Source organism: Pantoea sp. PNA 14-12, assembly GCF_004364735.1.
GTDB lineage: Bacteria > Pseudomonadota > Gammaproteobacteria > Enterobacterales > Enterobacteriaceae > Pantoea > Pantoea stewartii.
On the sequence record NZ_SOAJ01000001.1, the window covers coordinates 226,564 to 283,845 of the forward strand.

Annotated in this window: 57 protein-coding genes, 1 tRNA gene and 1 pseudogene (2 of these 59 cut by a window edge); 37 read left to right on the forward strand and 22 right to left on the reverse strand. The window is 50.0% G+C overall.

What is annotated here, in order from left to right; translation table 11 throughout:
• On the reverse strand, positions 1-115 hold the 5' end (the start) of the coding sequence (gene tesA / locus C7434_RS01135) for a multifunctional acyl-CoA thioesterase I/protease I/lysophospholipase L1 (protein ID WP_174250603.1). 509 nt of this gene lie to the left of the window's left edge; the window shows 115 of its 624 coding nt (coding positions 1-115); its start codon is at positions 113-115; the stop codon falls past the left edge of the window.
• Here tesA and ybbA point away from each other — a divergent pair.
• Together ybbA and ybbP are read left to right on the forward strand one after the other, a co-directional pair.
• Positions 83-769, forward strand: a complete 687-nt coding sequence (gene ybbA, locus C7434_RS01140) for a putative ABC transporter ATP-binding protein YbbA (RefSeq protein ID WP_058701138.1) — start codon at positions 83-85, stop codon at positions 767-769. The genes tesA and ybbA overlap by 33 nt on opposite strands.
• Complete coding sequence (ybbP, locus tag C7434_RS01145; protein WP_133745300.1) at positions 766-3,183, forward strand: putative ABC transporter permease subunit YbbP; 2,418 nt, start codon at positions 766-768, stop codon at positions 3,181-3,183. Before ybbA ends, ybbP begins: the two co-directional genes overlap by 4 nt.
• Positions 3,184-3,226: 43 nt before the next feature.
• Here ybbP and purK read toward each other — a convergent pair whose 3' ends face one another.
• The 4 genes from purK to ppiB all read right to left on the reverse strand — a co-directional run bounded on the left by purK (position 3,227) and on the right by ppiB (position 6,320).
• On the reverse strand, positions 3,227-4,291 hold the full coding sequence (purK, locus tag C7434_RS01150) for a 5-(carboxyamino)imidazole ribonucleotide synthase (RefSeq protein WP_006117859.1): 1,065 nt from the start codon (positions 4,289-4,291) through the stop codon (positions 3,227-3,229).
• The gene (gene purE, locus C7434_RS01155) at positions 4,288-4,797 is read right to left on the reverse strand and encodes a 5-(carboxyamino)imidazole ribonucleotide mutase (protein WP_133745065.1); all 510 of its coding nucleotides are present in this window, start codon (positions 4,795-4,797) and stop codon (positions 4,288-4,290) included. The genes purK and purE overlap by 4 nt, the downstream gene beginning before the upstream one ends.
• A 312-nt stretch (positions 4,798-5,109) precedes the next feature.
• Positions 5,110-5,826, reverse strand: coding sequence for a UDP-2,3-diacylglucosamine diphosphatase (gene lpxH, locus C7434_RS01160; protein ID WP_033738726.1), 717 nt, complete (start codon positions 5,824-5,826; stop codon positions 5,110-5,112).
• Positions 5,826-6,320 carry a peptidylprolyl isomerase B gene (gene ppiB, locus C7434_RS01165; protein WP_006117856.1) on the reverse strand — a complete coding sequence of 165 codons (495 nt, stop codon included), beginning with the start codon at positions 6,318-6,320 and terminating at the stop codon, positions 5,826-5,828. The genes lpxH and ppiB overlap by 1 nt, the downstream gene beginning before the upstream one ends.
• A gap of 215 nt (positions 6,321-6,535) precedes the next feature.
• Here ppiB and cysS point away from each other — a divergent pair, with 215 nt between their 5' ends.
• On the forward strand, positions 6,536-7,921 hold the full coding sequence (gene cysS, locus C7434_RS01170; RefSeq protein ID WP_033738730.1) for a cysteine--tRNA ligase: 1,386 nt from the start codon (positions 6,536-6,538) through the stop codon (positions 7,919-7,921).
• A 42-nt stretch (positions 7,922-7,963) separates the two neighbouring features.
• Positions 7,964-9,070 carry an AAA family ATPase gene (locus C7434_RS01175; protein ID WP_033738732.1) on the forward strand — a complete coding sequence of 369 codons (1,107 nt, stop codon included), beginning with the start codon at positions 7,964-7,966 and terminating at the stop codon, positions 9,068-9,070.
• A gap of 26 nt (positions 9,071-9,096) precedes the next feature.
• On the opposite strand, the gene ybcJ is transcribed toward C7434_RS01175, so the two are convergent.
• Together ybcJ and folD are read right to left on the reverse strand one after the other, a co-directional pair.
• Complete coding sequence (gene ybcJ, locus C7434_RS01180; RefSeq protein WP_006117853.1) at positions 9,097-9,309, reverse strand: ribosome-associated protein YbcJ; 213 nt, start codon at positions 9,307-9,309, stop codon at positions 9,097-9,099.
• A complete protein-coding gene (folD, locus tag C7434_RS01185) occupies positions 9,309-10,175 on the reverse strand; it encodes a bifunctional methylenetetrahydrofolate dehydrogenase/methenyltetrahydrofolate cyclohydrolase FolD (RefSeq protein ID WP_006117852.1) in 867 nt (288 codons plus the stop codon). Before folD ends, ybcJ begins: the two co-directional genes overlap by 1 nt.
• Positions 10,176-10,349: 174 nt before the next feature.
• On the opposite strand from folD, the gene C7434_RS01190 reads away from it, so the two are divergent.
• From C7434_RS01190 to C7434_RS01200, 3 genes are all read left to right on the forward strand, one after another.
• Positions 10,350-10,853, forward strand: coding sequence for a DUF1198 family protein (locus C7434_RS01190; protein WP_033738736.1), 504 nt, complete (start codon positions 10,350-10,352; stop codon positions 10,851-10,853).
• 94 nt (positions 10,854-10,947) lie between these two features.
• Positions 10,948-11,024 (forward strand) — tRNA-Arg (locus C7434_RS01195).
• Positions 11,025-11,716: 692 nt separating this feature from the next.
• Positions 11,717-12,163: a hypothetical protein gene (locus C7434_RS01200; protein ID WP_133745066.1), complete on the forward strand. Its 447-nt coding sequence runs from the start codon at positions 11,717-11,719 to the stop codon at positions 12,161-12,163.
• Positions 12,164-13,495: 1,332 nt separating this feature from the next.
• Here C7434_RS01200 and C7434_RS01205 read toward each other — a convergent pair.
• Positions 13,496-13,705 carry a hypothetical protein gene (locus tag C7434_RS01205; RefSeq protein ID WP_033738740.1) on the reverse strand — a complete coding sequence of 70 codons (210 nt, stop codon included), beginning with the start codon at positions 13,703-13,705 and terminating at the stop codon, positions 13,496-13,498.
• A 1,530-nt stretch (positions 13,706-15,235) separates the two neighbouring features.
• Here C7434_RS01205 and C7434_RS01210 point away from each other — a divergent pair.
• Entirely contained in the window at positions 15,236-16,837 is a 1,602-nt protein-coding gene (locus tag C7434_RS01210) for a glycosyltransferase family 39 protein (RefSeq protein ID WP_226374640.1), read from the forward strand.
• 30 nt (positions 16,838-16,867) lie between these two features.
• On the opposite strand, the gene C7434_RS01215 is transcribed toward C7434_RS01210, so the two are convergent.
• The gene (locus C7434_RS01215; RefSeq protein WP_039342951.1) at positions 16,868-17,311 is read right to left on the reverse strand and encodes a hypothetical protein; all 444 of its coding nucleotides are present in this window, start codon (positions 17,309-17,311) and stop codon (positions 16,868-16,870) included.
• Positions 17,312-18,257: 946 nt separating this feature from the next.
• Between C7434_RS01215 and C7434_RS22360 the strand changes: the two genes are divergently transcribed.
• The gene (locus C7434_RS22360; RefSeq protein WP_033738746.1) at positions 18,258-18,449 is read left to right on the forward strand and encodes a hypothetical protein; all 192 of its coding nucleotides are present in this window, start codon (positions 18,258-18,260) and stop codon (positions 18,447-18,449) included.
• Positions 18,450-18,704: 255 nt separating this feature from the next.
• On the opposite strand, the gene C7434_RS21880 is transcribed toward C7434_RS22360, so the two are convergent.
• Positions 18,705-18,860, reverse strand: a complete 156-nt coding sequence (locus C7434_RS21880) for a hypothetical protein (protein ID WP_164483040.1) — start codon at positions 18,858-18,860, stop codon at positions 18,705-18,707.
• A gap of 282 nt (positions 18,861-19,142) precedes the next feature.
• Here C7434_RS21880 and C7434_RS01225 point away from each other — a divergent pair, with 282 nt between their 5' ends.
• On the forward strand, positions 19,143-20,771 hold the full coding sequence (locus C7434_RS01225) for an ABC transporter substrate-binding protein (RefSeq protein ID WP_133745068.1): 1,629 nt from the start codon (positions 19,143-19,145) through the stop codon (positions 20,769-20,771).
• A gap of 268 nt (positions 20,772-21,039) precedes the next feature.
• Here C7434_RS01225 and C7434_RS01230 read toward each other — a convergent pair whose 3' ends face one another.
• Entirely contained in the window at positions 21,040-22,584 is a 1,545-nt protein-coding gene (locus tag C7434_RS01230; RefSeq protein WP_033738753.1) for a methyl-accepting chemotaxis protein, read from the reverse strand.
• Positions 22,523-22,879: a hypothetical protein gene (locus C7434_RS21885; protein WP_166649041.1), complete on the reverse strand. Its 357-nt coding sequence runs from the start codon at positions 22,877-22,879 to the stop codon at positions 22,523-22,525. The genes C7434_RS01230 and C7434_RS21885 overlap by 62 nt, the downstream gene beginning before the upstream one ends.
• 138 nt (positions 22,880-23,017) lie before the next feature.
• On the opposite strand from C7434_RS21885, the gene C7434_RS01235 reads away from it, so the two are divergent.
• Complete coding sequence (locus C7434_RS01235; protein ID WP_133745069.1) at positions 23,018-23,725, forward strand: DUF1868 domain-containing protein; 708 nt, start codon at positions 23,018-23,020, stop codon at positions 23,723-23,725.
• A gap of 356 nt (positions 23,726-24,081) precedes the next feature.
• On the opposite strand, the gene C7434_RS21890 is transcribed toward C7434_RS01235, so the two are convergent.
• A complete protein-coding gene (locus C7434_RS21890) occupies positions 24,082-24,252 on the reverse strand; it encodes a hypothetical protein (RefSeq protein WP_033738761.1) in 171 nt (56 codons plus the stop codon).
• 216 nt (positions 24,253-24,468) lie between these two features.
• Between C7434_RS21890 and C7434_RS22300 the strand changes: the two genes are divergently transcribed.
• The 16 genes from C7434_RS22300 (at position 24,469) to C7434_RS01310 (ending at position 39,436) form a co-directional block, all read left to right on the forward strand.
• The gene (locus C7434_RS22300; protein WP_255421286.1) at positions 24,469-24,603 is read left to right on the forward strand and encodes a hypothetical protein; all 135 of its coding nucleotides are present in this window, start codon (positions 24,469-24,471) and stop codon (positions 24,601-24,603) included.
• 118 nt (positions 24,604-24,721) lie between these two features.
• Entirely contained in the window at positions 24,722-25,414 is a 693-nt protein-coding gene (locus tag C7434_RS01240) for a hypothetical protein (RefSeq protein WP_243835871.1), read from the forward strand.
• A gap of 867 nt (positions 25,415-26,281) precedes the next feature.
• Positions 26,282-27,700 (forward strand): sugar porter family MFS transporter, encoded by a 1,419-nt coding sequence (locus C7434_RS01245; RefSeq protein WP_072209526.1) that lies wholly within the window; start codon positions 26,282-26,284, stop codon positions 27,698-27,700.
• A gap of 692 nt (positions 27,701-28,392) precedes the next feature.
• Positions 28,393-28,920 (forward strand): fimbrial protein, encoded by a 528-nt coding sequence (locus C7434_RS01250; protein ID WP_033738765.1) that lies wholly within the window; start codon positions 28,393-28,395, stop codon positions 28,918-28,920.
• 89 nt (positions 28,921-29,009) lie between these two features.
• Entirely contained in the window at positions 29,010-29,555 is a 546-nt protein-coding gene (locus tag C7434_RS01255; protein WP_158281340.1) for a fimbrial protein, read from the forward strand.
• Positions 29,556-29,578: 23 nt separating this feature from the next.
• Positions 29,579-32,092 (forward strand): outer membrane usher protein, encoded by a 2,514-nt coding sequence (locus C7434_RS01260; RefSeq protein WP_133745070.1) that lies wholly within the window; start codon positions 29,579-29,581, stop codon positions 32,090-32,092.
• A gap of 90 nt (positions 32,093-32,182) precedes the next feature.
• Positions 32,183-32,923 (forward strand): fimbria/pilus periplasmic chaperone, encoded by a 741-nt coding sequence (locus tag C7434_RS01265; protein WP_033738770.1) that lies wholly within the window; start codon positions 32,183-32,185, stop codon positions 32,921-32,923.
• A 5-nt stretch (positions 32,924-32,928) separates the two neighbouring features.
• A complete protein-coding gene (locus C7434_RS01270; protein WP_226374641.1) occupies positions 32,929-33,549 on the forward strand; it encodes a fimbrial protein in 621 nt (206 codons plus the stop codon).
• The gene (locus C7434_RS01275; RefSeq protein ID WP_050504786.1) at positions 33,542-34,111 is read left to right on the forward strand and encodes a fimbrial protein; all 570 of its coding nucleotides are present in this window, start codon (positions 33,542-33,544) and stop codon (positions 34,109-34,111) included. The genes C7434_RS01270 and C7434_RS01275 overlap by 8 nt, the downstream gene beginning before the upstream one ends.
• A complete protein-coding gene (locus tag C7434_RS01280; protein ID WP_226374642.1) occupies positions 34,108-34,737 on the forward strand; it encodes a hypothetical protein in 630 nt (209 codons plus the stop codon). Before C7434_RS01275 ends, C7434_RS01280 begins: the two co-directional genes overlap by 4 nt.
• A 13-nt stretch (positions 34,738-34,750) precedes the next feature.
• Entirely contained in the window at positions 34,751-35,320 is a 570-nt protein-coding gene (locus tag C7434_RS01285) for a fimbrial protein (RefSeq protein ID WP_133745071.1), read from the forward strand.
• Positions 35,313-36,296 carry a hypothetical protein gene (locus C7434_RS01290; RefSeq protein WP_033737423.1) on the forward strand — a complete coding sequence of 328 codons (984 nt, stop codon included), beginning with the start codon at positions 35,313-35,315 and terminating at the stop codon, positions 36,294-36,296. The genes C7434_RS01285 and C7434_RS01290 overlap by 8 nt, the downstream gene beginning before the upstream one ends.
• A gap of 48 nt (positions 36,297-36,344) precedes the next feature.
• Positions 36,345-36,791: a hypothetical protein gene (locus tag C7434_RS01295; RefSeq protein WP_133745072.1), complete on the forward strand. Its 447-nt coding sequence runs from the start codon at positions 36,345-36,347 to the stop codon at positions 36,789-36,791.
• Positions 36,792-36,854: 63 nt separating this feature from the next.
• Positions 36,855-38,057, forward strand: coding sequence for an O-antigen ligase family protein (locus tag C7434_RS01300; protein ID WP_133745073.1), 1,203 nt, complete (start codon positions 36,855-36,857; stop codon positions 38,055-38,057).
• Positions 38,058-38,102: 45 nt separating this feature from the next.
• Positions 38,103-38,759, forward strand: coding sequence for an EAL domain-containing protein (locus C7434_RS01305; protein WP_033737426.1), 657 nt, complete (start codon positions 38,103-38,105; stop codon positions 38,757-38,759).
• A gap of 344 nt (positions 38,760-39,103) precedes the next feature.
• Positions 39,104-39,436 carry a DUF6694 family lipoprotein gene (locus C7434_RS01310; RefSeq protein ID WP_033737428.1) on the forward strand — a complete coding sequence of 111 codons (333 nt, stop codon included), beginning with the start codon at positions 39,104-39,106 and terminating at the stop codon, positions 39,434-39,436.
• 225 nt (positions 39,437-39,661) lie between these two features.
• Here the strand turns inward: C7434_RS01310 and C7434_RS01315 are convergent, their stop codons facing one another.
• The 3 genes from C7434_RS01315 to C7434_RS01325 all read right to left on the reverse strand — a co-directional run bounded on the left by C7434_RS01315 (position 39,662) and on the right by C7434_RS01325 (position 41,430).
• Positions 39,662-40,333, reverse strand: a complete 672-nt coding sequence (locus C7434_RS01315; protein WP_033737430.1) for a class I SAM-dependent methyltransferase — start codon at positions 40,331-40,333, stop codon at positions 39,662-39,664.
• A 146-nt stretch (positions 40,334-40,479) separates the two neighbouring features.
• Positions 40,480-40,926, reverse strand: a complete 447-nt coding sequence (locus C7434_RS01320; protein ID WP_033737433.1) for a YetF domain-containing protein — start codon at positions 40,924-40,926, stop codon at positions 40,480-40,482.
• A 9-nt stretch (positions 40,927-40,935) separates the two neighbouring features.
• Positions 40,936-41,430 carry a hypothetical protein gene (locus C7434_RS01325; protein WP_054688007.1) on the reverse strand — a complete coding sequence of 165 codons (495 nt, stop codon included), beginning with the start codon at positions 41,428-41,430 and terminating at the stop codon, positions 40,936-40,938.
• 324 nt (positions 41,431-41,754) lie between these two features.
• Here C7434_RS01325 and C7434_RS01330 point away from each other — a divergent pair, with 324 nt between their 5' ends.
• Positions 41,755-43,017 carry a glycosyl hydrolase family 28 protein gene (locus tag C7434_RS01330; protein WP_133745301.1) on the forward strand — a complete coding sequence of 421 codons (1,263 nt, stop codon included), beginning with the start codon at positions 41,755-41,757 and terminating at the stop codon, positions 43,015-43,017.
• A 17-nt stretch (positions 43,018-43,034) separates the two neighbouring features.
• On the opposite strand, the gene C7434_RS01335 is transcribed toward C7434_RS01330, so the two are convergent.
• Positions 43,035-43,484, reverse strand: coding sequence for a hypothetical protein (locus C7434_RS01335; protein ID WP_243835872.1), 450 nt, complete (start codon positions 43,482-43,484; stop codon positions 43,035-43,037).
• 555 nt (positions 43,485-44,039) lie between these two features.
• Here C7434_RS01335 and C7434_RS01340 point away from each other — a divergent pair.
• Entirely contained in the window at positions 44,040-44,765 is a 726-nt protein-coding gene (locus C7434_RS01340; protein WP_054688006.1) for a YoaK family protein, read from the forward strand.
• Here the strand turns inward: C7434_RS01340 and C7434_RS01345 are convergent.
• A complete protein-coding gene (locus tag C7434_RS01345) occupies positions 44,762-45,664 on the reverse strand; it encodes a lipid kinase (protein WP_039342915.1) in 903 nt (300 codons plus the stop codon). The two genes, C7434_RS01340 and C7434_RS01345, sit on opposite strands and share 4 nt — an antisense overlap.
• 160 nt (positions 45,665-45,824) lie before the next feature.
• On the opposite strand from C7434_RS01345, the gene C7434_RS01350 reads away from it, so the two are divergent.
• The 3 genes and pseudogenes from C7434_RS01350 (at position 45,825) to C7434_RS01360 (ending at position 46,997) form a co-directional block, all read left to right on the forward strand.
• Entirely contained in the window at positions 45,825-46,097 is a 273-nt protein-coding gene (locus tag C7434_RS01350; protein ID WP_033737438.1) for a cupin domain-containing protein, read from the forward strand.
• Between the two features lie 21 nt (positions 46,098-46,118).
• Positions 46,119-46,539, forward strand: a pseudogene (locus C7434_RS01355) (DUF4186 domain-containing protein).
• A 140-nt stretch (positions 46,540-46,679) separates the two neighbouring features.
• Entirely contained in the window at positions 46,680-46,997 is a 318-nt protein-coding gene (locus tag C7434_RS01360; RefSeq protein WP_033737439.1) for a hypothetical protein, read from the forward strand.
• Between the two features lie 48 nt (positions 46,998-47,045).
• Here the strand turns inward: C7434_RS01360 and C7434_RS01365 are convergent, their stop codons facing one another.
• The gene (locus C7434_RS01365; protein ID WP_033737441.1) at positions 47,046-48,239 is read right to left on the reverse strand and encodes an AI-2E family transporter; all 1,194 of its coding nucleotides are present in this window, start codon (positions 48,237-48,239) and stop codon (positions 47,046-47,048) included.
• Between the two features lie 376 nt (positions 48,240-48,615).
• Between C7434_RS01365 and C7434_RS01370 the strand changes: the two genes are divergently transcribed.
• Entirely contained in the window at positions 48,616-49,878 is a 1,263-nt protein-coding gene (locus C7434_RS01370; protein ID WP_033737442.1) for a phosphatase PAP2 family protein, read from the forward strand.
• A 33-nt stretch (positions 49,879-49,911) separates the two neighbouring features.
• On the opposite strand, the gene C7434_RS01375 is transcribed toward C7434_RS01370, so the two are convergent.
• Positions 49,912-51,105, reverse strand: a complete 1,194-nt coding sequence (locus C7434_RS01375) for a zinc-dependent alcohol dehydrogenase (protein ID WP_054634334.1) — start codon at positions 51,103-51,105, stop codon at positions 49,912-49,914.
• A gap of 394 nt (positions 51,106-51,499) precedes the next feature.
• Here C7434_RS01375 and C7434_RS01380 point away from each other — a divergent pair, with 394 nt between their 5' ends.
• Together C7434_RS01380 and C7434_RS01385 are read left to right on the forward strand one after the other, a co-directional pair.
• Positions 51,500-52,783, forward strand: coding sequence for an HAAAP family serine/threonine permease (locus C7434_RS01380; protein WP_033737444.1), 1,284 nt, complete (start codon positions 51,500-51,502; stop codon positions 52,781-52,783).
• 159 nt (positions 52,784-52,942) lie between these two features.
• A complete protein-coding gene (locus C7434_RS01385; RefSeq protein ID WP_033737467.1) occupies positions 52,943-54,037 on the forward strand; it encodes an ABC transporter substrate-binding protein in 1,095 nt (364 codons plus the stop codon).
• Between the two features lie 74 nt (positions 54,038-54,111).
• Here the strand turns inward: C7434_RS01385 and C7434_RS01390 are convergent, their stop codons facing one another.
• The gene (locus C7434_RS01390; protein WP_033737468.1) at positions 54,112-54,891 is read right to left on the reverse strand and encodes a response regulator; all 780 of its coding nucleotides are present in this window, start codon (positions 54,889-54,891) and stop codon (positions 54,112-54,114) included.
• A 314-nt stretch (positions 54,892-55,205) separates the two neighbouring features.
• Here C7434_RS01390 and C7434_RS01400 point away from each other — a divergent pair, with 314 nt between their 5' ends.
• Both C7434_RS01400 and C7434_RS01405 read left to right on the forward strand, forming a co-directional pair.
• Positions 55,206-55,637: an RcnB family protein gene (locus tag C7434_RS01400; protein ID WP_033737446.1), complete on the forward strand. Its 432-nt coding sequence runs from the start codon at positions 55,206-55,208 to the stop codon at positions 55,635-55,637.
• Positions 55,638-55,744: 107 nt separating this feature from the next.
• Positions 55,745-56,590, forward strand: coding sequence for a Cof-type HAD-IIB family hydrolase (locus C7434_RS01405; protein ID WP_133745075.1), 846 nt, complete (start codon positions 55,745-55,747; stop codon positions 56,588-56,590).
• 37 nt (positions 56,591-56,627) lie between these two features.
• Here the strand turns inward: C7434_RS01405 and C7434_RS01410 are convergent, their stop codons facing one another.
• Positions 56,628-57,282 carry the 3' portion of an iron-containing alcohol dehydrogenase gene (locus C7434_RS01410; protein WP_039342907.1) on the reverse strand. It continues 494 nt past the right edge of the window, so only the last 655 of its 1,149 coding nucleotides appear in the window; the start codon falls outside the window, past its right edge; the stop codon is at positions 56,628-56,630.

The window sequence follows — 57,282 nt, forward strand, 5'->3', positions numbered from 1 at the left end:
TCAGGCTGTCACCCAGCACCAGCAACGTATCGGCCGCAGCAAGACGGGACACCAACAGACAGCACAATAACAGGAAAGGATAATGCCAGCGGAAAACATTCTTGAAGTTCATCATCTTACTAAGTCCGTGGGTCAGGGAGAGCATCAGTTAACCATCCTTACCGGAGTTGAGTTAGTTGTCAAACCAGCAGAAACGATAGCCCTGATTGGCGAGTCAGGATCCGGTAAATCTACCTTGCTGGGCATTCTGGCCGGGCTGGATGACGGCAGCGAAGGTGAAGTGCATCTGTTGGGGCAGCCGTTACATCACATGAACGAAGAACAGCGTGCCGCGTTGCGCGCGAAGCAGGTCGGGTTCGTGTTCCAGTCATTTATGCTGGTGCCCACGCTCAACGCGCTGGAAAACGTCCAGTTACCTGCACTGCTGCGCGGTGAGAGCGATCGGCAGAGCCGCGACCAGGCGCGCGATCTCCTGACGCAGTTAGGCCTGGCCGGGCGTTTACAGCATCTGCCTGCGCAGTTATCCGGCGGCGAACAACAACGCGTTGCGCTGGCGCGGGCGTTCAGCGGCCGTCCGGGGCTGCTGTTTGCCGATGAACCCACAGGCAATCTGGATCGCCACACCGGCGATCGCATTGCCGACCTGTTATTTTCCCTCAATCGCGATTTTGCCACGACGTTAATTCTGGTTACCCACGATGCGCAGCTGGCGGCGCGTTGTGACCGCCGTTTGCGTCTGCGCGAGGGAAAATTATGGGAGGAAAAATGATCTGGCGGTGGTTCTGGCGTGAGTGGCGCTCGCCCTCATTATTGATCGTCTGGCTGGCGTTAACGCTGGCTGTCGCCTGTGTGCTGGCGCTGGGATCGATTAGCGATCGCATGGAAAAGGGGCTGAGCCAGCAGAGCCGGGATTTTATGGCAGGCGATCGCACGTTGCGCAGCAGCACGGCTGCGCCGACGGCATGGCTGGATAAAGCCCGCGAAACGGGGTTGTCAGTCAGTCGACAGTTAAGCTTTATGACCATGACTTTTGCCGGTCAGACACCGCAGTTGGCTGCGGTGAAAGCCGTAGAAAACACTTATCCGATGTTTGGTGAGCTGAAAACGCAGCCGCCAGGCCTGAAGCCCCAGCCCGGTACCGCGCTGGCCGCGCCGCGTTTAATGGCACTGCTTAATCTGCACGTCGGCGATGAACTGGATGTGGGCGATACCACGCTACGTATTACGGGTGAGATTATCCAGGAGCCAGATGGCGGTTTTAATCCGTTTGAGATGGCCCCGCGTTTACTGATTAACCTGGCTGACGCGGATAAAACCGGTGCCATCCAGCCCGGCAGTCGCCTCACCTGGCGCTACAAATTCGCAGGCAAGCCTCAGCAACTGGACACGTATGACCGCTGGATAACGCCACAGATTAAAATCGGGCAGCGCTGGATCAGTATTGAAAATTCGGAAGACGCGCTGGGCCGCTCCATGCAGCGTGCCCAGCAGTTTTTGCTGTTATCTGCTCTGTTAACGCTGATGCTCGCCATTGCCGCGGTGGCGGTCGCCATGAGTCACTACTGCCGCAGCCGCTACGATCTGGTGGCCGTGCTGAAAACGCTGGGTGCCACGCGCGGCGCGTTACAACGATTGATCATCGGTCAGTGGCTGGCGGTGTTGCTGCTGGCCGCCCTGGCCGGTGGCGCAGTCGGTCAGGTGGTTGAAGCCATCCTGATGGCGATGTTGAAACCGGTGCTGCCGGCGTCTCTGCCAGCGGCCAGCCTGTGGCCGTGGGTGTGGGCGATCGGTTCGCTGTTTATGATTTCCCTGCTGGTGGGATTACGTCCTTACCGCTTGCTGCTGGCGACGCAGCCGTTACGCGTGTTGCGACGCGATGCCGTTGCCGCCGTCTGGCCGCTGAAAATCTATCTGCCCGCGATGGGCTTACTGGTGGTGGCGCTGCTGGCGGTACTGGTCGGCGGCAGCAAAATGCTCTGGGCACTGCTGGCGGGCGTAATGGTGCTGGCAGGGCTGCTGGCCCTGCTCGGCTGGGGCACATTACTGCTTCTGCGTCGTTTGTCCGTACGTAATCTGGCGCTGCGGCTTGCCATTAATCGTTTACTGCGTCAGCCTGCTATGACGCTGAGTCAGCTTGCCGCCTTTTCCCTGTCGTTTATGTTACTGGCGTTGCTGCTGGTGATGCGGGGTGATCTGCTGGATCGCTGGCAGCAGCAGTTGCCCGCAGACAGCCCGAACTTTTTCCTGCTCAACATCACGGCGGAGCAGATTCCGCAGGTGCGTGAGTTTCTGCAGTCGCATCAGGTTAAACCTGAAACCTTTTACCCGATTGCGCGCATGCGCCTGAGTGAGATTAACGGTCAGCCTGCCGATCCCGCACGGGATAACGCGCTGAACCGCGAACTGAATCTGACTGCGCTGGCAACGCTTCCCGATCATAATCCGCTTGTCGCGGGGAGCTGGCCGCCGAAAGCCGGAGAAGTGTCCATGGAGGTGGCGCTGGCCGATCGCCTGGGGGTAAAACCGGGCGACAGTTTGACCTTTGAGGGCGATACGCAGCGGTTCAGCGCCAAAATCACCAGTCTGCGAAAAGTGGACTGGGAAAGCCTGCGCCCCAATTTCTTCTTTATTTTTCCCCCCGGCGCGCTGGACAGCCAGCCGCTGACCTGGCTGACCAGTTTCCGTCTGGACAACCGTGCCGCATTACTGGCGCAGCTTAACCGCACATTTCCCACGCTGAGTCTGCTGGATATCGGCAGTATCCTGCGTCAGATTGGACAGGTTCTGACCCAGGTCAGCCAGGCACTGGAAATCATGGTGGTGCTGGTCACGGCCTGCGGTGTATTGCTGCTCATGGCGCAGATTCAGGTGGGGATGCGCCAGCGCCGACAGGAGCTGGTCGTCTATCGCACGCTGGGCGCGGGCAAACGTCTGCTGCGCACTACGTTGTGGTGTGAATTTGCGCTGATTGGCGTCGTCTCGGGCATTGCGGCGGCGCTCGGTGCTGAGGCCGCACTCTGGGCATTGCAGCGTAAAATCTTTGATTTTCCGTGGCAACCCGACTGGACATTGTGGCTGGCCTTACCGCTGGGCGGCGCGCTCTTACTGTCGCTCTGTGGTGGCTGGCTGGGCGTGCGTTTGTTGAAAGGCAATGCGTTGTTCAGGACGTTTGACGCGACGTAAAACCGACCGGGCGCGATGATACTGCGCCCGGTCGTGAACAGATTTACAGCTTGGCTGCTGCCCAGCGAATACCGCTGGCATACCCGGCAGGTAACAGCGGCAACAAGGCCTGCAAGGCGGCAGCGAGACGGCTCTGGTCGCTGTCGGTCAGGTTGAGGTGACCGACTTTGCGTCCTTCACGCACCGCTTTGTCGTACCAGTGCAAATGCACCAGCGGCTGCTGGAGCCAGTCAGTATTTAACGCTGTGCCAATCAGGTTAACCATCACTGAGGGCGCAATGACCACGGGCTGTGGCAGAGCCAGACCCAGAATAGCGCGCAGGTGAAGTTCAAACTGACTGATTGAGGCCCCGTTCTGAGTCCAGTGCCCGCTGTTGTGAACGCGAGGCGCCAGTTCGTTAATCAGCAATCCCTGCGGGGTGACAAAGCATTCCATGGCCATGACGCCGACATAGTTCAGCTCGTGCAGGATGGCGCTTAACATCGCCTCAGCCTGCTGTTGCTGCGCGGCATCTGCCTGCGGGAACGCAACGCTGGTACGCAGAATGCCTTCTTCATGCAGATTATGTGTCAGCGGATAAAATACGGTGCTGCCATCATGGCCGCGCGCGCCGACCAGCGACACTTCCCCCGAGAAGTTAATGCCTTGTTCGACAATGCATTCACCATAACAGTCGTCGGGTAACGTATCGGTTTCACCGGCACGTAACCGCCATTGACCACGACCGTCATAACCGCCCGTGCGGCGCTTAACAATAGCCAGTTCGCCCAATGTTTTGAAAACGTGCGGCCATTCACCTTTATCCGCCAGCAGTTGCCAGGGGGCAGTCGCCAGACTGAGCTGATCCAGCAGCTGTTTTTGCGTCAGACGGTCGGCCAGCCGCGGGAAAATATCGCGATTCACAAAGGCCGGGTGGCTCGCGAGTTCGCGCGTCAGTGCCGTCTCGGGCCAGCGTTCGATCTCAGCCGTAATCACGCTCCCGGCGATAGGCAGGGTAGCGGGGTCGGCATCCAGGCCAACCGGATGCACGGCAATGCCCATAGGCTCGCCCGCCTGACGTAACATACGGCCAAGCTGTCCGTTACCCAGTACGCAAACCGGCTTCATGCTTCCTCCCGCGGGTCCGGATTGTCCAGTACCTCATCGGTCTGTGACTGACGCCAGGCGGCCAGACGTGACGCCAGCGCGCTGTCATGAATCGCCAGAATCTGCGCCGCCAGCAGGGCTGCGTTAGCGGCGCCCGCTTTGCCAATGGCCAGCGTGCCGACCGGAATGCCGCGTGGCATTTGCACAATCGAGTAGAGGCTGTCGACGCCGCTCAGCGCGGCGCTCTGTACCGGCACACCGAGTACCGGCAGCAGGGTCTTGGCAGCCAGCATCCCTGGCAAATGCGCCGCGCCACCGGCACCGGCAATAATCACCTGAAAACCGTTGTCCGCTGCGGTTTCCGCAAAGCTAAACAGTTTATCCGGGGTACGGTGCGCTGACACCACTTCCACATGGAAGGGCACGTCCAGGCTGGTAAGGATTTCCGCAGCGAACTGCATGGTGGACCAGTCACTTTTGGAACCCATAACAACTGCGATGCGGACCGGGGCGGCATTCGACGACATGCGGTCAACTCCTGTGAATAAAAACACACCTGACCAGGCGGACAGGTTTTGAAGGGCACAGAGAATACCATGAGAAAGGCGGAAGGAAAACGGTTGCGTCGGGCGGGTTAACGTCAGACGATAAGCTTATCGCATCAGGAATGAATACGGCCTGAGTGAGACAACTCAGCTCACCGCAGGGCGGGGAAGGCAGGCGGCAGGGCGTGAACGCGTTTCACTATGCTGGCCTGCCGCCCGTTCGCACAGTCCCCGGGTACCTTGCGCCGCTCGACGGGCCTCAGCGCAGGTGTGCAACGCGATGTCACCGGACGACTAAAAATCGAAGTCGATGAGCTGGATGCCGTTTGCATCCAGTTGGATCATTGATCCCCGGCTGTGCCAGGCACCCAATACCGCGCGCTGTGCGGGGGCTCCGTTCAGCGACACATCATGGATGGCGGGGCGGTGCGTATGACCATGAATCAGTAAAGGCACCTGCTGACGTACCATCGCATCGACCACGGCCTGTTGATTGACATCCATAATCTCCAGCGACTTATGCTGGTTGGCCTGTTTACTGTTGGCGCGCATCCGTGCCGCAATCCGTTTACGAATAAACAGCGGCAGCGTCAGGAACAGACGTTGAATCCAGGGATTATGCACTTTCGCCCGGAACTGCAGATAACCCGCATCGTCGGTGCACAACGTATCGCCATGCATGATCAGAAGTCGGTGACCATAAAGCGTCAGAACCTGCTCCTCGGGCAATAAGGTCATGCCGCTGGTGCGGGCAAAGCGTTTGCCGATCAGAAAATCGCGGTTGCCGTGAATAAAAAAGACCGGCACGGGCAGGGCATGAAGGGCGCTGGCAACCTGTTGATGCAGCGGATTCGGATCGTCATCACCGATCCAGGCTTCGAACAGATCGCCCAGAATATAAAGCGCGTCGCAGTGAGGCGCTTCGCGCTGCAAAAAATGCAGAAAACCGGCGGTAATCGCCGGTTCTTCCTGACACAGATGGAGATCTGCGATAAACAGCGTGCGCGACATTACTCGCTAACGGTCACTTTCTGAATGATGACGTCATCTTTCGGTACGTCCTGATGCATACCGCTGCGACCAGTTGAAACCGCTTTGATTTTCTCTACCACGTCCATCCCTTCAACCACTTCAGCAAATACACAGTAACCCCAGCCCTGCAGGCTTTCGTCACGGAAGTTCAGGAAGTCGTTGTCCGCCACGTTGATGAAGAACTGTGCGGTCGCAGAGTGCGGCGCAGAGGTACGGGCCATGGCCAGCGTGCCTTTGGTGTTTTTCAGACCGTTGTTGGCTTCGTTACGGATCTCTTCTTTGGTGGCTTTCTGCTTCATGCCAGGCTCAAAACCGCCGCCCTGAATCATAAAGCCGTTAATCACACGGTGGAAAATGGTGTTGTCGTAGAAACCTTCACGGCAGTAATCCAGGAAGTTCTTTACGGTTGCGGGCGCTTTGTCATCGAAGGTCTTGATCACGATATCGCCATGGTTAGTCTGGAAAGTTACCATTTTTTTCGTCCTGTAAAGGTTGTCGTCAGTAGCATAGGGTGTGCTTTTAAGCGCACACGCCTTTTTCTCGAACGTTCTTATATCATAATTTCCGATAATACGTCAGCCAGGCAGCGCAGTTGGCTTGCTTTGCGTCGCGTGACAGATAAAAATACGGCACAATAACAGGATACTCAAAACGGTGCGTTACGCACGCCTCACTACGGAAACCCCCAATGCTGAAGATTTACAACACCCTGAGTCGACAAAAAGAGGAATTCACCCCTATTCATGCTGGCAAAATCGGCATGTATGTCTGCGGCATCACGGTGTATGACCTCTGTCACATTGGGCACGGGCGCACGTTTGTGGCCTTCGACGTGGTTTCGCGCTATCTGCGCTACGTCGGTTATGACGTCAATTATGTGCGCAACATTACCGACATTGATGACAAAATCATCAAAAGAGCCAATGAGAACGGCGAGAGCATCGAAACGCTGACCAACCGTATGATCGGCGAAATGCACAGCGACTTCGATGCGCTGGGGATTTTACCGCCGGATGTGGAGCCGCGTGCCACGCGCCATATTCCTGACATCATTGCGCTGGTGGAAACGCTGATTGCCCGCGGTCACGCCTATGTCGCGGATAACGGCGATGTCATGTTTGATGTCCTGAGCGATGTTGATTATGGCGCACTGTCGCGTCAGGATCTGGAGCAGCTACAGGCAGGTGCGCGTGTAGAGGTTGCCGACGTGAAACGTAACCCGATGGATTTCGTGCTGTGGAAAATGTCCAAAGCGGACGAACCTTCATGGCCATCGCCGTGGGGCAACGGTCGTCCGGGCTGGCACATTGAATGTTCGGCGATGAACTGCAAACAGCTGGGTGCGCACTTTGATATTCACGGTGGCGGTTCTGATCTGATGTTTCCCCATCATGAAAACGAAATCGCCCAGTCGACCTGTGCCCACGATGGTCCGTATGTGAATTACTGGATGCATTCCGGCATGGTGATGATTGACCGTGAAAAGATGTCGAAGTCACTGAACAACTTTTTCACCGTGCGCGATGTGCTACAGCATTATGATGCCGAAACCGTGCGTTACTTTCTGATGTCGGGCCACTATCGCAGCCAGCTAAATTATGGTGAAGATAACCTGAACCAGGCACGCGCCGCGCTGGAACGCCTTTACACCGCGCTGCGTCATACTGACCGCACCGTAGCGGCCAGCGGTGGCGAGGCGTTCGAAGCCCGTTTCCGCGAAGCAATGAACGACGATTTCAACACGCCAGAAGCCTATTCGGTGCTGTTTGATATGGCGCGTGAAGTGAATCGTCTGAAAGGTGAAGACATGACGGCCGCCAGTGCGCTGGCAGCAAAACTGCGTGAAATCGCCGATGTATTGGGGATTCTGCAACAGGAGCCGGAAGTGTTTTTGCAAAGCAGTGCCCAAGGCAATGACGACGAAGTGGCTGAAATCGAACACTGGGTCAAAGCCCGCGCCGATGCGCGTGCGGCGAAAGACTGGGCGCAGGCGGATGTGGCACGCGATAAGCTCAATGCGCTGGGCGTGATTGTGGAAGACGGCCCGCAGGGTTCCACCTGGCGACGTAAATAAAACGCAACACAGGAGAGGGCGAGCAATCGCCCTTTTTTGTCGATGACGATAAAGCAGATTCACATTCGCGGTTTCCGTTCGGTACGCGATCTCACGCTTCCGCTGCACCCGCTCAACGTAGTGAGCGGTCCCAACGGCTGTGGTAAATCCAATCTTTATAAAGCGGTGCGGCTGCTGCACGAGGCGGCTAACGGACGGCTTGCTCTGGCGCTGGCCGAAGAGGGTGGGGTGCAAAAAGTGATGTGGGCGGGCGGATTGCGCCGTGGCGACCGCCGACATGATCCTAAGCGGCTCATCCTGGCCGTGACGATGGATGATATGGATTACCAGCTGGAAACCGGTTTTCCTGAACCGCTATCAACCAGCCTGTTTAACCTGGATCCGCTGGTTAAAGAAGAACGCATCTGGCTGAGTGGCCAGCAGCGCCGACCGTCTTCCTGCATTATGCAGCGCACTAATCAGACCGCCTTTCTGCATAACATCGACGGAGAGCGCGTCAGTTATGCTGGCGTACTGCATCCTGAAGAATCCCTGTTTGGACAACTGGGGGAGCCGCACCGCTATCCAGAACTTTCCCGGATGCGTGAACGCCTGAAAGCATGGCGCTTTTATCATGAGTTTGCCGTCTGGCCAGGTTCACCGATTCGTTCGCCGCAGATTGGCGTGCGCGCACCCGTTCTGGCCCATGATGGCAGTAATCTCGCCGCAGCATGGGCAACGATAGTGGAACGTGGGCATCATGAACTGTTGTATAAAGTGATGAAAACAGCCTTCCCGGACACTGAGTTTCAGGTGGATGTGCAGAACGGACGTTTTCAGATGCTGATGCAGCGCCAGGGCATTTTGCGCCCGCTGGAAAGCGCCGAATTTTCCGATGGTACGCTGCGCTTCCTCTGCCTGGTCGTGGCGCTGCTCAGCCCGCGCCCGCCTGCCTTTATGGCGCTGAACGAGCCTGAAAACAGCCTGCATGAGGATTTACTGCCTGCCCTTGCCGCCCTGATTGCCGAGGCCAGTCAGTTCAGTCAGTTATGGATCACCAGCCATTCGCCCCGGCTGGCGACGCTGATTGCACAACATGCAGAGGTCAGTCACATTGCGCTGGAGCTGGTTAACGGTGAGACGCGGATAGTGGGAGAGGCGCGGATTTAAGGTGCCCCGCCTGGGGCACCAGCGGATCAGGCAACAACGGTAACGCGCTGCCCGGCAAACTCGACCGTTTGCCCCTGAAAGATTTTGCAGCGCTTACGGGTTTCGACTTCGCCGTCGACCCGCACCTCGCCGTCACCGATCGCCACTTTAGCCTGTGCACCGCTTTCTACCCAGCCTTCAAGTTTCAGCAGATCGCAGAGATCAACGTGGGGAAATTTGCCCAAAGAAAACGTAGCCATTATGCCTGCTCCCCATCATGAAACGCTTCGCATGCCTGCAAGGTATTTTGAATAAGTGTCGCCACGGTCATTGGCCCTACGCCACCCGGAACCGGGGTGATATAAGAAGCACGTTCAAAGGCAGCCTCATAATCCACATCCCCGACCACTTTGCCGCTTTCAAGACGGTTAATACCGACATCGATGACGATTGCGCCCGGTTTAATCCAGTCGCCCGGAATAAAATGGGGTTTACCGACCGCGACAATCAGCAGATCGGCGTGTTCAACATGGTGGCGCAGATCGCGGGTAAAACGGTGCGTGACGGTGGTTGTGCAGCCGGCTAACAGCAGTTCCATGCTCATGGGACGGCCCACAATGTTTGATGCACCGACAACCACCGCATTGAGCCCGTAAGCATCAATGTTGTAGCGCTCCAGCAGTGTCACAATGCCGCGCGGGGTGCACGGGCGCAGTTTTGGCGCACGCTGGCACAGGCGACCAACGTTATAGGGATGGAAACCATCAACATCTTTATCGGGCGTGATGCGCTCAAGCACTTTGACGTTATCAATGCCGGCTGGCAAAGGCAGTTGCACCAGAATGCCATCGATCGTGTTGTCGCTGTTCAGAGTGTCAATCAGCTGCAGCAATTCCGCTTCACTGGTGGTGTCGGGCAGATCGTAAGAGCGGGAGATAAAGCCGACTTCTTCACAGGCGCGGCGTTTGCTGCCGACATAAATCTGTGAGGCAGGGTTCTCACCTACCAAAACTACGGCCAGACCTGGTGCACGTTTACCGGCGGCCAGGCGTTGTTTCACTTTTTCTGCAACCTCAAGCCGTACCTGCTGCGCAATCGTTTTACCGTCAATAATTTTTGCTGCCATCAGAGCGTAAATCCACTGTGTTGAGTTTGAATCGGGAATGGCGCCTATTTTGTCAGAAGCACGTCCGGCTGTCAGGTAGAGATTCTGACCACAGTGTGGTTACCGACATTTCGCCGTGACGAAAGTATGGGTTAACGCTTATGATGCCAGACAGAGAAATGAAGGGAAGACGTAATGATTTGGTTAATAATCGCCACTTTAGTTGTCGTGTTTGTTATAGGCTTCCAGCTGCTGACCGCCGGTTCACGCCATGCCGCGCAGGCGCTCAGTAAGCGTCTACAACTCCCGCCGGTTCACATCGAATCCATGCTTTCCCTGATGGGAAAGGAGGCGGCAAAAGAGTTTACCGACTACATCAGCGGTGATAATGAAGCACATCTGAATAATGGTGCGGCAGTGCTGGTTATCTGGCAGGTGTTGATTGTCGATGGCAGCGATGAAAATCTCTGGCGCTGGCACGGCGCACTCAGCCGGGCAGGCTTTACCGCGACGATTTCCCGCCAGCAGTTGTTGCTGGCGTTGGGCTTTTTGCGCCAGCTGGAACCGGATAGTCATGAGCTTAATGCGCTACGCGAGCAGTATAATACGCGCGTGACTCAGCAAGGCGTTGAGCTGGAAGGTGAAACTGCTGAGGTGAATAACCTGGTGTCGCTGAGCGCCTGGCGAGACAAACATTAGCGAAAATTGGTCATTACCTGGGCACTCACCGCGTCGGCGCGGCAAAAACGTTGACGTAACAGCGTTCAACCGTATAATTCGACCCAACCTCTCCGCGCCCTTAGCTCAGCTGGATAGAGCACCGGCCTTCTAAGCCGTAGGTCACAGGTTCGAATCCTGTAGGGCGCGCCACTTTCTCTTCTGTTTACATCCCTTAAAGTCTACTTTTCCTTTTAAAATCACAAGTTAAATTTTTTTAACTGGACCATTCCTGACGTGGTCGTCTTTTTTGTTTCTCATGTGATTGGGGGAACACCAGGTGGGCGTTTTCAGTTTCAATGATTGCTAACCCCATAAATGAAACTAACGGCTCCACAGTTTAACGTTGTAAGCCTCAGAGCAATGGCCTGTAACTTGAATGATGATGAAAGCAGGGCATGTATCTGGAAGTCATTCCGTATAAGCTAATAGCAGGAACAGGAATTTTAAATAAACAAGTCCATACTGTCTGCTAACTTCTGCATCCCAGACATACCTGCAACAGCCAATGTAAATTGTTACGGTAAAAAGAGCATCTGAAGGTATTTAACCAAGTCCATAAGCTTAATGCCAGGCTGAATAGCAGTCATTTGACTGATATTTTAAGAATTTTTCATATCTGCACCATTAACGCGTACTAATCTGATTTTTGCTCTCATCTTAGCTAATGCTTTTTTTCCTTTTAGCCAACATAAAGTCCGAAAAATCATGATGTCTCATTTTACTAATGAGTTTACAGCGATGATCTTGTTTAGCCTTTAATGAGTAAAATTTATCAGCTTAACGAATGAATTAGACATCGATATATATAAGACGCTGATTAACTCTGTTAAGGAAATTTATATATGTTTAATTTCATAAAAGCCTCAGTCGTTGCATTTTCTGTTGTCACATCGTTTTCCGCTATGGCGGGCTGGCAACCTTATAAAACCGTCACTTTGGATGGATATAACAATACCATTCCCGGTGGGAGTTTTTACAATGAAACTAATGTGGCTTCTGGAGTGTATCGTTTTCGTATTGACCCGGAATCAGCCGGCGTCGATTACGCAACGGGGCAGGCAGGAAACACACGTTCTAAATCTGCTGCTTTAATGATCTACGATCGCACTACTACTTCTGATAAATCAGCCGCTGTAAGTTTTTATGGCTTGAATGATGATGGGCTTGAGGCTTCATCGCTTATGCATGCTTTTCCACAAGGTGGTGGATTTGATTTGTATCTACAGGACTGGCAACGTGCAGATAATTCTGGCTCTCTAAGCGTAATTATCGAAAAGTGGCAAAATTAACGTTGCTCTGAAGCGTAAATAGCATCAGGCGCTCTGTATCCAGAGCGCTAATTTATTTGTCGTCTTTTATATCGCTTTGGTTAAATTATAAATATTTCATGTGGTTATAAAAGTGAATTATGAAGATCGCGACCTGGTCTACCAAAGATTACCACTAAAACAGGTCATTAATAGCAGGATGTTACATTAAAGCGGACCATGCTTATCTTTAAATGGAAATTAATAATTTAACCTAACTCTTATACAATTAATGGGTTGATAAATTTATGCCGGGTTTTCCGTCTGTTGATGTGCTAAGGATAATCCACTCAGGCTGATGAGCACGGAGAATGCGCCACTATCAAGATTCACCTCACTTTGAATGAATCAGATTTGTGACAGGAGTTAAATAACATTATGGTGCCGTTAGTGCGATTTACCCTGTTAGTGCTGTTATCGCCATCGTATTGTCATATGGCCATGCTCATACTCATCCGTACAGGGAACATCATAATGCTACGGCAGTGCACATAGTTGCATGCTGCTCATGATGAACTGTTCGATGCTGGTCTTAGCAAAAAATGTTGAGAAATGAACAGGCGGACAGGTAATTTTTCTGCTCATAAGTATAAACCCGTTATCAGGTTTTAACGATTGTCACATCGTTATTATCTGTAGTCGATGCGGAAAGTTTTTATCACCTACAATTACTATCGTAGGGTCAGTACTAAGGACCAGTGCTTTTAGCTAATGACTGAAGGTAAGGGTAAAAAAAATATGTACTGTTTCTGGGCGCAGTTCACCTGAAAGATTTCGAAAATGGATGCGTCTTTCTGACCGTTCGGTTATGCGGTTTCTGTGGGGCAGAGATAGAGCGACTTTTGGCATCAGGTCTTTCATCGCCGAACGTATTTCAACGGCGCCAGGCCTTAGGTATGGAGAAAAACGTAATGCAGCCATTAAAGAGTGAGAACCGGCCAAAGCTGACCCCCGCAATGCTGTTACTGCCATTCGACATTTTAATGCTGTCTCAGCGTTTCGCTAAAACGGGTCACAATAAGCACGTATCAAAAGACCGTAATTTACTCGCTTCAATCAGAATGTCTCCGCGAGTGATAAACGTGGTGCTTTGTGTCGTTCTGCTACTGCTTACGGGCTGTACCGGCACGCTGAACTGAGATGTATAAGGATTTTGACGGGTCAGGCAGCACTATACCCGGTTTTACTGGAGGGATTTCCAGCGTTATTCAAAAAGCAAGCCGTGAAAAAACACCTACTGACTGTCGTTGCGTGTATAAAAACGCGGTTAGCGTCTCGATCGTTAAGATCGCAGTCAGCAGGCAAAGAACAGAATTACTCTGGGTCGGAGACCGAAGCGGAAGGCTTCAGTTTAACGACAAAGTGTTCTTTTTTTAGAATTTTTGCCCCTTTATCACACCAGTGATCGGTGAATCTGAAAAACTCATCCGTGGTCAATTCAAAACACAACTCAACATTCTTAGCCAGTCCTTTGGACAGTAATTCATTAGCCTGTTCTAAAGAGTGGGCTTTTGTCGTTTTCATGTAACAACTCCAGTGCGTTTAAGAAGAGCGTGTATAACCCCTCAGAGAACCTATCACAGGATGATGACAATTATACGACGATGTAAAACATACGTGGGTCCGGCGGAAGAGAATTCAGTGAAACCAGGAGAAGGGGTGAACTGGCACCAGGTGCTGTACGTGGAAGGGCAGATCGGCTCAGCTTACAGCGCAGCATACTCGGTTAGTATCAATTTTTCTGATGGTTTTATTCTTTCCGGGGCAGGGAATCAGTCTGAAGGCGTTTGGAAACGACGTGCTTGCAGAGCATAATGCTGCTCAGGTGTTTGTGTGGTTAATTAAAGGTGATGAACAAAAAACTCAAGCGCAATCCGAAGTTAGCTTGAGAGGGTTCTCGCTTATGCATCTGATTACAAAGTGATAACGCTCCCTTTGCTATCCTTTAGTATAGTTTTTTTTGATCTAAAGTCTAGTTGTTATGAAGGAGGTTAAGGTTCAATATAATTTATGATTTAAAAAAGAAACCCCCACACCACCAGTGGCCTCGGAAACCTCAAGGGTTGATGTGAGGGTGGCTAACACAGCCAACACCAGGGAATACTCCGCGCTCATCATACACTTTTTATAAGAAATAGATAAATTTTTTTGAATGGTTATCAGCCCTGCTCGTTACAGGGCTTTTTTCGTTTAAGCGTCTCATAATGCTTCTTAGTCAATGGGCGACTTGCCTCGCTCTGGCTCATATCTGCACCTTTTCAGAAAGGCGTTAGATCCTGTGATCGTATTGCGGCAAAGGGCACTTAGAGACGTTCGTCTTTAGGTCCGAATAATAGGTGATTTAATGGTGCCTCAGCTGACTTATTGACGGGAACATTTCGTGCATTTCGTGCTTTCTTTAAACGGAAACACTATGCCAGATGCTTCTGCTTTAGTGACGCGTTTAAAACATCTATCATGATCAGATCCCGTAATTGAACCGGACCCATAAGTCATTATTCCGTTCTTTACATTCATCTTTTTAGATTTGGTGGTGGCTCCTCATCAGTTCTTATCCTCAATGTCAGTCTGGGCTAAGCGTTTAAACTCAAAGCGCAGAATGTTTATTTCTCGTTTACTTCCGCTTCTTTATCTTATTAACAGTGAATTTTTTGTAAGCCCGGAGCTCCGGATGTTCAAATCCTCGCACTAATAAGCGCTTATAAACTTCAAAAAGTGCTGAGCGGATAAAGGGATTCAGCATTTTGCTTAAGAAGCACATTTTGCATCTTTATTGGGCCGTTTCTGTAAAGATTTTTGCGGACAGACATAGATCTTATACACCGTATTTTTACTCTAAAAGTCGGTAAGACAAGCGAGTAACGCGTGAACACAAAACATTTTCAGGTTATTTTTCCTGCAACACGGGCCGCTGCCCCGGATGCATTTATACCTCTGACATCCACAGACAGCAGCGATACTCGCACGCAGCGTATTCCGATCCTCTTTCCTCTTGCGCAGCAAATTCCCTTATTTTTATGCTTTATTATTTTTAGCTGCTGGTTATTACCAGGATTGGTAGGACATGAACCCTGGAAGCCTGACGAAGCTTATACCTTTGGGTTAATTCGCCACATCGCGCAGACCGGTGACTGGGTAGTGCCTACGCTGGCAGGTGAGCCTTTCATGGAAAAGCCGCCGCTCTATTTTGTGGTGGCGTCGTTTTTCCTTCGGCTGTTCAGTCCGTTATTAGGCGAGCCGGATGCAGCGCGTCTGACTACGGGCTTCTTCATCCTGATCGCCTGTTACGCTATTGCACTATCTGCCAGAGAGTTACTGGGTAAGGGCGCCGGACGCTGGGCTGTTCTTATTCTCTTTGCCTGTGTCGGCTTTCCCATTCGGGCGCACCAGATGATTACCGATACGGCTTTGCTGGCGGGCGGCGCCATCGGCATTTATGGTTTCGTGTTGGGGATTCGACGCCATGTTGCTGGCGGAATTGTACTGGGCGTGGGCGCTGCCGTTATGTTTCTCTCAAAGGGGCTGCTGGGTCCCGGGATTCTGGGAGTAACGGCGATGGGGTTGCCGTTGCTCAATACTGAATTTCGCAACAGGCGCTACGTCATCTTTTGTGCCATTTCTTTTTTGGTTTTTTGCCCGCTGGTCGCGCCCTGGCTTTACGCGCTCTGGATGCGTTCAGAAAAACTGTTTTCAACCTGGCTTATGGTGAATAACTTTGGCCGATTTGACGGTACCGCCAGACTGGGTCCGAAAGCGAAGCCGTTCTTTTATCTTAAATTGCTTCCGTGGTATGCATTTCCAGCGCTTCCTATGGCGGTATGGTGGTTATGGCGCTGCGGGGCAAACGGCATTAGCCCGGCAGTCAAAGTCCTGTTGACGTTTTTTGTGGCGGGGTTTGCTACATTGTCTGCCGCCGCAGATGCACGCGAACTCTATGCCATGCCGTTGTTGCTGCCACTGGCAATATTAGCGGCGGGGGCGTGTCAACGAAAAGCGGAGTGGGCTGAAAAATTGCGGCCCTGGTCTCTGGGCCTGTTTTGTCTGCTTCCTGCGGTGATGTGGGGCGCGGGGATCATACTGATAACCGGTTGGCCTGTCCCGTTATGGAATAAGTGGGTGGCGCCAGGCGCACCTGGATTTATGCCTGAGTTCCATCCGCTTATGTTTAGCGTGGCACTGCTGGTTACCCTGATGATGAGTGGCATCGTGTTTTTCCATCGGGCAGCGCGACAAAGCCCCTTATATATCTTCACTAGTTGTATAACCCTGTGCTGGGTGTTGGCCATGACGCTCGGCATGCCTTATCTGGATTATACGAAGCGTTATTCAGACGTCTTTATCCCGATGCGAGCCTGGCTGCCTAAAGATGAGTGCGTAGCCAGTCGGCACCTTGGCGAGCCACAGCGCGCGTTACTGGAGTATTACGACGGCTTAGTCACGCTAAGGGAAGGAAAGCACAGAGGTGCCTTTCGCTGTCACTGGCTTCTGGTACAGCACGATAAAAAGCACCCGCAGGAATTTGTGGATGGCACGCTTGTCTGGCAGGGTGAAAGACCAGCAGATAAAGAAGAAAGTTATCAACTTTATCGGCTTGATGGCCAGGACATTTTTTCTTTAGCACCAACGGTGCCTGGGATAGTCTCACAGGCACAGTGATATCACCTACGGCATCCTGTTACGTTTGTCTCAGGGAAGGGACAGATGTACCTCGTTTTCCTTAGGTGCCCAGTCTCTGTCTGAAAACTCATCAAGGGGATAAGAGACATTTCGCAGTCCCTGCGTGCCCAGAAAGTTTCTGACGCCCTCCTGTAGATTGCCATCGCGAAACAGTTCTGCGATAACAAAAAGTGCATCAGAAAGTGAAAGGGTTCTGATTTGTGCCGGTAACCAGTTCGTGCGCGTAAAGATCAAATGATAAAGCGCTTCTTCGCCGGATAGCGGGAAATAACGCGTGCCAAATTGTTTACGATGTTTATCCAAAATGATTTCAAGAATAAATATCTGCGCGGTGCGTTGTTTCACCTGGTTAACCATCAGATTATCGGAATGGCTCATATCCAGCGTTGAGGCATCATTGTTCTGCTTAACGCGCGTTTCGATAGCATTCCAGAGGTTGTCATACTGATTCATAGCTTGCCTTGTCTGAAGTTAACGTTTTCATAACAAAGTTAGCAGAAGTCAGACGCAGGGCAAAGATCGCTGACCTGAACATCGCAGGCCTTCCGTTAAAATTTTCAGGTCGTTGCACGTTCAGATACCGCTTAGCGCTGTGACTCTGCAACGAAGAGATAAGGCAGAGCCGGTAGAGGGCGTTATGATATTGACCAAAATGGCCACGAATGGCCATATCGTGGATTTCCCGCGCAGCTAATGGATGACACCGGATGTCGTCAGGCAAAGGGCACAAAAAGCAACGCTGAATGCAGCAAAACCAACCAGACCTATTACGACGAAACCGAAATTTCTCATATCGACCTCCACCGTGTCCACATGGCACCTTACAATCATAAGTCTGGTGGGAAAATAAGTATATACTGTAAAAAAAGACATAGAAAATGGCATTGAGAGGGAGTTGATTTCATTCTTAACAGCTTAATGATTTATTGTTAATCATCTATTTTACTGATTTCGGCACGTGTTTTTTGTCCCGGGTGTGATATTAACTTTTATTTTGTAATGCGGTTGTTTTATTAGTGCGGGGGTTTATTTTAATTAGTGCTGGTTTTATCTTTTTTAATTGATGACTTTAATTGAGATGGATATCAGTAACGGATTGTATGATGAAGTAAACGATTACTCTGCAGGCTTCAGCTTACCTGCTAAAAAAATTCAGGCATTTTATTTATACTTTTAAAAATAGCAAAGCCAGCCTGGTGGCTGGCTTTGTTTTTTAATCACACCTTTCATCTGTAGAATATATAATTTCAATTTTCAGGAAATTTTATTTGCAATAAAAATCAAGATTATCATGCTTTATTACTCTTCACAGAAATACAGATGGATTTCTCTGAGGAGCAAAAAAACAACCCAATTCAGGCTCATCGTGATGTAAGGTGCGTCTGCCCGGGCGGTCGTCATGCCGTACATTCTCACGCACTTCCTGACTGTGGCAGATTTCCCGAGGCAGGCGATAACGGGTAAATTCACTGACCAGTTACTGATTAAAGCGAATGGTGTTGACGTGGCGGGAGCTGTGATGCAGCCACGTGAGCTGCTGTTCTCCTGGCAGGGTAAGGTGAATGAGATTGCCGGGCGGATCCCGTCATAGCAGATTAGCGCGCGTATTAAAATGTCCGCGCCGCGTACGGCCAAGGCGATCGGTCAGGATGATCAGTAAGCCCAGCGTGTTATTGGCCGGCGCACCTCGTCTGCCAGCGGATCGTGTCATACGCTGAGTTGTCAATTTAAGTTCCAGTGCAGTATTTCGCAGTTGTCGCGCGCATCTGGCAACACAGGTGTGAATGCCAGAATGATTTTGATTAGGGAAGCAGGACGGCTTCATGAAGAGACCGTCCTGGGTTCTTTAGCCGTGCGGGCCACCGCCCGGACCACCACCGGGTCCGCCGCCCGGTCCCATATGCCCTGGGCCGCCACCGCCCGGTCCCCAGAACGGCCAGACACAGCCCGACAGCGCCGAGACGCTGGCTAACGCAATCACTAACAGGATGACTTTTTTCATACAGGCTCCAGATTGATATCCCATTACTCTATCAATTTGGCTGTGTCGAGGTGTGAAGCGGGTGAAAAAGGGTTGATGGCATAGCGTAAAAGTTCTGTTAATCGCAACGGGGCAAACGGCACAGCCCGTTTGTCGTTTTGCATCAAAACTGTGCAGTGATAACGCTTTTTACCACCTGACCTTTGGCAGACTGGCGCAGTACAGCGTCTCGCCTCTGGCCCATAAATTGCAGCAGTGCTGGCGCAAAGTCGCATAATAATTTATCCAACAGGAGTCAGACGAATGCCAGTAAGCCGTTCATATGCTATCCGTTTATGTGGGCCGGTTATTTTTACAGGGCTGCTATCTTCCTTTCCCGCCATAGGGGCAAACGTGCCAGCCGGGGTGACGCTGGCTCCCTTACAGGAAATCGTGCGCGGTAACGGTGACGAACCTCCCACTCTGGATGTTGAAAAAGCGGAAACGAATGACGCCTTTGCGATCCTTTATGACCTGTTTGAAGGACTGGTGCAGACTATGCCCGACGGTAAGGTGGTGCCCGGGCTGGCAGTCTCATGGGAAACAGCGGATAACAAAGTCTGGACCTTTCACCTTCGCCCGGATCTGACCTGGTCCGATGGTTCGCCGCTGACCGCACAGGACGTCGTATTTAGCTGGCGTCGTCTCACCGATCCCAAAACGGCTTCGCCTTATGCCTCTTTTGCCAGCTATGCCCACATCCTCAATGCGGATGCGGTGACGAGCGGAAAAAGCCCGACTGACAGTTTGGGAGTTAAGGCACTGGACGACCATACCGTTCAGGTCACACTCGATCAGCCGGTGTCGTATTTTTTGCAGTTTGTCGCTCATCCTTCCCTGTTCCCGATTAGCGCAAATAATGTCAAAAGGTTTGGAGAGGCCTGGTCACGACCCGGCAATATGGTCAGCAGCGGAGCGTTTAAGCTGGACCAGTGGGTGGTAAATGAAAAAATTACGCTTGTCCGTAACGATCGCTATTGGGATAACGCACATACGGTAATTAATAAGGTCACTTTTTTACCCATCCACGATCTGTCTGCGGAACTTAATCGCTATCTTGCGGGCGGCATTACCATCACGGACAACATTCCAGCCGTTGACTTTTCTCGTATGAAAAAAGAACGGCCAAAAGAGGTGCGCAGTACACCGATATACAGCGTGTTCTATTTCCAAATCAATAACCGCAAGCCGCCCTTTACGGATGTGCGTGTGCGGCAGGCGCTCAACCTGGCGCTGGATAAAACCATTATTGCTGATAAAGTCATCGGTATGGGCCAGCAACCGGCCTGGGCTATGCTGCCCTTATCTATGGGGGAGGTGACGCTCAAGGCACCAGCATGGGCGGGCTGGACGCAGGAACAACGGGTGAAAAAAGCCCAAGCGCTGCTCAGTGAAGCCGGTTATTCCGCCAGCCATCCTTTAACTTTTACTCTGCTCTACAACACCAATCAGGATAATCAACGTATCGCGATCGCTGCAGCGTCGATGTGGGGGAAAGTGCTGGGCGCCCGGGTCACTCTGCAAAACCAGGAGTGGAAAACCATGGTGGATAATATGCATCAGGGGCAGTTTGATCTGGTGCGCTATACCTGGGGCGCCGATTACAGCGAACCGTCCACCTTCCTTAACACCTATCGTACCGGCGACAGTCAAAATACGGCGGGTTATGCCAGCCCGGCCTTTGATGCCGCTGTAAAAGCCGCAGGCATGGATACCAGCCTGGATGCCGTGACCCGGGATTATCAAAAAGCCAGCGATATTATTGCTAATGATACGCCAGTCATTCCGGTCTTTTACGGCGCTCTGAATCAGATGGTCAGTCCAAAAGTAGGCGGCTACGCGCCGTCGCATCTGCGTTTCTACTATACCAAAGACCTGTATCTGGTTAAGTAACGTAGTCTTTGTGTCTGATGTTCTCAGCACGACGAAAATGTCCGGGGTCGCTCATCGACCCCGGCGAATGTAAGCGACATGAAGATAGCGAAGGTGGCAGCCCGGTCCCGCACATACTGAAAACCATAACAGCATGTCCGATATTCACTGTTGGTCAGTGCGATGTTTATACAAATGAAAAAAGCCCGGCATCCGGGCTGGTGGTGATACGATAAAGAGGGCGGATTGCTGCCCTCAGGCGAAAAACCGTCTCGCCGCGCCATGATAATCAGACCCGGAAGGTTTCCACCATGCCCCGAAGCGCATGGGCCTGAACTGACAGTGACTGTGACGCGGAAGAAGACTCTTCTACCAGTGCTGCGTTATTCTGCGTCACGCTGTCCATCTGGCTGACCGCCACGCTGACCTGAGAAATACCCTGCATTTGTTCTGAAGAGGCCAGCGACAGGTTGTCCATTGCGCTGGCAAGCTCTCCGACCATGCCGACAATCTTCATGATGCTTTCGCCCGTGCCTGACGCCACTGCAACACCGCTTTCAACCTGGCTTACGGCCTGTTCAATTAACGTTTTGATATCGCGGGCTGCGGTAGCGCTGCGCTGCGCCAGCGTTCGGACTTCGCCCGCCACCACGGCAAAACCGCGTCCGCCTTCTCCGGCGCGTGCCGCTTCCACTGCCGCGTTGAGCGCCAGAATATTGGTCTGAAAAGCAATGCTTTCGATTACCGCGGTGATGTCCCGCACTTTGGTCGCGCTGATGGCAATCGCGTTCATGGTATCCGACATGCGATTCATATCCGTTTCGCCGGAACGGGCAAGTCGGGCGGTTTCGCGCGCGGATTCAGCCGTCTGCTGCGCACCAGCGCTGTTGCTTTTCACCGTGGCTGTGAGTTGCTCCATGCTGGCGGCAGTTTCCTGCAGCGCGGCGGCCTGCTGCTCGGTGCGTGAGGACAGTTCGGTATTGCCCTGGGAAATTTCATCGGCGGCCTGAGCAACAGTAGTGGAGGCATGTTTAATCTGCGACACCAGGCCGCGCAGGTTTGCCTGCATGGTATCCAGAGAAGCGAGCAGACTGCTCCTGTCGTGGCGGCGTAACGTAACGGACGTAGTCAGATCACCCGCCGCAATCGCGGCGGCCAGCTGCTGGGCCTGAGCCGGCTCTCCACCCAACTGCGCCATCAGTTTCCTGCTCATTAATACACAGATCACGGCGCCAGAAATCAGGGACGCCAGAACCAGAAAAATAAAGATCTTAATGATGCGGCTGACAGAGTCATTGCTCTTCTCTGCCGTTTGCTCTGCAAAGGCCCGCTGCATCTCGGTCAGTTCATTAAGGCTGCCAATAAGGATTTGCTGGGGCGGGCGGACAACATTGGTCAGATAGTCCGCCAGTCCGGTCAGTTGCCGCTGTCTGCCCATTGTGGCCGCTGTCGCCAGGGTGGTAAGCGCGGCGTTTTCATTTTCCTGCACTTTTTTAAGCAGGCCGAGCTCTTCGGGGTTTTTGTTGATTTCAATCAGCGAGGCCAGTTCAGCGCGCTTTTGTGTATAAACGGCCTTCTGGCCCTCGAAACGGCCCCATTCATTCTCGATGGCTTTGGGATCAGAAAACAGGGCCATATTCCTGACTTCGACCAGCATATTTCGCAGGGCCGTTCCCGCATCATTCGCCAGCGTGACTTTTTTCAGATTAGTGTTGACGATTTCGTTGATATTTTTTCGGGCTTCAAGCAGATGATTCAGTGCAACCCCAGAGCTAATGACGAAAAACAACATTAAAAAAGCAAATCCAGCAGATAATCGCGTCGATACTTTCATTTTTCACCCCAGTTAAGATTTTATATGGCCCATGATGTTTTCGGCAAAAGCCTTCCGGGCATAAGCGGTAAATGGTGTGAAATTTGTTGCAGAATGAAACTTCATCGCCCGCGCGTGCGACGTGGGTAGCCAGCACAGGAATGCAACGTCTGCCCGGCCAGTCTGTCAGGCGCAGCAGGGTAAAGAGACATAAAATTTTAACAGTCTTTGCGCGCCCCTTTCCGCTGCTGATATGCAGCCACCTTGCACGACGGCGTTCGTTGCCTGCTTCGGGCAGCGCAATAAAAACGGTCATGTTTCGGCATTATTGTCATAAGCCCGTGAGGCCACACTTTTCAGGCGTGGACGATCATGTTGTGCGGCGCTGTCTTTTGTTGTGCGAAGCACGCGCGCCTCAAACGCAGGCATTTATCCATTGATTAGGGCAGAAGCTATGTCAGAAGTGCTTGAGTACGACGGCTGGAAAGAGAATGCTATCGGTGAAAAATTTGCGGCTGATGGTGCATATTTGCCTTTCAGAGGTAACACGCTCATTTGCCAGCTGGATCAGGGCAGCGAAATCGTTAGCGTGATCTCTGAGATGGTGGAGGCCATGAAGGCGGAAGGACTGGCACGGTGTTATACCTTTCTGCCGTCGGCGAGCTACCACATGACCGTCTTTAATGGTGCGAATGACAGGGCGCGTTATTTGCCGGCCTGGCCCGCAGACCTGAGCCTCGATGCGCCCATGTCGGCGTGCGATCGGTTATTTGCCCAAAAGCTGACCGACTTTAGCGTAACTGAATTTCCCGTAAAAATGCGGATTGGGGCTGTTGTATTAAAGCGCGGCGTCTCGATCTCGTTGGCGCCAATGAATCAGGCGGAAGAAATAAAAATTCGCGGGCTGAGAGATCGTCTCAGTCATGTCCTGCGCTGCAGGCGACATAATCATGATGTTTACGAGTTTCATATCAGTGTGTCATATCTGATTAACCCGCCGGTCGCCGAGGAGTGCCGCCTCCTTCAGAGGTTAAGAGCGGTTTATCTGGAAAAGCTTATGCGGGTTTCTCCGATCATTGAACTGAATGCACCGGCGTTTTGCGTGTTTGAGGACATGGCGGAATACAGACCGGTTTTCCGGCTGTCGTCGTCCATTCAGTAGGGCAGGAGAGGTTGACGTTAAAGCGGACTGCCGTGGGCGTTGTCAGTCCGTTGCGCGTTACTGAAATAATCATGTATTGAGATACCGTGTTCGCGCCAGGTCTTATATTGCCTGAAAATGCTTTCGTTATCGTGTGCCACAGATATGACGGGGATTATATTCCGTATCCGGTGTGACGATACCTTTAAACGCGGTGTGAGTCCACATTGTGCAATTGTTACAGCACGCAGCAATATGACCATTGCCGTTAAATACTGCGCGGGAGTAATGTCGCGGATGATGGTTACGTACATAAAGTTCAAGCCACAGGTGGGCTTCTGCGCAGGCATAAAAAAACCGGCATATGGCCGGATTTTTTATGCCTGCGGCTGGCCAACCGGCCCTTTACCCAGTGGACCGCCAGGCACTGACTGACCGCTTGGCGCATGCGGGCGACCATCGTTGCCGACGGCGCTGCTGTCCTGCTGACAACCTGACATCATTAAAAGGCTGGAAACAATTAACAGACCGCTCAAAATGCTTTTCATCTCTTTCCCTCGTGATTAACACACTTAAAAAACAGCTCGCCTGATAAGTCTGGTCGGTATTTTCGCTAAGTCAATGTAGCGAAAAAAAAGTGCGTGATATCAATGCTTTTGTGAAAGCGGATACGTGCAGCGCCATCCCAAGATGGGAAGCCGCTGTGCTTACCCGCTTTTTGTGAACCAGACTTAGTGTTCGGTTTGCTAACCAGAGAGGCCTGTATGACAGAAAGACCAGTAGAGGGTGATCATCCGGATTATCAACCGGGGAAAAAAAGCCCGTCACAAGGCGGCACCGACGGCGCGGAAGATGATGTAACCCACGCGCCTGAATCCGGCGATAAACAGCCAGATTAAGTCTGCCGGCCCACCTGCGTGAAGTGGGCCGGAATATATCCGCTGTAGAAAGTGCTGTATTTCCCCGCTCGTCTGGCTATGCTGTGGACACATCGTTCAGGGACATTCAGGAGAGAAGGTGAAAAAGGCGGCTTATTTTGACGCTCTCTATGCAGACCGAAACAGTGAAACCCTGCGGCTGTGGCAACAGGAAAACAGGCAAGCGCATCACCATGCTGAAAAATTCTTTTACCCTGACGGGCTTAAAGCGCTGAGCTGTGGCATTTTGCCTGATCTGAATCCCGACATCCTTGCTCTTCTTGACGACATCCGCCGTTTAACCCGCGATGACCCACTTGCAGATGTTATGCAGGCAAAAAACTTTCATGTCACCTTCCTGCCGCTTACGCCCGCCCGTTATCACGAGCGCCAGCAAATCCCGATGATAAGCGAAGTGACTGGCACCTTCCGCCAGTGCGTAACGGATTCATCACTCAGGGTAGAGGGATTGCGTTTGGTCGCGCTTCCCGATCAGCTGTTGCTGGCAGGTTTTCCTGACGGCAGCGCAGTCGCGCAGAGAGCTGCGTTCTGGAATGCGTTGATGTCATCAGCGACGTGGCGGGATTTACTGCTCGAAAGGCACAGTGGAAAAACGACTCCGCCTGAATTCTGGCATACGACAATACTTCGCTATCGCGCTGCCAGCTTGCCCGACTCGCTTAAATCGTATTTTATTGACAATATGCACCGTAGGTATGGGAGCGTAGCTGGCGATATCCGGCTGGTCTTTGCGGTTTATAACTGGGCTGATCCAGAAACGATAACGGTGTAAACAGGTCGGGTGGTCATGAACGATTATAAGCGTTCAGGTTGAAAGCCATGACAGAAATACGAAGGTTTAATCGTAATCCTCACTTTCATAATGAGGTGAATAACGCTCATCAAGCACTTCCTGAATCAGAAGCAAGATGAGAATGAGCAGTAATAATAAAATGATGCTGGTCATGATTAATTTCCTGTGTTCACTTTTCTCCGCAACTGAAGCATGTATTCACGGCAGCCCGTTCTGGCAACGGTTTAAACGATCATTCAGTAGATCAGGTTATGCTCAGGGCTCCAACAGCACAGTCATTAAAACAGGTTGAACCAAAACGGCGCACACCATTTCCTTCGTCCTGTCATATCCTGATAAACGTTATGCATTTTGCTGAGCAGTATTGTATTTCCGTAGTGCGGCGAATAAACCCTCGACAACGAAATAAGCCTGGAACGAGATTCAAGCGGGCGAGTCGTGGCTGGCTTTCATTATAAAGGGGGATTCTGTTATGAAGGGTGTCTGGGCGATACATCATATCGTCAGACCGGTTGCGGCCAGGGCAGATTTTTAGCGATGTTGACAGCGCTTTAATTCATATACTGCGTCAGTGGTGAAGTATTGCAGAGTGTCTGCCGGACCTGAACAGTCCGCCGCATTAAGCGGCCCATCAATGGATTGTTTTACACATTATCGCCAGAAAAGACGTGTAGCAATATTACGTCATAAAACGAAAAACAGACGCTCACTCTGTCGATGAGATCTCCATCACACTTAGAGTGAGATCAGTAAAATCGTCCATATCCAGACCTTATTTGCCCTCATCGCCCGCTGTCTCTGCTTTATATGCTGCATGGACACTACATGTTGTGTGAGCGGAGCTTAATGATGTCTCATGTAAATACTTTCAATCTTCAAAGCGAACATAAGCAAAAAGTTCGCCGTATGAACCTGTTTATCTCTGTTTCCGCTGCGTTAGCAGGACTGCTGTTTGGACTGGATATTGGCGTGATTTCAGGGGCACTGCCGTTTCTCACCCATCACTTTAATCTGAGCAGCCATGAGCAGGAATGGGTGGTGAGCATCATGATGCTGGGTGCTGCAATAGGGGCAGTATGTAATGGCTGGGTATCACATCGTCTTGGCCGCAAATACAGTCTGATGGCGGGCGCAGTGCTGTTTGCTATTGGATCGCTGGGTTCAGCCGGTGCAACCAGCGTTGAAATGCTCTTGATCTTTCGCCTCCTGCTGGGCCTGGCTGTGGGCGTAGCCTCCTATACCGCACCGCTTTATCTGTCTGAAATGGCAACCGAAAACGTCCGTGGCAAAATGATCAGTCTGTATCAACTGATGATTACATTGGGCATTGTACTGGCTTTTGTATCGGATACGGCTTTTAGCTACAGCGGTAACTGGCGAGCCATGCTGGGCGTCCTGGCTATCCCCGCCGTCGTACTGTTTGTCATGGTTATTTTCTTGCCGAACAGCCCGCGCTGGCTGGCAGCAAAAGGCATGCATGTTGAAGCAGAAGATGTCTTGCGGATGCTGCGCGATACGTCTGAAAAAGCCCGTCAGGAACTGAACGAGATTCGGGAAAGTCTGCGCATGAAGCAGGGGGGCTTTTCGCTGTTTAAAAGCAACAGGAACGTCAGGCGTGCGGTCTTTCTGGGCATGTTATTACAGGGCATGCAGCAGTTTACCGGGATGAACATCATTATGTATTACGCGCCGCAGATTTTTAAAATGGCGGGTTTTAAAAGCACACAGGAGCAGATGATCGCCACGGTCATTGTTGGCCTGACCTTTATGTTTGCCACTTTTATTGCTGTTTTTACCGTAGATAAAGCGGGCAGAAAACCGATTCTGAAAATTGGTTTCTCAGTCATGGCGTTTGCTACGCTGGTGCTGGGCTATTGCCTGATGAAAGCGGGACAGGGAGAGATCAGCCATGGGTTATCCTGGGTTTCTGTGGGCATGACCATGTTGTGTATCGGTGGATATGCGATGAGCGCAGCGCCTGTTGTCTGGATCCTGTGCTCTGAGATTCAGCCGCTTAAATGCCGCGACTTTGGTATCACCTGTTCGACGACCACTAACTGGGTGGCAAACATGATTATCGGTGCCACCTTCCTGTCCCTGCTGGGCAGCATTGGCGCGGCGGGCACGTTCTGGCTTTATACCGGCTTTAATCTGGTGTTTATCGTAATAACGGTTTATCTGGTGCCGGAAACCAAGAATGTCACGCTGGAGCGGATTGAGAAGAATTTGATGGCGGGTGAGAAGTTGCGGGATTTGGGGCGCTAGCACTTGTGTAATTGACGATTTATCCTCAGCATCAAAAAAGCCAGCGTTACAGGCTAACGCTGGCTTTTTTTTCCTGTCTTTTACCGTAATTAACAATCCTGTGTTTTATTACTGTTATTAATAACTATTATTTATCTCATCAATACCATTGATATTACCTCTCGCAATAACATTAAAGTTTTTATAGCGTGCTTAAGTGTTGAGATGCAGTTGCATAAGGCATTATTTTAATAATAAATTAATGGGTGCATGAAATTACCCTTTGCCGGGAGTTTGTGTAAGTTTTAAAGAAAAAGTGGGTTCCGTCTCTTTTGTATTTTTTTTCACTAATAATAAATAAGTCGATAACTATGCCGCGATTGTCTTTTGATTGGTTTTTTGAGCTATTTTAAAAGGTTTTTAACTTAATAAAACGCTATTAATGTAACCGTGTGCGATATTTTGTACTTCTTATATGCTTTTGTTTGGTTTTATTATCTTTATGTTTAATTTGGGTGTGGAGCAAGATGAGTAAATATCTCGTTGTTATAGTTTGCATGATTTTTTCTGGCTGATTAATTCAGGTCGGTATTATTATTTATTCCGTTCAGAAGCACATAGGTTCTCTTCTGCAACCATGCTTTTCATTAAGCGTATGAGCGATGAATGCGTATTTCGCATTATAAAAAATCTAAGTTTAAGGGATTGTTGTAATGAAATTGAATAAAGCGGTTAAATCAATCGGACTGTGTGCAATGATGGTTGCATTTGGCGCTACTGCAGCTGACCAGGGTCATGGCGAAATCAACTTCAAAGGTTCAATTGTTGATGCACCTTGTTCGATCACTGCAGAGTCTGCAAATCAGACTGTGGATTTAGGTGAAGTGACCAATGCTGCGCTGAAAAATGGCGGAAAATCAGCACCTAAAGCATTCAGCATCAAGCTTGAACAGTGCGATACAGCAACCTCTAACAGCGTAACGGCAACATTTACCGGTGCAGCTTCTGCAGGTAATAAAGATCTGTTAGGTATTACAGGTACGGCCAGTGGTGCATCAATTGCTATCACCAATGGTGCCGGTCAGATCATCAAACTGGGTGAGGCTTCACCTGCACATGATATTCAGGATGGGACTAACACCCTGGCATTTTCTGCATACCTGCAGGGCGACGGTGCTTCCGCAACTATTGTCCCAGGTGATTTCACCTCTGTAGCAAACTTTACTCTGGCTTATAAATAAGACAGAAAGCGAACGTTAATATTATACATTAGCCTTCGATTGCATGAGCAGCGTGATCTGCTCATGCCTTTTCAGGAAAGGCATCTTTTATGGAAATAATATTGAAAAAATTTTTATGGATGCTGCCTTTCATACTGACATTATGCGTGCCTGAATCTGGAATTTGCCACTCGCAGGAACATGGACAGGGTGTTGTCGGTATGCAAGGCAGCATTCTTGATGCTCCCTGTGCCATAGAAGTCAATGACAGAGAGCAGCTTATTGACATACCAGCGTTAACGACAGGTGAACTCATTCATGATGGCGCAGGCTTCACCAGAAATTTTTCTATTCATCTTATTCATTGCTCGCTTTTTGATTCCAATACCACTGGCGGAGATAAAACCCACTTCCAGGTGACTTTTGATGGAATCCCCGATGGAAAATTATTTGGTGTCAGTGGTGCCAGCGGTATAGGCATCGAAATTAAAGACATGGCTGGTAATTATGCTTTTCCAGGTAAACCGATGCCATTTGGTCAGCTCACGCAAGGCAGACAAACACTCGATTATCAAATGAGGATTGTTGGAGATGCGCACCATATGCATTCGGGGAAATTCCGTGCTGTTGTGCGTTTCAAAGTTGATTATTACTAATTTTTTCCCTGACATAAAATATTATGAGAAATCAGAATTATAAAAATCGCAATCTCACGTTATCCATTTGTCCTGTCGCCTTTGCCGTATTCATCGCATGTTTTATGTCTGAAAGTGTTATCGCGGCCAGCGATGAGGTGGAATTTAATATTGACGTGCTCGACGTTAAAGAACGTAATGAAGTCGATATTAATCGATTCTCACGCGCGGGTTATTTGATGCCGGGTGAATATCTATTCAATGTTGTTGTTAATAAATCTGAATTTCCAGAGGAAAAAGTTAGCTACTTATCCCCTCAAGATAAACCTGATGATTCTTTAGCGTGCCTTTCTCCTGATTTAGTCAGCCGCTTTGGTTTTAAAGAAAATGAAATAAGAAAAGCAGGCTGGTGGCAGGATGGCCAGTGTCTGGACGTAGATTCATTGCCGGGCATGACAGTCACGCCTGATTTGGGGTCGGGTATATTAAAAATTAATATACCGCAGTCTCTGCTGGAATATACTTCTGAAAACTGGGAGCCACCTTCTCGCTGGGATGACGGCATACCGGGATTTATTCTGGATTACTACTTGAATGCGAGACACACTCAGTCGAAATCTAGTTCGGATGCACAGTCATTAAGCGGTAATGGGGTGGCAGGATTTAACATAGGCCCCTGGCGCTTACGCGCAAACTGGCAGGGCGATTATGAACGTGAATCTGGTAAAGATGGTACTTTAAGGAAAAATTTCAAATGGGACCGGTTTTATATTTTTCGCGCCATCAAATCGCTCAAGTCTGAACTGATAGTAGGGGAATCTTATTTACCCTCAACGATATTTGACTCATTTCGTTTTACAGGTGCCAGTTTAACGTCGGATGATGCGCAACTTGCTCCAAACTTACGGGGCTATGCGCCAGAAGTTGTGGGCGTGGCCAAAAGCAACGCTAAAGTAACAGTAAGTCAGCAGGGCAGCGTTATTTATGAAACGACAGTAGCATCCGGGCCATTCCGCATTCAGGATCTCAATAATGCGGTAATGGGCAAACTGGATGTCACTATTCAGGAACAGGATGGCACCAGACGTACATTTCAGGTCGATACTGCGACGATTCCCTACCTGACCAGGCCAGGGAGTGTGCGTTATAAACTGGCAATAGGTAAGCCATCGGATTACGAACACCACACACAAAATATTCATTTTGCTACGGGTGAACTGTCGTGGGGGATCTCAAATGGCTGGTCAGTCTATGGTGGTGGGCTTTTTGCCAATGATTACCTGACCGTTGCGGCAGGTATGGGACGAGACTTATTAGCATTAGGCGCCCTTTCTCTGGATGTCACCTCAGCGCGGGCTAAATTAAATGAACATGTTACCCGAAAAGGAAACTCTTACCGTTTAAGTTATTCCAAACGGTTTGATGATTATGATAGTCAAATTACCTTTGCAGGCTATCGGTTTTCTGACCGCAACTATATGACGATGTCACAGTTTTTAAGCTCAAGAACGTCGGCTTACAGTAATCCGGGAAAGGGTAAAGAGTTATATACCATTACCATTGCAAAACAACTCAGAAAGCTTAATGCAGGAATATACCTGAGTTATAACCACCAAACTTATTGGGAGCGTGCTGCGAGTGATACATGGAATCTTTCACTTTCCAGCAATTTTGATATGGGTCGCTTCAAAAATGCCAGTCTGAGTCTCACCGGCTATCGAACACAATATGATCACACTAATGACGATGGTGTTTATTTAAGTCTGTCTCTGCCTTTTGGCGAAGGTACCTTGTCCTACAGTGGTCAAACTTCAGGCGGGACGCAAAGCCAAAACGTGGGTTGGCGTGACAACCTTGGCGATAACAGTGATTACAACGTCGATATTGGCACGTCTTCGGATGGTGAACATTCGATTAATGGCTATCTCGACTACACGGGCAGTATAGCTGAAATGACTGCCTCCGCCGGATTTGAAAATAATGGATATCGTACACTGGGTCTGTCTGTAGAAGGGGGAATGACAGCAACAGCACAAGGCGCAGCACTCCACCGCTCATCCGGTGTTGATGGCACCCGACTGATGGTAGATACGGCAGGGATCAGTGATGTTGCTGTCTCCGGGGGCGGAAACGATGTCAAAACCAATTACTTTGGTAAGGCCGTGGTAACAGACATAAATAGTTACTATCGCAGCAACGTTAATATCGATCTGGATGAATTACCAGATGATGTTGAAGCGACGCGTTCTGTTGTTGAAGATACCCTGACTAAGGGCGCTATCGGGTATCGCAAATTTGGTATTTTAGCCGGACAAAAAGGAATGGCTATCGTCAAACTCGAAGATGGTTCTGTTCCGCCTTTTGGTGCGATGGTAAAAAATGAAGATAAAATCCAGACGGGTATCATTGCTGAAAACGGAAGAGTCTGGCTATCTGGTATGAAACCGGGTGGAAAAATGGATGTAAGCTGGAACGGCAAAGAACGATGTATCTTTATTCTTCCTGAAAAACCAGACGAAAAGACTGCTAGCTTATTACTGCCTTGTATTAATGAGTAATGTTTATTATTGGCTTGCGTTAACGCAAAACCACTATTTTTAAACGCCTTTAAACATTACTTCCTGTGAATTGCTAAATTAGAGGTTTATATGCTTACGAACAACAGAAAGTTTCTATTGCGTTTTATAACGTCAATCATGGTGATGACTATTCCTGCAGCAAATGCTGCTGTAGGACTCGATCGCACGCGTCTGATTATTAACGGCGATAAAAAATCTGAGACATTAACGATTACTAATCACAATAAAGAAGCCCCTTATCTGGCACAGTCATGGGTTGAAGATGATTCGGGCAAAAAACTTGAAAACGAGTTTATTGCGCTCCCCCCTTTGCAACGTATTGAACCCAATTCAAAAGGTCAAATCAAAGTACAGACCATGGCGGGAAGTTCACATCCTCAAGACAGAGAGTCACTTTACTATTTTAATGTCCGGGAAATTCCTCCTAAAAGCAAAAAACCGAATACGCTGCAGATTGCATTGCAAACACGTATAAAAATGTTTTACCGACCAGAGGCACTTAAGTTAGCAAGTGGAGATGTACCTCAGACAGCATTAACATTGCGTCGTGAAGGCGACCGTTACCGTATTATCAATCCAACGGGATACTATATTACGATAGTCAACATGAGTGCTAATAACGCTGCCAGTAACAATGATTTTAAATCGGTAATGATTGCACCGAAAAGTAGCGAAATAGTTGAAATGAGTGCGGCAAAATTAGGAGCCCAACCCGTATTGACTTACATAAACGACTGGGGGGGAAGACCAAAATTAATTTTTAGTTGCTCAGGTAATGCTTGTAAGGTCACCGAGCAGAAAGCAGGTTAAATATTTTGTTCAACGTTCTCCTGAGACATCTAAAAAGTAGACTAGTACCCGGGTGTTATGCTGGTTGTCTTATTCTTTCTTCATTTTTTGTAAGTGCCACATCGAAAGTAGATGATACCTGGCAGGTGGAGGGAGAGCATGGCCAAATTGTTGTGAACGGTTTACTAAGCGAAGGCGCGTGCCGTCTGGATCTTAATTCGGTTTTACAACAAATTGATTTAGGTGTATTAAATGTGGCTGAGCTTGAAGAGCCAGGAAGTGAGACGACACCAGTAAGGTTTAGTATCCGGCTGACTGATTGTTATCGTTCATTTAAAGATCAATCAGAGATGCCTGGGAAAAAAAACCTGTTTTCATATATAGAACCATTAGCCACGATTACATTTTCAGGATTAGCTGATGACGACTTCACTTCGTTGCTGAAAGTACAGGGGGCCAAAGGGATTGCGTTAAAAATAAGCGACAAAGATATGAATATGGTCTCATTAAATCAGCGGGGCGGTAAGTACTTTATCTCTCATAAAACAGAGCGGTTTGTTTTTTTTGTATCGGTCGTTAAAACGAAATCACAAGTTTTATTTGGTGATTTTTGGGCGGTAGCCAATTTCAAGGTCGATTATGAATAACATGTTTATTTATCGTCACTTAAAAATTATTGCAATTATCATTCTTTTTACTGCGGGTTTTTTATTATCTGTAAAGACTTCTGCAAGTGATGAATTTGTTGACATTGATAATATCAATGTTTCAGGAAAACTTGTTATATCGACCTGTGAAGTTATTGATGCTAGTGAAGATCATCTGGTTGATTTTTCAGAGGTGAACGTAAAAGACATTTATTCATACTCGCCTGATTTAGCAAAAGAATTTACTATCACTGCGAAAAATTGCCAGCCGGGGAATGAATTGACCATAGATTTCAGTGGAGTAGAAAGTGAAACACTTCCTGGTTTTCTTCATATATCCGGGCAGGCCGAAGGCATTGCAATAGGTTTAAAGTCCGGGGGTGTTAATGGTTCCCCCGTTTTAATTAACAGTCATTCGCCTGTTCGGGGCTCTGTCAATAATGATGATGTTTTTTTCGTATTGGGTGCTTATATACAAGGTGAACCTCAGGCGGTAAAAAATAAAACTGTAATGCTTGGTGATTTCACAGCAACAGCAAACTTCACTTTGAGGTATGAATGATGTTAAACACCTCTCTAAAGAAAATGAATTCGACTTTGATGATGGCTGCGTTATGTGTCTTTTTTTATGCTTTTGATGCTAATGCTGGTGAAACGTTTAAAACTAATATTTATTTTGATGGCAATATCGTTACCGATCCCGGCATGTGCTATTTTAACGTTGAAGGACTTAATCCCGGACCTGGTGATGCACTAAGCGGTCTTATCGAAAATGATAACGTCTATAATTATAATTTTGGTGAAGTGGTATTTAGATCATACAATGGCCGCTATATATTAGACAGAAAATATCGTAAAAATTTCAACGTCGAATTTACCTGCACTGGCGAACTGGCACTGGAAAGTTACATGCTGGTTCAGGTGTATCCTGTCTACGGTACCGTCAAGGGACAAAAAAACAGTGTAATGAGTCTACTGTCTCTCCCTCTATTCAAGTATGTAAAATCTTTAGGTTTACAACTTTTGTTTAATGGAAATCCTGTGACCACACAGCGGCCTCATTGGATGCGTGTAGGAAAAAATACAGGTATGGCGTTTCAGTTAATTCAGTTGGATCCGTATGGTGCTGACTTAGAGGATAATATGTCATTATTTGCCGTCGTCAATGTGATTGTCCAACCTAATTAATGTGTTCAATAATATGAAAAAAAACAGGATATTCTTTTCAATTGCCATACTCATAGTATGCATATCCTCTCATTTTGCGTTAGCCTTTTACGACGGTAGTAATGATGGTTGTCAGAGCGAGGTAGATGATAATGGTGAAGTAACGGGATCTTGTGGTTTTTCCGCATTTGTATTAATGCAGACCAGACTCGATACTTCTCCCTGGTGCATCATTAATAACAACGAATCTATGGATGTTGTATTTGATGCGGTAGATCCCAATAAAATCTCATCCGGGAAATATAAAAAATCGTTGCGGTATGAATTTATTTGCTCGGATGCTACGCCGGGCTATAACGTTTTTTTTAAATTAGAAGGTAATAAAGCTGCCGGATTCGATGATGAAAAAACGATTGAAACCAGCATTAATGGCTTAGGAATGCAAATTCTGATGGACGGTGCACCAATGACGATTCATGAGAAAAAAAGGGTTAATTTGGCTTCACCGCCTCAACTCGAAGTAATATTAGTTAAACAGTTAACCAAAACACTGGAAGGCGATGACTTTTCCGGTTCTGCCAGCATGACGGTGGTATATGATTAAGCATTACTATTTAAAATACCTTTCAGGAATAATTTTTCTTTTACTCATTGGGCTTCCTGTTACTTCCCTGGCGAATGTTAAAGGCATTCCTTTACCCAAAAGTTGTCCTAAGGGATCAAAACATATGACGGATGGTTTGCTGGGTTTTGGCGACTGCCATCCAACTCAGGAAGGGCTTGAATCCGGATTTTTGATAGGTGAAGGATGGTCTATGCCCACAGGGACTAACCATGTCACTGAATTAGACGGCTACAAAGTTTATCCACAGTATAGTGGAAACTATAATGCAGTGTTGTTTTTTTGTCAGAGCAAAAAGGCAGTAAAATGTACAATTTCAACAGCTAATTTTCAATTGCATACACGGACAACTAACACTCTCAATACAACTAAAACGATATCCAAATCGAAGCCTAACTTTGGTGGGGCTGCCAGTGCATTACAAAATCAGCCATCAGCATCATTTTGTGTTGCGTTGCAAAATATGGATGGCACGGATAATGCTTATTATGTCGATCCCAATGAATCTTATTCATGCAGTGACGGTGTACCACTACCGGTCGAAGCAGCGACCTGTTACATTAACCGGGGCAGAGATATTCATGTTCGTTTCGGGAATGTTACAAGAACAGATCTAACTACCAGCCCAGAAGATCCTGCCGCAATTTATAAAGAGATTAATATCCCTGTTACCTGTACGCGTGACGCGGGTATCTCTTTAAAAATGGAGGTTCTGCATAATTCAATGGTAGGGAAATATCGTACTATCTATACATCCTCCAGCGGCGTCGAAATTGTTCCTTATATTGATGGACACTTTGCGCAGGAGGACGCACAGAGCATAAGCACTGTTTATCAAAATGGTATTCATGAAAAAACCGTGAGGTTTTATCTTTTCCGCAATCCAGACGTAAAGGTCAAGGATATTCGATTAGGTGCTTTTAGTGCCAGTTCTGTGGTTGTTATGTCAGAAGATTGATTTTATAAATTTATTTTTCTTATAAGAACGCATCCTGCGATAAATACTATGAAAGTTTTAACTAATAAAAAGATGATGCCTAAAATACATATGTATATATCAGGTGTTATCATGTGTTGGTTGTGTGGTGGATTCTTATATGTTTTGCCTAATAGCGGCGGTTCAGGACTTTCACTGCCGCAAAATTTATTGACATGGCTTGTTATCGCTCTTGTTTTATTGTTTTGTGCTTTTTCTAAACAATTTGAAGGGGTCAAAATATCCTCGCTTTCAGGCGGAGAGAGAGTGATTTTATTGGGCGTGATTTTATGGTGTTTCCCCCTTTTTCTTACCCGAGATCTTGATTGGTTTCAAAATGCTTTGCCACGAGTTGTTGCTCTGATTGTATTAATTTTTCTCTATTTAACCCTTAATCACACGTTATCCTACCGATTAAAATCTCGTTACTTATTTTTGCATGTCATTGTGAATGCGTGTTTACTCCAGGCTGGTTAAGTCATTCTACAATTGATTTTTTCGCCGGGTGAAAGGCCTTACGGAAGTTTTCAGCAAGTTAATGTGCTTTCTTCTTTTTTGGCAACAGGTCTGGTATGTCTGTTATTCGTTTTTAACAGGAATAAAACAGAACAGAAAACGATATTACGTTATTATTATGGTTTTAGTATCGCATTACTGGCGGGCATAATCGTCGTGCTTCAATCCCGAGCCGCTTTTATTGGTGTCATTGGCGGTGCAGGTATTGTTCTGTGGAAGGGGTTCACAGAAAAACGTACCAGATCTTATACTGCTCTTATACTGTTGCTGACAGGCACTGGATGCGGGCTTTTCATCCTGTATGTTTTACCCATTTTTTTCCCTGGCCCGCTTCTGCCCGTTATCGTTAAAACCTCATCGAATAGCGCCCGTTTTTATATGATGCGGTTGACAACAGAATTAATCATGCAGTCACCTATTACAGGGCAGGGTTATGGCAGCTTTGAGGCGGTTTTTGGTCAACTGGCCTCGACTGTCTGGCCCGGTCTTGAAGCCGCTACGGTAACGCATCCTCACAACGAATTACTTTTTGCCTGGGTAGAAGGTGGAGTCATCGCTCTGTGTGGGGGAGTGCTAATCGTTGCTGGTGTCATCAGGCAACTATGGGAACGAGGGTCACTAAAGTGGTATGGTGTGGCGTTTTTATTGCCTGTAGCAGTACATATGAATCTGGAATATCCTCTTTATCAGTCGGCAGCTTATGCTCTGGTAATAGTGCTATTACTGCTCGCTGCTGGCGTGGCTGCATCACCTGTTAAAGAAGAAATAATGAAGAATGGAGTGCAAATAAAACCGAGATTTTTACGGGCAAGAATTTTTTGGGGATCATTGTCCCTTTTTATGATTTATTTTTCGTTCACCGGTTTGATAACGCAGCAAAAGTTGACACAAATTGAAAAAAATGGCCTGCAGGCATTTGTGGTAGAGCCCGTAAAAACGATGTCGGCCTTTCCAAATCGCTATAGCCAGCGAGCACGCGTTGATTTTGATTATCATGTGGCTCTGCTTTTAAGATTTAATAAAGATCGCGATCTCACACTGCTGTATGCTTTTCAAAAATGGGCAGACGATTTCTTAAAAACTCATAATGATCCAAATATTTATAACAGCATGATTAGAATAGCGCTTCTTCAGCAGCCTTCGCAGTACCGTTATCTCTGTAATGAGGCTCATGGACGCTGGCCGAAAGATAAAAGATTTATTTGTGATCATTCGGGTGGGAAATGAAAAAATCTCTTTCATAATTAATTTATCAAAAACTATGGGCCTTAAATGCTTAGTGATGTTGAGGGAATCAGATTCCAACCTCTTGTTGCTCTCAAAACTGGAGAGATTATTGCTTGTGAAGTATTGTCAAGCATCAAAAACAGTAACCCTGAAAAATGGTTCTCACAACTGTCTTCTGGTAAGGTTTTTTCTTTATTTCTATGGCAGATGGAATATTTAGCAAAATTTCCTGGTGAGTACTGGCTTAATTTACCCGTGAAGATATTTTGTAATACCCATAAGATTAAGCAACTTGTAAACATAAATCATGATAATCGTATTATTTTGGAGGTTCAGGATCCCGAAAACCTGCCCCACCTTTCTTGGGATGAGCTTACCGCTTTTAAAAAAGGCGTTGATGTTCTCAGACAGGCAGGATGGCGTATCTGGTTGGATGATGTCACTTCTACGCTTATCCCTTTAATCAGCAGGATGCCTTTACAAGTAAATGGGATAAAAATTGACCGAAATGAAATTAAAGATTCAGGCAGAATCGTTGCCCTCATCTCAAAAGCTTCTGTAATTTACCCACAGATTCTGGTTGAAGGTATTGAAACGCAGCAAGAAAGACAACGTATTCTGCTTACACATGCGCAGTACGGGCAAGGTTTCCTGTGGCCGGAAAGAAAGGTATTACTCAATGCGCCCAAAAAAATGTATTAATTCAAAATCAGAAAATGTGCCGATGACTTCGTTAACTGTTTTCATTCATGTATTGCAATGTCTGGCATACTTCGGACAGGTCTTAAGCTGTCTTCAGACATGTTTAATACTCAGTAAACTTGCATGAACAGTTTTGACTGGCAGCCGGTGGACCTGGCATCTCCCCCTTTTATCCATCGACGAATCTACACGTTACCCTCTTTTGTCGTTTATCTGAAAACTCAACGTAACAAACGTGTAGCGGCGTTTAGGTAGTAATCAGTCAGTAAGTGTTAATAAAAAAGCTTTATTAAACTGCTACAAAAACTTACGATTGATAAGAATTTTTTTAGGATAAAACCCATATGAAAAAAGCAATCGCAGTCGTTTTGTTAGCATTCGTCCTCACTGGATGTGGAGAGCCTAAGATCGATGGTTCTTCCGAAGAGGCTTTTCAGACATCGCTTCAAAAAGTTCGGGAGTCACTTGCAGAGGATAAGCGCGCCGCGTTTAACGATGCTATTCAGGTTGTCGCCTTCAGCCAGGTCAGTATGAAAGAGCTGATGCAGGCGGGGAGCGGTGATGAAGGTGGACGCGCGCTGATTGATAAAAAGATCAAAGGCGCACTGGCCGGTAAGACCGGCGAAGAAGTTATTGAGTACGCAGATAAGATTAAAAAAGAGCGCGCAGCCAACTAATCTCAGCATGTTTGTTTCTCAGCCCGGCTTATTTACGGTCTGATTAACCTGTTACTACACTATGAGGCATGCTTTGTATGCCTCTTTTTTTACGCCATCTTTAAAGGTATTTTAAGGCCGACGGTCTACAGGCGTTTTGTTGGCATTGAACTGCCAACCGCGTCGGGCAAAAAGCGGTAAGTATTCGGGTAAGGGCAATCCGCACCAATACGATGACGGGCTGCACTAACTGGAAGCCTTGTGGCACACAAGCGTTGCATGATCCCACCACGAATTCTGATTAACTGAAAAATAACGGATGTTAAAACCGGCTGCTGTGATTTCTGCGGTCAGGTCGTCCAGCGGTTTCAGCGTGCGCCAGGGAATGCCGTCTTTCAGTAACAGGTGCTGTCCAGGGTCATAACGCAGAGATTCGCTTATTTGTTTAGGCGAACCACACATGCTGCTGATAATTAACGCGCCGTCACAGGCCAGTACACGGCGCACGGCTTTAAGGCAATATGTACGTTGTGTTCCCACCAGACAATGAAAGCAGCTGCCGTCAACGATGACATCGAACTGAGCATCGTTATAGAGAGAAAGGTCGCATACGTTGCCTTGGTTAAAATGACCGACCAGACCTGCTTCCCTGAAGCGTTCCCGGGCCCAGCAAATCGCCACGTCTGAGATATCGACCCCGTAAACGATGAATGATTGTCGGGCAAAATAATGTGATGCCATGGCACCATTGCCACATCCGAGCTCAAGAACAGTCCCTTTGTCAGGAAGCCATGCTGCTTCTTCAAGCTCATAAAGCACCTCGCTGAGCCGCTGACGGGCTCGCGAAAAGCCGCTTCCTGTCCAGGCTTCATAGCCCTCATTTTTGAGGCGCCGATAGATATCGTCATAGCTTTCCAAGACCGCCCATCTCCTCCTGCCGTCACTGAATTCTCTTCTGACGCATTTTATACAGGCTATGCGTGACCCGTATCTGACTTTTCGGTCCTTGTGTCGTTTCTCACATGATGAAATGCCGCCATGGCCAGGTGCGGATTAAACGGGTTTCATTTCTCAGCAGGAATAATCGAAATCTGCCCGTTACTTTCCAGAATGGCATAGCGAATTTCATCGAGTTCGCACAGCCCATGATTTTGTCGCGCGACCAGCAAAATATCATCCTCGCTGACGTTCACTTTTTTCATCTTATCGGGAAAAGGCTGGCCGTTTTCAACCAGAATGGCCGGGCTGCCATCAATCAGTTGTTCAAACCCTTTGTGTTTCCTCTTGATGTAACCAAACAGCATATCCATCACTATCAGTGTGATAATGGTGATCATTGCGCCGGTGACGGAGAAGTCGCTTCCCAGCAGCGCCTGTTGGGTTGCCTCACTGATGATGAGGAGCAGGATCAGATCAAAACTGGTCATCTGGAGCAGGGCTCTTCGCCCGGCTATTTTGAACACAAGGAGGAGGATCAGGTATATCGCAGCGGCTCTGAGGACCATTTCCATAAAGGTTACCTACGGATAAATAAACTGGCTGAAATGGATTTCGGGTTCATTGTTGACCTGCAGGGTATTACTAAAAGCGCCCGGCTTCCTTGGGGTAAGGGCCAGCCAGACTGAGAAGGTCGGCTGTTTGTCGGCGTGGTTATAGACCAGGTAGACATAACCCTTTTCGCTGTACATCCGGTCAGGCTGAGGTTTAATGCTGCCAATCTGAAATTCGTCCAGAAACGTTTTTCCAAAGCTGAGAATATAGTCCGGTGCGTTGAGCTCTTTGATGGAGACTTTGATTTCGTTTTCGCTGGTCAGGCGGCCAAACCGATCGTAATCGAGACGTAAGGTGTGCGTTTTATTCTGCAGGTGCTGCTCGCTAAACAGGCCGTTAGAAAATAACCCCAGCACTGCCGCCACAACAATACTTGTCAGTAAAATAAACCCTGCACGACTAAACTGATATTCAAAATTAAGGTTTTTTATATTTTCCTTAATACGGGGTTTTCTGAGCATCATGCATCAATACCTCAGCGTTTAATGGCCGCCCGGCCTCGCGAAGGCCGCCAAAAATCAGTCGGTTATATGACAAGAAGCGTAGCACTGGCCCTGGTGCTGTCAAACCCATCCCTTGGGCGAATAAAGGTCAAAATCCTCTGTATCCAGGCTGTGGACGGCGGCATTTCAAAGGGGAAAACGAAGCCATCCCGCTTTTATTTCGCTGACCCCTGCGCATCAATTTAACATTTTGACCACTTCCGGCGACGGGCTCATTTTTCTGCTTTACCTGCCAGGAAGGACTTGCGTATTGTGAAGGCCTGTCCCTCTGTCGCCCCTTTCACTATGACTGACCCGATTGTGACGATGTATCGCTCTCCCTTTGTTCTGTTAGCCATGATTGTTGGCCTGGCGATCAGTTTTACTGCTCAGGCACAAATGGGCGATCGACGAGCGGTAACACAACCGGTTTATCCGCCGGTCTGCCAGCGTATCCCGGCCATGGATCAATATAATGTCAGTCAGACTATTCAACAGGCGCTGGATAGCTGCCCGCCCGGCAAAATGGTGCTGTTAGTACCCTCAACCCGTGCGAAGGTATTTTATAGCGGGCCACTGTCTTTGCCTTCGGGTGTCAGTCTGGGCATTGATAAGGGAGCGGTGTTGCGCGCGCTTCCGGATCCACGATTGTATGATAACGGGCGCGGAAGCTGTGGCACGCTGGATTCGCAGGGCAACGGTTGCAGGGCGTTTATTACTCTCAGTCATGTCCGCGGTAGCGGAATATACGGGCAGGGCATGATCGACGGGCAGGGTGGAGCCTCTGTCACCGGTAAGACGCAAACCTGGTGGCAACTGGCGGCCAGCGCCAAGAGTGATGACGCAAAGCAAAATGCGCCGCGGCTGATCCAGGTTGATCACGCCCGGGATATCACGCTGTATCAGATCACCCTGAAGAATGCGCCAAACTTCCACGTGGCTGTCAGTGACAGTGAGGGCGTCACGCTATGGGGCATCACCATCGACACGCCCGCGACGGCACGAAACACCGACGGGGTGGATCCTATGGGGTCCAGCGATGTTACGTTAATCAACAGTCGGATCAGTACCGGTGATGACAATGTGGCGATTAAAGCCGGAAACGCACCGGCCTTGCATATTTCCATCGTGAATAACCAGTTTGGCTCTGGTCATGGTATGTCGATTGGCAGTGAAATAAACCGAGGCGTCAGCGATGTGCTGGTGAACGGGCTGACGTTAACCGGCACGACCAATGGCCTGCGCATCAAAAGCGACCGCTCGCGCGGTGGGCAGGTGCGGGCGGTTCGCTACCAAAACATTTGTATGCAGGATGTGGACAATCCCGTGGTCATTGATACGCATTATGATCCGCACGCCAGCGGCACGATGATCCCCGATTACCGGGATATCACCTTCGACAACGTCAGGACAGGCAACGGAAAAATTACGCTGGACGGGTACAGCGAGACGTTTCCGCTTGAGATGACGATAAAAAATGTCTCTATCGCTGAGCAGGCCACGGTAGTACAACGCTTTGCCATTATTCATGGTCAATTTACGCGGGCGCCTCAGACTGCGTGCCGTTAAACAGGTCGAGGGTTGCGCTATTCCCTGAGCGCTTTTTTCTCTGCCGCAGTGCCAGCATCGCTGCTATCCGGCTCACCGTACAACTGGTTTGCCGTATCATTCGGCCAGGACTCAATGGCACCGCAGGAATAGGTGTAACTGCCTAACGCCAGTGTATAGCGCAGCACGTTCTTATCGTCTTTTGCTGCGCCCCAGATCACCTCCAGCACAGCGTTATGCGTTTCGATAAAGTGCTTCGACAACTGATCGAACTTCACGGGCACGAAGCGGGAATAGCTATTGTCTGCAGTAAACGGGCTGCTGGACATGAACAGATCGGTTTCGCCACTTTCCCGGTTTTTCAGGCCCATAAGCATGATGTTATCGGTCGTTTTCAGCAGTTGCAGTGTGATGTCCTGTCCACAGCGCTGGTGTGCGCTGGCCTGCAAATTTCCCAGCAGCGGTGCGCGTAACGGCTGAGCGAGCACATTGCCAGCCAGCTATCCTGTCGCTGTTAACGTCAGTAATGCTTTAGAAATCGGTTTCATACTCTTAATAAATGAGTCGGTGGAGGGAGCGCAAAGCATGAAGCGTTGCGCAGCGTGGTACCTTGATCTGCCACAGAGTAGGGTGCAACGGGCTGAAAAGTGAGGCGATTACTGTTTTAGCGAGGGGTTTTATCGCGGCGTTCGGATCTGACGAGATAAAATATGCTCTCCTGACGATGTTCTCTGATGCTGTTGCTATGAACAGCGTGAAGCGGGGCAGCAGAGGCCAACACAACAGACGCGAACACAGCCTGATAAGGTGCGGCATTGTTGTCGAAACAGTCTCTCTATGGCGGTAAGTAGCAGAACAGAGGGAGACAGGCCACGCCAGCCGAAAAGGCCATCCGGCTTCGCGCCGAATGACACAGTAATAGCTTCTACCCTCTCGTGAAACAGAGTCAGGCAGACGGAGGTCTACGTCGCTGAATTAGCGCTTGTTTCCTTAACGAACTCAGCGAATGATAGAGCCAATCGCATCGTATCTGAGTGAACATTATGTTGATCAGCACGGAAACCGAACGGACGCATATCGCGGACAGCCGTCTTGCCTGCACGCTTGCCGCTGTCGCCGGCGCGTTAAACACGGCTGCCTTTGAGATAGTCGGTTTCTTCTCGGCCAATATGACAGGCAACGTATCCTCACTGTCGGATTATCTGGCCAAAGCCAATGTGCATCAGGGCATCTTTTTCCTGCTGATTGTCTGCATGTTTATTTTTGGCGCGATGGTATCGACGCTGATTATTAATGCCGGACGCCGACGGCAGATTCGCACAATCTACGCTGTGAATATTCTGCTGGAAGGTGCGGCGCTGGTGGCGCTGGGCATAACCGAAGCCCATTACACGCTGGCGTCGTCCGGCGCGCTGTTGATTCTGAGCCTGAGTTTTTTGATGGGCCTGCAAAATGCGGTGGTGACCCGCATCTCCAATGCGCGCGTCAGAACGACACATGTCTCCGGGACCTCCACCGACATTGGAATTGAGCTGGCGATGCTGTTTGATGTGCTTCGGCGTAAGGCGTCGCCAAAAGACGCGCCGCTCTATGTTGAGCGCCTGCGGCTGCATACCTACACGATCCTCTCTTTCCTGGCGGGCGGGATCGCCGGCATCGGGCTCTGGCATTTACTCAATTACTACTTCCTGGTGCTGATTGGGCTGGGGCTGGTCATCCTGGCGCTGAGCGCTATGCGCAAGCGCCCCGCACTACCTGTAAGCTCTTAAGGCTTTTCCCTGCCGGAGGGGGCGGGAGCCAGCACCCTCAACGCATCATTAAGCAGGCGGAAATGGGCTGGTGTTTGCCCGATGATCTCACCATCTGCATTAATAAAGTGTGGCCGACGCGTTTGCAGTGTCAGAGCGGTAGTGCTGAACGTGCGGACATTGCGCCAGCGGCCATGAGTGCCGCGTCGCAGCGAAGGAAACAGCAACAGCAGTTGCCAGCTGCGTTTGATTTCGAGGCTGTAGACGTCCAGCAAGCCATCGTCAGGCGCGGCGCTTTGCTGTACGGTCATTCCGCCGCCATAAAAGCGCCCATTGCCAACCGACACCTGCACGGTTTTAATGGCGGTTGCCTTGCCGCCATGAATCAGCGTGGCGCGGAAAGGTCGACTTTGCCGCAGAATGCGTAACGCGGCAAAGGCATAACCCAGCACGCCCCAGCGCTTTTTCGCCTGTGCCGTAAGATTACGAGCCAGCTCAGCCGAGAAACCAATACTGGAGACGTTGAGAAACAGGTGACCATTGACCTCACCGAGATCCACAGAGCGCGTATGGCCCTGGCAAATGACACTGACCGCCTGTTCCAGCTGGGTGGGAATCCCCAGCGTTCGCGCAAAGTCATTGGCGGTGCCCAGCGGAAGAATCCCCAGCGGCAGCCCGGTGCGCATCAGTCCCGGCGCTGCCGCATTGAGCGTGCCGTCGCCGCCGCCCACAATCACCCAATCAATATGGTGGGCGTAAGCAGAAATAAGATCGGGGTAACTACGTCGATCGCCCGGGGCGGGCAGGATCAGATCAATGCCCGCCTGCTGCAGCAGTTCTGTGGCGCGGGCGGCATCAATGCGGCCCTTGCGTGAACGTTGATTGATCAATAACAGCGCAGTCTTTACCCTGTGCGGCATGCTTAATCCGTTTAAGAGATGACGTGTTAACGAGACGATTAGCAGAAAGTACACATGCGGGATTCTCTGTTACAACCTTGCTTGCGCTACTTTACGTAACGGCAAAAAAGCACGCGAGTGACTACACTGCCAGTAAACCCAATGACAGACGAGGATGCCGATGACAGAACATCAATTCAGAACGCTGCTGGCTGAGAAAGGCTTTGCAGAACCGGTCATTGTCGAACGTGAAGCCCACAGTGAACTGGACCAGCACGATCATCCTTTTGAGGCGATGGCGCTGATTCTTGAAGGGGATATCACCCTGTTTACCGAAGACGGTGTCCGTACCTACCAGGTAGGCGACATTTTTCATTTGCAGGCCGGGCAACCGCACCGCGAGACGTTTGGCGCGCAGGGCGTACGTTATCTGGCAGGAAGAAAGTTGTCGTGATCGTTAAGACAGAGAAGAACAATGTTTGAGGACCTGTTTGCGCGTCTGTCGCGCTCGCCTTTTCGCCAGCGTTTTCGTCTGGGTCGTAAAGAATACGATTACTGTCTTGCGAAAGGGCAGGCCGGGGTGCAACAGCACGCCGCCGGGTTTATCCACCAGCGTCTGTCCGCCGCCCATCCGGTGAATGACGGCAAGCAAACGCCGATGCGCGGCCATCCGGTCTTTATTGCTCAGCATGCGACGGCGACCTGCTGTCGCGGATGCCTGGCAAAGTGGCACGGTATTGCGCAACATCAGACGCTGACTGATAATCAGCAGGCTTATGTGGTAGCCGTGATCATGGACTGGATTCACCAGGCTATGCAGCAACCCCCCTCCTCCACGTCGCGTTCGCAATCCTGCGGCACCGGACCCGTCGCCTCAGCAACTCGATTTGTTATAGGCAACGATTATACCTCTGGTGTCCTTTTAACCAGTCAGGTTCGCTATATTTCATTTCAGGTCTATTCTTAAATCGTTCTTTGGTCTCCTGTGCCAGGATAATTACGCAAGACGACAAATTTCACACAAGAGGGAATTACGATGAAGAAAGCAATTATTGCACTGTCTGCTGTTTTACTGGCCTCGCCAGTTTTCGCTGCTACCACAACGGATGAAACTGTCGCTGAAGCGCATAAAGGCGCAGATACCGCTAAAGAAAAACTGCATCAGACGCAGCACAAAGGCCAGGAGCTGAAGCTGAAGTCTGAGCATGCAGCGGAAGGTAAGAGCAACGCCACCTCAAGCAAAATCTCTGAAGGTGCGCAGAAAGGCTGGCACAAAACCAAAGAAGGCACCGAGAAAGGCTGGGATAAAACCAAGCAGGGTGCCGAAGACCTGAAAAACAAAGCGACCAACTAAGCCGCTTTTGTGTAGAAAAAACCCACCGCTGGTGGGTTTTTTTATTCCCTATTTCTGTTCGGGGTCGGCCGGAACGGTCTTAGCCTGTAAGGCTTCGGCCTTTGCCGCCTCTGCTTCTGCGGCATCCTGCTGCGCCGTATCAGACTGTTTTTTCCCCTCTTCGATAAACTCTTCATCGATTTCTTCGATGTTTTCGCGGTTATCGCGTCCGGACAGTAAATTCCAGCAGGCAATGAACAGGGCAGCAATCACCGGGCCGATGACGAAACCGTTGATGCCGTAGATTTCCATTCCGCCCAGGGTGGCGATCAGGATCAGGTAATCAGGCATTTTGGTGTCTTTGCCGACCAGCAGTGGGCGCAGGATGTTATCCACCAGCCCGACGATGACCACAAAGAAGCCCACAAGAAACAGCCCTTTCCACAACGCCCCGGTTGCGAAGAAGAAAATCGCAGCGGGCACCCAGATAATAGCGGAGCCGACGGCAGGAATAAGCGACAGGAAACCCATCAAGGCCCCCCAGAGCAGGCTGCCATCAATATCGGTAATCCAGAAGGCGAGCCCACCTAAAATCCCCTGTACCACACCGACCACGACCGTGCCTTTTACCGTCGCGCGCGACACGGCGGCAAACTTCTTAAACAGATGATGTTTTACATAGGTAGACAACGGCAGCGCTTCCAGAATCAGATGGACCAGGTACGACCCATCTTTCAACAGGAAGAACAGCAGATAGAGCATGATGCCGAAGCCGACGGTGAAGCTGAATGTCCCCTTACCGATGATAAAGGCGCTACCAGCCAGGTACTGGCCGCCTTTGAGGGCAAAGGCCGACAGCTTTTGCTGAATCTGCGTAGCATTGTCCAGGTTGTTTTCTGCAAGGTAATGTTTGGCCCAGCCTGGCAGATGTTGCAGCAGATCGGCGAAAACGACCGGGAACTGGGCCGAGTTGGTTTGCAGCTTGTGGTAAACCGTATTCACTTCGACCACCAGCGATGACGCAATAATCGCTAAAGGCGTAAAGACGATCAGACAGATGCACAACAGCGTCAGCAGGGCGGCAAGCCCGTTACGATCGCCCAGCTTGCCTCGCAAATACGTTTTCAGCGGATGGAAGATCACGGCCAGCACGGCAGCCCAGAGAATCGGCGAGAAGTAAGGCGCTAATACCTCGAAAAAAGCCACCGTCGCGATGGCCAGTATCAGCAGGAAAAACCCGATAGTAAGTCCTTTAAAGCGCATAGGATAACCTCATGTAAACATCCCTTGATAAGCACGTATGCCGATGCGGGCATTGGCCACCCGAAAGTGTATGAATGTGGCATCGGGAATCAACGATCAATTCTGTTTTTATTTTCTCCTCACGCTGCGTTCGCCAGCGCATTCTTCAGTCGCAGACAACCGACGAGAGACAGGCCATGTCGCGCCCCCGGCCGCGGCCGCGAACGATGCCTACCTTAGCGTAGCGGGTTCGGGCGGTTTTGCTGGCGCAGCGCGACAGATTTCTGAGATAAGCCCGCCACTGACGGCTGACGCGCGGCCCAGGCTTGCGAAATAAAACTGTCATACAGCAATGCTAGCGTGACAACCGGCAAGGTCAGAGAAAAAAGGAATAATAATGAAAATGCACATTACCCTGATTGCGGCGGCGCTGTTCATGACGCAACAGGCGCAGGCAATCCCGTTGTCTGAAGCCAGTGCGCTGGCGAACAAAACGTCTCAGGGCTCATCCAGTCCGGTATTCAATGCGCTTGAACTGCAGGCGCTGGCGGCAGAGCGCACGGCCATCCAGAACGGTGCACCTACGCTCAGCCGTGACCAGCTAAAACAGGCGAAACAAAGTGACAAACTCGCCGACTATCGCTGGCTGAAAGCCAGTGGCTACAATTTCCAGACCCAACCCCTGCAACAGGCGGGCATTGCGCTGTTATCGGGATTCAGTACGCTGCCGGATAACGTGATAAACGCTAACCGGGCCACAGTGACATCAATTAATCTTAATGCCACGCAGGGCGAACGCCGTCAGGCGCTGGCGGACGCCGAAGGGATTAGCTATCTGTATTTCCTTGCCGATGCCCTGGGACCGCGCTTAGGTAAAGCTTTTCTTGCGGCCTATGAAAAAGGCGAGCTGAGTAAAGCTGCCGCGCTGATAAAAGCCAGTGAAGTCAGCACCAGCGCGGCAAAAAAACACTTCGACTATCCACGTCCTTTCCTGCACAAAGGCAATACGATTCATCTGGTGCCGGATGACACGGTGATCAAAGATAACCAGCCTTATACGGCCGATGGGGGGGCTTTTCCCAGCGGACATACCAATACCGGCTACACCGATGCGTTATTGCTGGCTGAGATGATCCCGGAACGTTTTGATGCGTTGCTGCAACGGGGCGCGCGTTACGGGTATTCGCGTCTGGTTCTGGGCGTACATTATCCGCTGGACGTGATGGGATCGCGCATGGTGGCCCAATATAACGTCGCACATTATCTGAATGATGCTGCTTACCGGACGTTATTCGCAGAGGCTCGCCAGCAACTGCGCAGTGCGCTGGAAAAAGAGTGTGGTACCACATTAGCGGTGTGCGCAAAACCCGCGGGACAGGATGATCCCTATGGCACTGGCAGCATGAAGCCGTTTTACCGTTTCACCATGAGCTATAACCTGCCGAAGGTGGCAGGCAATAAGGCCAGGTTAACGGTTCCCGACGGCGCAGAGGTGTTGCTTGAAACCGCCTTGCCTCAACTGTCGGCGAAGCAGCGCCGTGCGCTGATGGTGAAAAGCGCGTTACCCGCCGGTTACCCACTGGGTGGGCCGGGCGCGGATCAGGCATTCTGGCAGCGGCTGGATTTAGATGCGGCCTACGCCCAGGCGAAGCACCGTTAACCTGTAACGGGCGGGAAACCCCGCCCGTGTTTGCTACAGCGTCGCCTGGGTTGGCGTCATGCCCGGCACCAGAATTACTTTTCGGCACGCTTCTTCCCGTTTTTCAAAGATGGCATAGCCCCGTGCCGCATCCTCCAGCGGCATATGGTGCGTCACAATCTCTTCCGGGGTTAAATGCCCTTTTTCGATGAGGCTGAGCAGGTCGGGCAGATAAGCATGAACATGCGTCTGGCCCATTTTGAAGGTCAGGCCCTTGTCAAACGCATCGCCGAACAGGAAGCCGTGAATAAAGCCGGCGTACACACCGGGCACGCTGACAATCCCGCCCCGGCGAACGGCCGCAATACACTGACGTAACGCTTTCCCGCTGCTGCCTTCCAGTTTCAGGTTAGTTAATACCGTTTCTGTCAGGCTGCCCTTGGCTTCAAAACCAACGGCGTCAATGACCGCATCCACGCCGCGATGGCCCGCACTGTGCTCAATGATCCAGGCGGCGGGATCGTCAGTTTTATCGAAATTAATCGGGATCACACCATAACGTTCCCTGGCAAAGTCCAGCCGGTAGTCATTATGATCGATCATATAGATCTGTTCTGCGCCCTCCAGGCGGGCGCAGGCGGCGCTGAGTAAGCCGACGGGGCCAGCACCAAAGATCGCGACGCTTGAACCCGGCTTGATTTCAGCGTTTTTAACCGCCTGCCAGGCGGTCGGCAGGATATCAGACAGAAACAGCACTTTCTCGTCCGGGAGCGTTGCAGGCACTTTAAACGGACCGGTATTCGCTTTGGGAACTCGGACATATTCCGCCTGACCGCCGGGGATACCGCCGTACAGTTTGCTGTAGCCAAACAGGGCCGCAGGTGGCGTAATTTTTTTGCGGTTTAAGATCGCGCCTCTTCCGCTGTTGGTGTTTTCGCACGCGGCGTACTGATGCAGATGACAAAAAAAGCAGTCGCCGCAGGCAATCACAAACGGAATCACCACCCGATCACCTTTTGCCACGGCGGTCACTGCGCGACCTGCTTCCACCACTTCGCCCATGAACTCGTGGCCAAAAATGTCGCCATGATCCGTACCCGGGATTTTTCCCCGGTACAGGTGCAGATCTGAGCCACAAATAGCCGTGGCGGTAACGCGAAGAATAATATCATCGGCCGCTTCCAGACCGGGATCGGCAACATTATCAACGCTGACTTTATGCGGACCATGCCAGGTTAAGGCTTTCATGTAGTTGACTCCTGTAAACCGGTGAAGGACAGCAACGGCGCGGTCGGCGATACCCGCCCGACAACAGTCGTCGCCAAAATTTGTAAGGGTGCTTGAAGTGTAGTGAGGGAAAAACGGGTAAGCAGAGCGGTGGGGTGAAACCATGAATCAACCACGGCCTGTAAAGCCTTTTCTGTAGGGGATGATGCGCATAACCCGCCCGGAATCTGCACGGTATGACGCATTACTTGAACTCAGGTCGTCAGATAGTGTAAAAAAACGCACGCGCAATCGATTACGCAGCGGCAGCCTGAGGCATTCCTGTCGCCCGCGTTTATCTGTTCCCTCTGAGAACGGCCACACTTTTACCCGCAACTGGCCGCCTTTGCGGCTGATGCATACTCTGGAAAAGCTAATGAAAACCTCGCACACCCGCCCCCTGGAATCTGCCCGCATTAGAGAAGAAACGGGCTGGCGTAAAACGGATACCGTCTGGATGCTGGGGCTGTACGGCACCGCAATCGGCGCAGGCGTCCTGTTTCTGCCCATCAATGCGGGGATGGGCGGTCTGTTGCCGCTGATAATTATGGCGCTGCTGGCTTTTCCGCTGACATTTTTTGCCCATCGCGCCTTAACGCGTTTCGTGCTGTCAGGCAGTCATCCGGCGGGCGACATCACGGATGTGGTGGAGGAGCATTTTGGGGCTGGCGCAGGCAGGTTGATCACGCTGCTCTATTTCTTTGCTATCTACCCCATTTTGCTGATGTACAGCGTGGCGATGACGAATACGGTCGAAAGCCTGATGGTCAATCAACTTGGGTTGACTGCGCCCCCGCGTGCCTTGCTGGCGCTGCTGTTAATTGTCGGCATGATGACGGTGGTGCGCTTCGGCCAGACCATGATTGTCAAGGCGATGAGCGTGCTGGTATATCCCTTCGTCGCGGTGCTGATGTTGATGGCCGTCTGCCTGATTCCTCACTGGCACGGCGCTGCACTGCAAACGTTGCACAGCGGCGGCGGCAACCTGTGGAGCACCTTGTGGCTGGCCCTGCCGGTGATGGTCTTTTCTTTTAATCACTCGCCGATTATCTCATCATTTGCGGTGGCCAAACGTCAGGAATACGGCGCGCAGGCTGAGCAAAAATGCTCACGGATTCTGGCCTGCGCGCACCTGTTAATGGTGCTGACCGTCATGTTCTTTGTGTTCAGCTGTGTGCTGAGCCTGTCCCCTGATGACCTGCGGTCAGCGAAAGCTCAGAACATTACGATATTGTCCTATCTGGCGAACCATTTTAATGCGCCGCTGATCGCCTGGACGGGGCCGGTAATCGCCATGGTCGCAATCGCTAAATCCTTTCTCGGGCACTACTTAGGGGCACGCGAAGGGTTTAACGGCATCGTTAACAAAGCGCTGCGTAGCCGGGGCAAGACGATTGCGCCTCAGCGGCTGAATCGCCTGACGGCAGGCTTTATGCTGCTGACGACCTGGTTGGTGGCGACGCTCGATCCTAATATTCTGAGCATGATTGAAACCCTGGGCGGCCCGGTGATTGCGGTCATTCTGTTTTTAATGCCGATGTACGCTATTCATCGTGTTCCTGCCATGCGCCAATACAGCGGCAAGCTCAGTAATGTCTTTGTGGTGGCCAGTGGGCTGATTGCCATTTCCGCTATTTTCTATTCGCTTTTGCAGGCGTGACTGACGGGCGGCTGGCAACGCCGCCCTGTGTTTCTGCCGGACAGCGATCCTCCGTTCACGGCTTCAGACGTATTCGTTAAAAAAAGTTTTAAATTTTTTACGAATTTGCATGTTAAAGTTAACGAGAATAATTCTTATTCCTTAACAGGGTTACTAAACATGAAATTCGGTATTTTTGCAGCAACATTGTTGGCCTCAACCGTCTGTTCGGCAACGACGTATCCTGTCACCGTCACCGACATGGATGGCCAGCGTATCACGCTGCAGAAAGAGCCCCGGCACATCATTTTGCAGGACGGGCGCGACATTATGGCGCTGGCGTTGCTGGATCGTGATAATCCGTTCAAACGCGTCGTGGCCTGGAACAATCTGCCCAAAAAGCAGGACACGCAAACGTGGGCGCTGCTGGAGAAAACCTGGCCGCAGGCTGCCAGTATTGTGGATATGGGATTCAACGATCAGGGACAGGTAAACCTTGAAAGCGTGCTGGCGCAGAAGCCGGATCTGATGATTGCGCAACTGCGTGCCAAACCGGCGCTGATGCAATCTGGCGTACTGACCACGTTGAAAAGCCTGAATATCCCGGTCGTGTTTGTCGATGACGAACTGCATCCTAAGCAAAACACGGTGCCAGGGATAACGTTGCTGGGCAGCGTGCTGAACCGTGAAGCGGAGGCGAAAGCCTATACAGATTTTTATCAACAGCGCTGGCATGCGCTGCAAACGAAAATCGATCAGGTCAAAAACAAGCCTACCGTCTTTATTGAACCGATCGCCGGTAACAGCGATAGCTGCTGTTTTACCCACGCTCACAGCGGCTGGGGCGGGCTGGTTGAGGCGGTCGGCGGCAAAAATATTGGCTCGTCACTGCTGCCCGGTAATGCCGGTTTTGTGTCGCTGGAGAAGATCATCGCCATGAAGCCGGACGTTTACATCATGACCGGCTCGAAACGGTCCAACAGCAACGTATTGCCGCTGGGCTACGGGGCGAATAAACAGGATGTCGCCACCACTTTTACCACATTACTAAAACGCACAGGGCTGGCGCAGATTGAGCCGGTGAAACAGGGAAAGACCTACGGGATTTATCACCACTTTTATAACCATCCCTACAACATTATTGGTATGGAAATTCTGGCAAAAGATCTTTATCCAAAGCAGTTTAGTGACCTGGATCCTACCGCGGATTACCACAACATTATCCGCCAGTTTACTAAATTACCGGATGCGCCTGTGCTGCTCAGCTATCCCTAATTACTTCTCATTAAGGCGCAAATCGCGCCTTAATTGATAGGGCGGCATGTTTAGCTTCACTCCCATTTTACTATTCAGGATTTATCTTGATTACGGACTGCATCCATTACTGTTGTAAATAGTTCATCCGCCCGGTTTGTTGAACCTAAAGCACCCTTACTTTTTGCCATTCTCTTATGCTCGGTTGAGTCAGATGATGAATAGATCATGAATGGTATTGAGTGTCCAGATTCACGTAATTGTTTGAGGAGGACATAGCCTTCTTGCGAACCTTCTTTACGACCCATATCGGAAATGATAGCCGCAAAATTATTTGTTTTTAATAATTTTAATGCCTCATTAGTTGATGAGGCTAATGAAAATTCGATACCTTGGGCTTCAAATGCTTTTCGTTCAAAAAAATTATTTTCAGGATGGTCATCTACCCATAAAATTCTGTAGGTACATAATTGATGCTTTTCTTTTCTGGTAGAATAAAGAACAGCCTCAGTTAATCTCTGGATACTATCTTCGGAATTTAAATCAATGGTTTCATTTTGACGTTTAGCAGCAGCCACTGCCAGAGAAATAGCACTTGCCATTTGTGCTCTTAGATAGTTATCTTCATTTTTAAAATCTGAAGGTCCGTAAAGTTTGTTATGATGTTTCGCGACAAGCCACAAAAAACCAATAAAAACGAGAACTGGAAAATAAGTCATAAAGTAAATCAGTGGTAAAAGCTGCCCTGATATATCCGTGCAAAATCCTACAACCAGAGAAGCTAATCCATAAATTAGAACAATAAAAAGAGCAATTATTCCAAGCGGGCTTTTAGTGAAGTTCACAGCAGCGCCAGCAAATTTTTCAGTTGTCATGTTTTTGTGTCTCATACCAATCAGCGTTAATTTTAGCTAAAACGTCTTCCACTGTATAAAAGTAACAGGCCGGAATGTTCAAAACCTCAGCTAGGCGACAGGCCAAGGCGAATCTAAGTCTAACTTTACTTGTTAAGGCTTTTTCTTAACCAAAATGTTCATATTAGGTGTTATGTCCTCAGAATATCACCAATTCGAAAGATTGCTCATTTCGTAACGCTAACTTTTAAGAGTTTTGGCGATACTTATTGTGACGCTTCATGCCGATAGTAGTCATAACGGCGCGTCGTCGCCGTTACACTGGAGGCAGTACCATGAAAAAAATAAAATCAGTTTTAGTGAGTGTCCTTTTAGCATACAGCACCCTGTACAGCCTGCCGGGACTGGCGGATGGCCCCGGTGGTCCTGGTGGCCCATGGCATCATCCGGGACGCGGTCCTGATGGTTTCGGCCCGCCGGGCCTGCGACGCGAAGGACCGCCGGGACCGGGTGGACCGCCACCGCCTGATGCGCGTCGTGACTACGACCACGATCGGTTTGCGTGGGAAGGGCATGAATTCCGGCGCGGCCGACCCGTTCCACGGGAATATTGCGGCGACAGATACCGGATCGATGACTGGCGTGAGCGCGGGTTGAGAGAGCCACCGGAAGGGCAGCACTGGGCGGATATCGATGGTAACTATGTGCTGATTGCAGCGGCCACCGGCATTATCACCTCACTCATCCTCAACAACGCGTTTCATTGATCACCATACAGGGATGGCAGATGCCATCCCTTTTTTATGCCACATGCGCTGCATTATCAGGCTATTCTGACAGTGAATCCTGAACGTTTCCCTGCTAAGGAGTTCTGATGACCACGGTAAAAATGGTTGCCGTTGATATGGACGGCACCTTTCTGGATGACAAAAAGCAGTACAACCGCGCCCGTTTTCTTGCCTGTTACCACCAGCTCAGCAAGCGAAACATCAGGTTTGTGGTCGCCAGTGGCAATCAATACCACCAACTGCGGTCGTTTTTTCCTGAGATCGCCAGCGAGATCGCCTTCGTCGCTGAAAATGGCGCATTGATTATCGACAGGGATGAAGAGCTGTTCTGTGGCGCGTTCTCACGCAGCGACATTGATGCCGTGCTCGATACGTTGAAAAACGGACACTATCCCGACCTGCGTTATCTGCTTTGTGGACGAAACAGCGCCTATTATTTTGAGGGAATGGATGAAACGTGGCTGGTGAAGATGCGTCACTACTGTCACCGGCTTAAGCCAATACGTACGCTTGATGAGGTGGCTGACGATCGGATACTGAAATTTGCGCTGAATCTGTCAGACGATTACGTCGAGCCTTTAATGGCGGATATTGGTCGCCTGCACGCAGGATCGGCAGCAGCCACATCCAGCGGTCACGGCTCGGTAGATTTAATCGTGCCCGGTCAGCATAAAGCCAATGGCCTGAACCTGCTGGCACAGCGCTGGGACATTTCCCACGATCAGGTGCTGGCCTTTGGTGATGGCGGTAACGATCTGGAAATGCTCCAGCAGTCCGGGTACAGCTTCGCCATGCGCAATGCGCCGCAACGGGTAAAGCAAACGGCGCGTTTTTTGGCTCCCGGAAACAATGAGGAAGGTGTCCTGCAGGTGATTGAACAGATGCTGGCAGGGGAAGCGCCGTTCAATACAGCGGCAGCGCAGCAGAGGTAGTGGCCTGATGCGGGCGGGCAAAACGCCCGCCCGTGGGCTACGCGGTGACGGTCCAGGCACGAACAAGCATGTCGTGCATCTCATCTTTACTGTAGCTGATCAGACTGTTTTTACTGTTCGCGCGGGCCAGAATCCAGGCCACGTCCGCTTCGCTCAGCGTCGGGCCATCCAGCCAGAATGCGGTAATCGCGGTACGTTGCAGCCAGGCTTTCAGGTCACGTGCCGGAGAGTCCGTGTGCGTGCCAAACAGCTGCTGATGCATGTCGGCCATCAACTGACGTTGTTCAGGATGCTGGCTCACGGCCAGATGGTCCAGAAACGTGAATAACAGCCTGCCGCAGACTTCGCCATGATGGAAAGGCTTTATCGCCCCCAACTCGCCCGCAATACCGTGAATCACGCCCAGACCGGCAGTGCTCAGGCTGACACCGCCCAGCCAGGAAGCCATCATCATCGCCTCACGCGCCCGATCGCCTGTTTCATCCAACTGGTTTAAGGCCGGCCAGGCCTGGATAAACTGACGCAGCCCACTCAAGGCCATCTGACGGGTAAAGTGGTTGCCCTTGCCAGACAGGTAGGCTTCAAACAGATGTGTGAAGGCATCGATCCCGCAGGTCGCCAGCACAGTATCGGGGGCGCCTTTGAGTAAGTCGGGATCCAGGATGGCGACCTGCGGCACAAATACCGGATGA

Bases quoted from the DNA above. Each gene is read 5' to 3' on its own strand.
- C7434_RS01295 (WP_133745072.1), top strand. From the start codon at position 36,345: ATGAAAGTTTTAACTAATAAAAAGATGATGCCTAAAATACATATGTAT.
- C7434_RS01175 (WP_033738732.1), top strand. From the start codon at position 7,964: ATGACGATAAAGCAGATTCACATTCGCGGTTTCCGTTCGGTACGCGAT.
- C7434_RS01285 (WP_133745071.1), top strand. From the start codon at position 34,751: ATGAAAAAAAACAGGATATTCTTTTCAATTGCCATACTCATAGTATGC.
- C7434_RS01255 (WP_158281340.1), top strand. From the start codon at position 29,010: ATGGAAATAATATTGAAAAAATTTTTATGGATGCTGCCTTTCATACTG.
- C7434_RS01385 (WP_033737467.1), top strand. From the start codon at position 52,943: ATGAAATTCGGTATTTTTGCAGCAACATTGTTGGCCTCAACCGTCTGT.
- C7434_RS01265 (WP_033738770.1), top strand. From the start codon at position 32,183: ATGCTTACGAACAACAGAAAGTTTCTATTGCGTTTTATAACGTCAATC.
- C7434_RS22300 (WP_255421286.1), top strand. From the start codon at position 24,469: ATGACAGAAAGACCAGTAGAGGGTGATCATCCGGATTATCAACCGGGG.
- C7434_RS01215 (WP_039342951.1), bottom strand. From the start codon at position 17,311: ATGAATCAGTATGACAACCTCTGGAATGCTATCGAAACGCGCGTTAAG.
- C7434_RS01330 (WP_133745301.1), top strand. From the start codon at position 41,755: ATGACTGACCCGATTGTGACGATGTATCGCTCTCCCTTTGTTCTGTTA.
- C7434_RS01200 (WP_133745066.1), top strand. From the start codon at position 11,717: ATGTTTAATTTCATAAAAGCCTCAGTCGTTGCATTTTCTGTTGTCACA.
- C7434_RS01320 (WP_033737433.1), bottom strand. From the start codon at position 40,926: ATGGAAATGGTCCTCAGAGCCGCTGCGATATACCTGATCCTCCTCCTT.
- C7434_RS21880 (WP_164483040.1), bottom strand. From the start codon at position 18,860: ATGAAAAAAGTCATCCTGTTAGTGATTGCGTTAGCCAGCGTCTCGGCG.
- purK (WP_006117859.1), bottom strand. From the start codon at position 4,291: ATGAAGCCGGTTTGCGTACTGGGTAACGGACAGCTTGGCCGTATGTTA.
- C7434_RS01235 (WP_133745069.1), top strand. From the start codon at position 23,018: ATGTCAGAAGTGCTTGAGTACGACGGCTGGAAAGAGAATGCTATCGGT.
- C7434_RS01400 (WP_033737446.1), top strand. From the start codon at position 55,206: ATGAAAAAAATAAAATCAGTTTTAGTGAGTGTCCTTTTAGCATACAGC.
- C7434_RS01275 (WP_050504786.1), top strand. From the start codon at position 33,542: ATGAATAACATGTTTATTTATCGTCACTTAAAAATTATTGCAATTATC.
- C7434_RS01280 (WP_226374642.1), top strand. From the start codon at position 34,108: ATGATGTTAAACACCTCTCTAAAGAAAATGAATTCGACTTTGATGATG.
- C7434_RS01380 (WP_033737444.1), top strand. From the start codon at position 51,500: ATGAAAACCTCGCACACCCGCCCCCTGGAATCTGCCCGCATTAGAGAA.
- C7434_RS01365 (WP_033737441.1), bottom strand. From the start codon at position 48,239: ATGCGCTTTAAAGGACTTACTATCGGGTTTTTCCTGCTGATACTGGCC.
- ybcJ (WP_006117853.1), bottom strand. From the start codon at position 9,309: ATGGCTACGTTTTCTTTGGGCAAATTTCCCCACGTTGATCTCTGCGAT.
- C7434_RS01290 (WP_033737423.1), top strand. From the start codon at position 35,313: ATGATTAAGCATTACTATTTAAAATACCTTTCAGGAATAATTTTTCTT.
- C7434_RS01345 (WP_039342915.1), bottom strand. From the start codon at position 45,664: ATGCCGCACAGGGTAAAGACTGCGCTGTTATTGATCAATCAACGTTCA.
- purE (WP_133745065.1), bottom strand. From the start codon at position 4,797: ATGTCGTCGAATGCCGCCCCGGTCCGCATCGCAGTTGTTATGGGTTCC.
- ybbP (WP_133745300.1), top strand. From the start codon at position 766: ATGATCTGGCGGTGGTTCTGGCGTGAGTGGCGCTCGCCCTCATTATTG.
- C7434_RS01230 (WP_033738753.1), bottom strand. From the start codon at position 22,584: ATGAAAGTATCGACGCGATTATCTGCTGGATTTGCTTTTTTAATGTTG.
- C7434_RS01205 (WP_033738740.1), bottom strand. From the start codon at position 13,705: ATGAAAACGACAAAAGCCCACTCTTTAGAACAGGCTAATGAATTACTG.
- C7434_RS01260 (WP_133745070.1), top strand. From the start codon at position 29,579: ATGAGAAATCAGAATTATAAAAATCGCAATCTCACGTTATCCATTTGT.
- C7434_RS01405 (WP_133745075.1), top strand. From the start codon at position 55,745: ATGACCACGGTAAAAATGGTTGCCGTTGATATGGACGGCACCTTTCTG.
- C7434_RS21890 (WP_033738761.1), bottom strand. From the start codon at position 24,252: ATGAAAAGCATTTTGAGCGGTCTGTTAATTGTTTCCAGCCTTTTAATG.
- C7434_RS01360 (WP_033737439.1), top strand. From the start codon at position 46,680: ATGAAGAAAGCAATTATTGCACTGTCTGCTGTTTTACTGGCCTCGCCA.
- C7434_RS01325 (WP_054688007.1), bottom strand. From the start codon at position 41,430: ATGATGCTCAGAAAACCCCGTATTAAGGAAAATATAAAAAACCTTAAT.
- C7434_RS01340 (WP_054688006.1), top strand. From the start codon at position 44,040: ATGTTGATCAGCACGGAAACCGAACGGACGCATATCGCGGACAGCCGT.
- C7434_RS01390 (WP_033737468.1), bottom strand. From the start codon at position 54,891: ATGACAACTGAAAAATTTGCTGGCGCTGCTGTGAACTTCACTAAAAGC.
- C7434_RS01350 (WP_033737438.1), top strand. From the start codon at position 45,825: ATGACAGAACATCAATTCAGAACGCTGCTGGCTGAGAAAGGCTTTGCA.
- lpxH (WP_033738726.1), bottom strand. From the start codon at position 5,826: ATGTCGCGCACGCTGTTTATCGCAGATCTCCATCTGTGTCAGGAAGAA.
- C7434_RS01370 (WP_033737442.1), top strand. From the start codon at position 48,616: ATGAAAATGCACATTACCCTGATTGCGGCGGCGCTGTTCATGACGCAA.
- C7434_RS01245 (WP_072209526.1), top strand. From the start codon at position 26,282: ATGATGTCTCATGTAAATACTTTCAATCTTCAAAGCGAACATAAGCAA.
- C7434_RS01190 (WP_033738736.1), top strand. From the start codon at position 10,350: ATGATTTGGTTAATAATCGCCACTTTAGTTGTCGTGTTTGTTATAGGC.
- ppiB (WP_006117856.1), bottom strand. From the start codon at position 6,320: ATGGTAACTTTCCAGACTAACCATGGCGATATCGTGATCAAGACCTTC.
- C7434_RS21885 (WP_166649041.1), bottom strand. From the start codon at position 22,879: ATGACCGTTTTTATTGCGCTGCCCGAAGCAGGCAACGAACGCCGTCGT.
- folD (WP_006117852.1), bottom strand. From the start codon at position 10,175: ATGGCAGCAAAAATTATTGACGGTAAAACGATTGCGCAGCAGGTACGG.
- C7434_RS01305 (WP_033737426.1), top strand. From the start codon at position 38,103: ATGCTTAGTGATGTTGAGGGAATCAGATTCCAACCTCTTGTTGCTCTC.
- C7434_RS22360 (WP_033738746.1), top strand. From the start codon at position 18,258: ATGCCGTACATTCTCACGCACTTCCTGACTGTGGCAGATTTCCCGAGG.
- C7434_RS01225 (WP_133745068.1), top strand. From the start codon at position 19,143: ATGCCAGTAAGCCGTTCATATGCTATCCGTTTATGTGGGCCGGTTATT.
- ybbA (WP_058701138.1), top strand. From the start codon at position 83: ATGCCAGCGGAAAACATTCTTGAAGTTCATCATCTTACTAAGTCCGTG.
- C7434_RS01375 (WP_054634334.1), bottom strand. From the start codon at position 51,105: ATGAAAGCCTTAACCTGGCATGGTCCGCATAAAGTCAGCGTTGATAAT.
- C7434_RS01310 (WP_033737428.1), top strand. From the start codon at position 39,104: ATGAAAAAAGCAATCGCAGTCGTTTTGTTAGCATTCGTCCTCACTGGA.
- C7434_RS01250 (WP_033738765.1), top strand. From the start codon at position 28,393: ATGAAATTGAATAAAGCGGTTAAATCAATCGGACTGTGTGCAATGATG.
- cysS (WP_033738730.1), top strand. From the start codon at position 6,536: ATGCTGAAGATTTACAACACCCTGAGTCGACAAAAAGAGGAATTCACC.